This is a genomic window from Pseudomonas sp. MDV22-iso1, assembly GCF_058145095.1.
The window spans coordinates 138,200-189,045 of sequence record NZ_JBYVMF010000010.1 but is presented as its reverse complement, the minus strand read 5'-3'; the positions used below and the strand labels follow the sequence as shown (position 1 = coordinate 189,045).

The window sequence follows — 50,846 nt, the reverse complement described above, 5'->3', positions numbered from 1 at the left end:
ATGCCGGGTTGCCCACTGCGCAGAACCTGCGCTCGGCCTGCCGAGGGGGCAAGAAGATCAAAAGCAGATCAAAAGCCAAAGCGAGGCGGCCTGACAGCCGACCTGACTTTCGAAGCGTACGCGTTCTCCTGTGGGAGCTGGCTTGCCAGCGATGACGGTCTGACAGCCGACCATTTTCTTTTCAGATGTACCCAAATCAAATGGTGGGAGCTGGCCTGCCAGCGATGGCGGCCTGACAGTCGCTCATTTCTGGCAGATGCACCCCAATTAATCCAGGAGCCAAAATCACCCCTCTCAACGATTCAACTCGATTCAGCAGTATCGTCATCAAGCGTTTCGCCAACCGGTTCTTCTTGTCCCGGCAACTCAGTGATGACGCTGAAGTCGCTGACCTCGATTGCCCCGGTGCCATATCCCAGAAGGTGGAAGGAGAACGCCTTGCGCGACTCGGGGTTGTCGAAGCTGAAGTCCATTTCCAGGGGTTGATCCGCCGTGACCAGCATTTCTGCTGGCATTCCAACCTGCACGTCCTGTTCGAACTCTTTGGTCTTGAGCAGGATGTACGCGTTCTCTTGTAAATCGACCGAACGCACGGTCAGGCGCACTCGTGTGTGCGAGCCTTTGGGCATTTCCAGGTATTGGGCGCCGATCAGGTTGTCTGCCCAATCGTCCTTGATCTGCGCCTGCAGAGGAATGACATCCGGGCTTCCAAACTGGTAACGCTGGTTCAAGGGGGTCTGCATCAGTGTGCGATCCAGTGCCGTGGCTCTTGCGGTGATCTGCCTGGCACGCTGGCCGCCGTATTGGCCGAGGAATTTGGCGCGCTCGGCGATGAATCCTTCGCTGGCGTAATACCGGCAGCGCTGTTGAAAGTCACACTCGGTGAACGTGCCCTGGCCGTCGTGATAACGCAGGTTGCCGTTGGTGTACGACATGATCTCGCGGCCCGTGTCGTAGTTGCGAAACAGCGAACGGCCGCTCAGGGCTGAAGGGACGGGGAGGGCGAAGTAGTCGAGTATCGACGTGCTCAAGTCCACATGCCCGTATACGCCGGTTTTGACCTGCGGCAACTGTGCCTGCTCGGGTGCCAGGGTCAGGTTGAAACCCCAGGATGAGGCAAGGCGGACGCCGTCGATGCCGTGGGACTCGTCGGAGGTGATCACCACCAGGGTGTCTTTGAGGACGCCCTGGCGTTCCAGGCCGTTGAGGAATTGATCGAGGGCATCATCCAGGTAGCCGACCGCCGCTTGCTTGGGCGTGTCGTAGCGTTCCAGATAGTCTTCAGGCGCGGAATAAGGCTGGTGGGTGCCGACGGTCAACAGCGTCAGCATCCACGGCTTTTTCTGCTTCTTGAGCTGGCCGACGTAATCCAGCGCACCTTCGAAGAAGGCCTTGTCATCCTTGCCCCACGGGAAATCCAGGTACGAGGCATTGGTGAACCATTCAAGACCCAGCGTCGTGTTGAAGCCGATGTGCGGCATGATCTTGTCTTTGGCCATGAAGCGCAGGCCGGCGCCTTGCAGATAATGGGTGGCGAAACCGTTTTTGCGCAGCTGCGCCGGCAGGCACGCCTGGTTGCGCTCGCTTTGGGTCAGCATCTCGACGCCCTTGGGGGTGCCGTTGTCGAGTTTGTCGTAATCACCGCACAGCATGGCGTACAGGCCGCGGATGGTCTGGTGGCTGTGCAGCACGTAATCCGGGGTGTTCATGCCACGCTCGGCCCAGCGGCTGAGGTGCGGCATCAGGTTTTCCTGATAGCTGCTATGCAAGGCCTGGCGATTGACCCCGACATAGGCGCCGGGAATGCCTTCGAGGGCAATAATCAACACGTTGCGCGCGCGTCCCGGCCCCGCCAATAGACTGTCCCCGGACAAGTCCAACTGGGTCAGCCCCGCCATTTGCGGCGGCACATCGACCACATCGCCCTCGAGCCATTCTTCGACGTTGATTTGAACGCTGCCCACACCCGCCGTCAGCAGCTGATGCGGCAGGTTGAACACGCGCCATTGGTCGGCGTCGGTGGGTTGCAAATGCTGTGCGCCCCAGTGAGCGATCAACAGCAGCAGCGGGGCGGTCCAGGCATGGCGGGGCAGGGACGGAGAGGGGGTGGAGGGGGCAAACCAGTGTGTGAGCAGCCACACGAACAGCCCGATCAATAACGTAGCGGCCAGCCACGGTTGGGCAAAACCACCGCCCGTGGAGTTTTCCAGAAACTGCGGGTCGATCAGGTAGTGCACGTCCGAAACGTTCGGCAGCCTGCCGACGGCGCTGACCAGCTCTGCGCTGGCCACTGTGAGGAAACCCCAGGGAAGCAATACCGCCAGCGCCAGCCACCAGGGGCGACGGTACAGCAGCACGACGAGAAGCGCGCCGATGCCTGCGTCGGAGAGGTAGCCGTGTGGGTTTGACCAGCCCAGCGCTGCACGCAGGCACAACGGCACGATGAGAGCCAGGCCGATGAGGGCGATGAGGCGTGCGTAGGGTTTTTGCAACCCGAGACGGATGATGTTCACAAAATTTTTCTTCCAGCCACTAAATCGTCACACAAGTGTGCTGGATGGTATCAAGTGCCGGGCACGCTGGCCCGGATATATCAGGTCACACTTAAGTGTCCGGCACTTGATCAGGCGTTACTTTCGTACGTTCTGGTACAGCATCAACCGAGACGTTTCATGCATGCCACGGGTCAGTTGCACCAGGCGCTTGAACTCTTCAGGGTTCTGCCCGGCGACGTCGTCCAGCGGTGTCATCGAGGCCAGGTCATGCAGGGTCGGCGAGCTGCCGTCGTGTTCCATCTGCACCATGAAGTGTTGGGTAACGCCGGCAATCAGCGGGAACGTACCTTCGCGCAGCACCAGTGGCACCACGCGTTCGCCTTCGGGGGCGGGTTGCTGGATATCCCGACCCATGCCGCTGTTACGGAATTCCATCCCCGCCATACCCGCGACGGTGGGCAGCAGGTCCACCAGCCCCACGGCTTCCTTGACCGCACGAGTGCCGATCAGGCCCGGTGCGTGGATGATCATCGGTACCGCATTGCTTTCCAGGCCCAATTGCTCGTAAGCCGGTGCCAGGAAAGGGATCTGGGCGATTCGGGTGTTGTGGTCGCCAAACAGCACGAAAATGGTGTTTTCGTAATAGCCGCCGGCTTTGGCGATTTCCATCAGGCGCCCGATGTTGAAGTCCAGCAGGCGCACCGCGTTGTATTGCTCGACACTGCGCGAACCCGCGGCCTGCACTTCGGCAAGGGTCGGATGCTTCACCTCAAAACCATCGTTGGTCTTGGGATTGGTGAAGGGACGATGGTTGCCCGCGGTCTGCACATACGCAAAGAATGGTTTGTCCTTGGGCAGCGCCTGCAGGATTTGATCGGTTTCCTTGAACAGGTCCAGGTCTGAAATCCCCCAGACATCCACCACCGGCGATTTCCAGTCGCGCTCTTCGAACAGGCGCACCCCATCGATGCTTTGCTTGATCAGCGCGTTCATATTGGCCCAGCCGGAGTTGCCGCCAATGGTGTAGATCTTCTCGTAATCGGTGAAGGCGTTGATCAGGGTGTTCTGCTGAGTAATCAGCGGATTGCGCGTCGCGGTTTCCTGGCGGGTGACGTCAGGCACGCCCGAGATGCTCGCCCAGACGGTTTTTGCGGTGCCGGTCACGGGCACGTAGAAGTGCTCGAAGAACCAGCTCTGGGTGGCCAGGCGATCGATGTTCGGGGTCGGGTTGATCGGGTTGCCATAGGCTCCGACGGCGCTTGTGCCGAGGGACTCGAGCATGACAAACATGACGTTGGGTGGTCGCGAGCCGGGAACCTTGTAAGGTTGCGGCGCCTGGTGACGGACAAAATTCAGGGCTTGCGGGTCCGGCTGATCGACGCCCAGGTAGTTGGACATCACCGCGTAGTGTTCGCGCACCTGCGCTTCGTCGTAGCGCGACTGACCGACCTTGACCGTGTCATAGAGGAAGATCACCGGGTTCAGGCCCAGGGCAGCGACCTGGTTGTTGCCCGAGAAGAACGCATCGCTCCAGCGCAAGGGCACCGGGTTTTCCAGGTTCATGTTTTCCACACGGCCCAGAATGCCCAGCAGCACCAGCACTACCATCACGGCGCCACCCAATGTCGCGGAAAGCTTACGTATAGGCTTGCGCGGACGATCCAGGGTGACCCGTTCCAGGCGCACCAGGGCCAGGGTGACGAGCACCACGGTGGTCAGCCAGCCCAGGGAAATCCAGATCACCGGGTAGGTCTGCCAGACCATGTCGCGGGATATCTGCGCATCGTCGATGAAGCGCAGTACCGTGGCATTGATCCTCACGCCCAGGTACGCGTAATGGCCAAAGTCGATGATGTAGATCAGCAGCAGGAGGCTCAGGGCGACCACCAGATACACCCGCGCAATCACGCGCAGCAGGCGGCTGGTGGTCAGGTTCCAGCGTGGGATCCAGGCCAGCAACGCCAGTGGCAGCATCACCAGAATCGCCAGTCGCAGGTCGAAACGAAAGCCGATACCCAGGGTTTCCAGGACGGCTTTTTCGCCACTCAGGGCGCTGGCATCAAAACCGGAAAAACCGAAAAAGAACATCACCCGAAGCAGTGCAAACAACACAAACGCAATCGCGGTCGCGCCCAGCCAATAGTGCAAGCGTCTCGATTGCAACCATCCCATCCTTGTTTCCCCTGTCAAAAAAATTGTTGAATCTGAAACGGATTCGCTGATGTCAGCGAGCTGGACCGCGCTGCCGGATCAGCCAGCGACACGCCGCGCGCACGGTCAGGACCAGCAGGGCGCCACAGCAATACAAGCCCAATAGCGGATCGACCAGATAGTCCCAGTAATTGTGCGAAGGTTTGATCCCGAACATGAAAGCCAGGGTCGCACCGGCCAGCATCGCAACCGCCAGGCCGTGGCGCAGGTAAAACAGGCCCAGGGTCAGCAAGGCGATGAACGTCAGCAAAATGCGCGGGCTGTAGCCAAACCGGTAAGGGTCCAGATAGCTGAGCCCCAGGGTCGCCGGGTACAGCAACAACGCCATGGCGGCGAAAATGATCAATACGCTGATTTGACCGTGCTGCGCCGGGGGCAGGATGTCGAGGCGACGCAAGCAGCCCCAGGCCATGAACACCAGGGTCGTGATTGCCAGATCGTCAATGTGGCTGCGCAGGTAGGCGGCCAGTGTCAGCCCGTCCAGCGGTATGAAACTGATGGCCAGCAAGGCGGCCAACAGGACGGCTCGCCAGAGTCTGCTCAGCCCGAAACCCGGCAACAGCAGGAAGACGATCATTGCGAAGCTGAGATGGGCCTGCCAAAGGTTGATCATTTGAGACGCTCGGACAGCCATGCATCGTTGAAGGTGACATGCTTGATGAAGGTGTTGTTCCAGGAATAAACCAGGTGATACATGCCGTCGGGACTGCGGATGAAGTAGGGGTATTCATATTCGAATTCACACCCTCGACTGGTGCACACACGGGTATCGAGGTTGCTTAGGAACTGTGCTTCAAGGGGCTGGCGAAGTGCGCCGCTGGAGTCGCGGAACTCGTGGCCGATAATTTCCTTATAGGCTTGAGGGGAAAACGGATTGCCCAGCGGGTCAGGTGATTTATCCAGGTCCCGCACCGAGCGCCAATCGTTCATTTTCGCATCGGTGCCGTAGAGGCTCAGCTTGAAACGTCCTTCCTGAAGGTCATTGAGCGCCACCAGCAAACCATGTTCGGGGGTTGCAACGGCGGCCAGCGAGGAGTTCGGATTCGACGGGTCGAGCGGGTAGGGCTCACTCCAGGTTTGCCCGGCATCTTCGGTGCGGGTCGCCAATACACGATGGTGCGTTTCGCCGGCATAACGCAACAAGGCAATGCCGCGCTGCCCGTCCAGCGGCACCACCGTCGGCTGCAGCGAGTTGTTGCCGCGACTGATGCGGTATTTATCGATCACGTTGCCGTCGGGACTCAGGTACAGGTACTCGGCGAACTTGCCCAGAAACTCGTGATAAACCGGCAGGCCGATGGATCCGTCGGCATGGAAGACCGGTGCCGAGCGAACCAGGGTGCTGATGTTCAGGAAGGGCGAGGTGATCAGCTGACGCGGTGCGGACCAGTTTTCACCGAAGTCGTCCGATACCATCACGTTCACTGCGCTGCCGGCCCATCCACCCATCGATACCGACACATAGAACAGCCACAGGCGGTTGTCCGGTGCGAGTGCGACGACCGGGTTACCCAGTTTGCGGATGTATTTCCGGGTGCCCTGCTGGGTCGAATCCCGGGTCGCCAATACCCGTTCCGCGCCCCATTCGCCGGTTGTTGCGTTGAAAACGGCGGAGCGTACCTGCACGTCAGCAGCGCCTTCGCGGGTGCCGGCGAACCAGACGGACATCAGGCTGCCATCCGGCAAGGCGGTGACGGCGGAGGAATGCACGAAGTCCAGCAGCCCGGAGGAGGCGAAACGGCTGGTGTAGATGGGCTTGGCGACTTTGTTGGCCACGGCCATCGTCGGGCTCATCAAGGCGAAAGAAGAATGCACGGGGGCAGGATGGGTCAACCATACGCTTGCGAACAGGCAAACCAGGGCAATGTAAGTGACAAAAACGGCAAGGCGGGGGCGTCTGATGCGCATAGGTACGGCTCGGCATCTCAGGGTTCGATCGAGCGCGGTAACCTATCACTACTAGTCTCGATTCCGGTGTTTGGCTAGCAAGCCTTTTGTAAGTAATTGTTTGCAAAGTTCGGGAATGTTTGATTAAAACCGTTGATTTAGGGCTGAAATAGCTGATTTAGAGCGGTCGATTCGATGTCTTTCGGAGTTGTCTGTCAGACTAATCTGAAAATCGTTTTAGACGGGTGGTGATATTTCCCTTTTTTTGAGCAGCGTATCCATTGCTGCGGTAACGGCCTCTGGCGGTTTCGCTCCCTCAAGCCCTAATCTGTGGCACCTACCTTTGGATGGAGCCAAATCATGCTGTTAACCCACCGCCCGGTCAGCGCTGACGATGTCCTGACGATTTGCAGCTTTCCTCAAACGCCGCAAGAGTTGTTCTTCATGTTCCCCAAGGCGCAGTACCCGCTGACGGAGGAACAGTTGCACGCGTCCATCGCTCAACGCAGCGATTCGACCGTGGTTGAGGCGGATGGCTGTGTCGTAGGTTTTGCGAATTTCTATGCGTTTGAACATGACGGTCGTTGTGCCATTGGCAACGTGATCGTGTCACCGAAGGCCCGGGGCAAGGGGGTTGCCAGGTATCTGGTGGAGACGATGATCGCGATTGCGTTCGAACGGCATCGGGCTCGTGACGTAGAGCTTTCGTGCTTCAACGAAAATACGGCCGGTCTGTTGCTTTACCCAACGCTGGGGTTCGAACCGTTTGGGATAGAGGAGCGTTTGTCGCCGGACGGGCGAAGGGTGGCGTTGATCAATCTGCGGTTGGTCACTAAAGCCCAGGCACCGATCGCCGAATGAAGGGCTAAATCTGAAGACAATCAAGTCCCTGTGGCGAGCGAGTTTACTCGCGCTGGGCTGCGTAGCAGCCCCAAAAATCTGATGAACAACTGGAGATTTTTGTGAGTGCTGCGCACTCAAGCGCGAGCAAGCTCGCTCGCCACGGGTTTCTCACTAACTCACTAACTCATTCACTCAAGAACTCACTCAAGATCCCTGGCTTGGCACTGGGAGCACGCGGTCCTGACTAGACTAACCACCAGGAACGAACCGACGAGGTGACAACCATGGCGCGATACAGATGGATTCGTTGATCACGGCGGCGGCACGTGCGCTGACCGCGGGCGATCCGCTCGGTGCGCTGGACCGGATTGCCCTGCGTGAGGATGCTCCGGCGCTCGCGCTGCGGGGCATCGCGATGGCGCAGCTGGGTGATCTGGTTCGGGCCAGGGAGTTAGTGCGCCGTGCCGCGCGGGCGTTCGGGCCGAAGGAAGCGTTGGCCCGTGCGCGCTGTCTGGTTGCCGAAGCCGAAATCGCGCTGGCCTCCCGGGACTTGGGGTGGCCGACCCAGGCACTGGAAGCGGCGCGGGTCGTGCTGGAGGCTCAGGGTGACCGGATCAACGCAGCCCATGCACGGTATCTGCAGATTCGGCGTTTGTTGCTGGTCGGGCAGCTCGATGACGCCCAGGGATTACTCGCAGACCTCGACCCGGCGCCATTGCCTCCCGCGTTGAGGGCTGCCCATGAACTGGTCGTCGCAGGCATTGCGATCCGGCGACTGCAAACCGACAAGGCGCGTGCGGCGCTCACACGGGCTGCCAATGCGGCTCATGAGGCTGGCATTACGGCACTGACAGCCGAAGTGGAAAACGCCGCGCTCGTGCTCGACACCCCTGTTGCGCTGCTGATCGCCCGGGGCGCGGAACGGCCGATCCTGCTGGATGAAGTGGAGGCCTTGCTCGGTTCGACCGTGCTGGTCGTGGATGCCTGCCGATCGATTGTGCGCGGTGTCGGCATGTCGGTGTCCCTGGCCACGCGCCCGGTGTTGTTTTCCCTGGTTCGGGTACTGGCCGAAGCCTGGCCAGGCGATGTGTCCAGAGAAGTGCTCATTGCCCGGGCCTTCCGATTGAAGCTTGCCGATGAATCCCTTCGCGCACGATTGCGCGTTGAAATCGGACGACTGCGTGTCGCACTCAAACCCCTGGCCGGGGTGAGCGCGACCAAACGCGGATTTGTGCTGGTGCCGCTGGTTTCATCTGAGGCAGTCCTGCTCGCGCCGCCCGTTGAGGAGAAGTACGCGTCAGTGTTCGCCTGCCTCGCGGACGGTGAGTCCTGGTCCAGTTCAGCCCTGGCACTGGCGCTTGGCGCCAATCAGCGCACGGTGCAGCGCACGCTCGACAAGCTCTCGGCGGCAGGCAAGGTGCAGTCGTTCGGTCATGGCCGCGCCCGTCGCTGGATGACGCCGCCGGTGCCGGGTTTCGCGACGACCTTGTTACTCCCGGCACCACTTCCCGGTGATTAGGATGAACGTCACCAACCCGTGAAGAGGATCCGAACATGAAACATTCAACCGCTGAAATTCTCCGTGAATATGGACCGTTGCCAGGTGTCGACAAGGTGCACGGCGTGACCTGGGACGGTCAGCATGTCTGGTTTGCCGTCGGTGAAAAACTCACCGCGCTCGACCCTGCGAACGGCCAGACCGTGCGCTCGATTGATGTCGCCGCCCACGCCGGTACGGCCTTCGACGGTGAGCATCTGTACCAGCTCGCCGAAGACCGCATCCAGAAGATTGACCCGCATACCGGTCAGGTGCTCAACACCATCCCGGCGCCGGGGGGTGGCAACGACTCTGGCCTGACCTGGGCTGAAGGTTCGCTGTGGGTCGGTGAGTACCGTGAGCGCAAGATTCACCGGATCGACCCCGAGAGCGGGGCCATCTTGCGCACCCTGGAATCGAACCGTTTCGTCACCGGTGTGACCTGGGTCGAAGGTCAGCTTTGGCATGGGACGTGGGAGGGCGATGAAAGCGAGTTGCGCCATATTGACGCCACGACGGGTGAAGTCCTGGAGAGCGCCAGGCTGCCGGACGGCGTTGGCGTATCGGGGCTTGAATCGGATGGCGGCGAGCGATTTTTCTGTGGCGGCGGAGGCAGTGCGAAGGTGAGGGTTGTTCGTCGGCCACGATAGATATGTCTTGAATGTGAGGGCCCCATCGCGAGCAGGCTCGCTCCTACAGGGGATCTTGTTGTACACGAAATGTGTATTCACTGGAGATCCCTGTAGGAGTGAGCCTGCTCGCGATGAGGCCCTCACAGACGCTGCAAAATCAAAACTTTGCCACCTGCCACACAGCACTCACCGCACTTCCTCATTCAAAAAACCAACCCGATCCTCCTGTCCGATAAACGGCATGACTGTCGTGAAAACGACCTGTTTGCGCTGAACGCGAACCACCGTGACTTTTCTGTTGAACGACTGTTCAGCTTCGACTATGTTGGTTCCCACTTCCCCGGCTGGTAGCGCGGGCTTGCGTTTCTTCATTTTGAACGAGGCACTTGCATGCGGTTTTCACCCTTTGTTGAACGGATTACGGGCGACGGCGTTGCCGCTTGGGATATCCATTACGCAGCGTACGAAGCCCAGCGCCGTGGCGAGGATGTGATCATTCTCAGCGTCGGCGACCCGGATTTCCCCACCCCTGATTTCATCACCGACGCCGCCATTCACGCCCTGCGCGAGGGCGACACTCACTACACCGAAATCGCCGGCCGCCTGGCCTTGCGCGAAGCCATCGCCGCCCGCTACACCACCTTGCTCCACCGCGAAGTACAAGCGCCTGACGTCATCCTGACGGCGGGGGCGCAGAACGCACTGTTCGCCGCCTCGCTGTGCTTGTTGACGAGTGGCGATGAAGTGATCGCCCTCGACCCGATGTACGTCACCTACGAGGCCACGCTCAAGGCTTCCGGCGCGACACTGGTGCGCGTCCCGTGTACGGCGGACTCTGGTTTCCGGCTCGACGCCGCAGTGTTGGCCAAAGCCATCACCCCGCGCACCAAGGCGATTTTCCTCTCCAACCCCAATAACCCCACCGGCGTGGTGCTCAACCGCGAAGAGCTGCAAGCCATTGCCGAACTGGCCATTGTCCATGACCTCTGGGTCGTGGTGGATGAGGTCTATGAAAGCCTGGCGTTCGAGCGCGAGCACTTGAGCCTGGCGGCGTTGCCGGGTATGGCCGAGCGTTGCGTGGTGATCGGCAGCCTGTCGAAATCCCACGCCATGACCGGCTGGCGCATCGGCTGGATCGTCGCCAATGAAACCCTGGTGGGCCACGTCGAAAACCTGGTGCTGAGCATGCTTTATGGCTTGCCGGGGTTTGTCATGGAGGCGGCACTCAAGGCGGTGCAGGCCCATGCCGACGTCACCCACGGCATGCGTGACATCTATCGCCGCCGTCGCGACCTGGTGGTGAACAGCCTGGCGGACTGCCCGGGCATTTCGGTGCTCAAACCCGACGCTGGCATGTTCGTGCTGATAGACGTGCGCAACACCGGCCTGACGTCGCTCGAATTCGCCTGGCGCCTGCTGCGCGAAGCGCATGTTTCGGTGCTGGATGCGGCAGCGTTCGGTGAACCGGCGCAGGGCTTTGTACGGCTCTCGTTCACCCTTGGCGAAGAGCGACTGGCCCAGGCCTGCCAGCGGATTCGCAAGTTTGTCCTGGTGCTGAACGGTGAAGCGCCTCGGCCCGTGATCTCCCGCGTGACCTGCGAAGCGACTATCGAACCAGCCTCGTGCAAGACCATGATCGAAGTCGATCGCCTGCACAAACGCTTCGGCAATATCGAAGTGCTCAAAGGCGTCTCGTTGACGGCGCGCGAAGGTGAAGTGATCTCCCTGATTGGTGCCAGCGGCTCGGGCAAAAGTACCTTGCTGCGTTGCATCAACATGCTCGAAATACCGGACCAGGGACGCATTCTGGTGGACGGTGAAAGCATTCACCTGAACCAGAATCGCCCTGGCGCGCCTTTGGTTTCCGATGCCAAGCAGCTGGTGCGGATTCGCTCGAGCCTGGGCATGGTGTTCCAGAACTTCAACCTCTGGCCCCATCGCACGGTGCTGGAAAACCTCATCGAAGCGCCGACCCAGGTCTTGCGTGAAAGCCGGGCGGAGGCGACCGAGCGCGCCGAAGCCTTGCTCGAACGTGTAGGGCTTGCGGCCAAGCGCAACGAGTACCCGGCGTTTCTCTCCGGGGGGCAGCAACAACGCGTCGCCATTGCCCGGGCCCTGGCCATGCGCCCCAAAGTCATGCTGTTCGATGAGCCCACCTCGGCACTCGACCCGGAACTGGTCGGCGAAGTGCTCCGGGTGATTCGCTCCCTCGCCGAAGAAGGCCGGACCATGATCCTGGTCACTCATGAGATGGCCTTCGCACGTGATGTCTCCTCCAAAGTCGCCTTTTTGCATCAAGGGCTGATCGAGGAAACCGGTTCGCCGGACGAAGTGTTCGTACACCCACGCAGCGAGCGCTGCCGACAATTCGTCAACGCTCATCAAACTCGCTAATACATAACAAGACGGGAAAACATCATGGGAAATCGACGTTTGGCAAACTGGATGACCGGCGTGGCTTGCGTTCTGCTGGCCGGCATCAGCAACGCTCAGGCTCAGCCGATCAGGTTCGCGGTCGCGGCTGAACCCTATCCGCCGTACACCGAGAAGCAGGCCAACGGTGAATGGAAAGGGTTTGAAGTCGACCTGATCCACAAGCTCTGCACCGAAATGAAAGCCGAGTGCGAGATCAAGGAAGTGGCGTGGGACGGGATCATTCCATCGTTGCTGGCGAAGAAGATCGACGTGATTTTCTCCTCGATGTCCGTGACCGCAGAACGCGAAAAACAGATCGCTTTCAGCCGGGCTTACTACGATTCGCTTGTCGCGATTGTCGGCCCCAAGGGCACTAAGGTGAGCAAGTACCCGGATGACCTGAAGGGCAAGATCATCGGCGTGCAGAACTCCACGGTCAGCGCCAGCTACCTGAAGGCCTACTACGAAAAAATCGCCGACGTGAAGTATTACGACACCCAGGATTCGGCCAACGCGGACCTGATCGCCGGTCGCATCGACCTGATGATGGCGGACGGCACAGCCATGACCGAGTTCGTCAAAACGCCGGACGCCAGCAACCTCGAATTCCTCGGCACAGTGCCCTACGACCCGATCTTCGGCAAAGGTGTCGGTGCCGGTCTGCGCAAGGACGACACCGAGCTCAAGGCCCGACTGGACAAGGCGATCACCGCACTGCTGGCGAGCAAGGACTATGACGACCTCTCCCAGAACTACTTCGGCACCAGCGTGAAACCTGCTTTCTGAGTCCCAGGCTGAAACGCATATCCCATGGGAAACGCTGATCCTTGTGGGAGCCGGGCTTGCCCGCGATGAGGCCGTTGAGGCCGCCAAAAAGCATCGCGGGCAAGCCACGCTCCCACAAGGGCGAGATGGTGACTGGAGACCGAAATGCCAGAAATGTTCGCTTTGATCAATTTCACCGAACAAGGATGGGGTGGCGCGCTACTGAAAGGGCTGCTGATGACCCTGCAGATCTCCGCAGGGGCATTTGTCGTCGGGCTGTTCATCGGCCTGGTGGTGGCCTGCCTCAAGTTGGGCGCGCCCAAACCGATTGCGGCACTGATGCGCGGCTACACCACATTATTCCGTGCGATTCCCGAGTTGCTGCTGATTCTGTTGCTGTACTACGTCGGTTCCATGCTCCTCAATTCACTGATGGCCAAGATGGGTTACGACGCCGTCAACGTCAGTGGTCCACTGGCCGCGATCCTGGTGCTGGGGCTGGTTCAGGGGGCTTACGCTTCGGAAATTTTCCGCGCGGCGATCCAGGCCATTCCCTATGGCCAGATCGAAGCGGCGAGGGCGTTTGGCCTCAGCGGTTTCGGGCTGTTCCGCCGTGTCACGTTGCCGATCATGGCGCCTTACGCGATGGCCGGGATGGCGAACCTGTGGATCAACCTGATCAAGGACAGTGCCCTGATCAGCGTGGTCGGCACCAACGAACTGTTGTACACCGCCAAGCAAGGCGCGGGTTCGACCCGTCACTACCTGTTGTTCTACCTCACGGCTGCGGCGATGTATTACGTGGTGACGCTGGCGTCCAATTACCTGTCCGGACGACTTGAACGACGCATCCGTCGCTGGATGCCTTTGGCTGAGTGAATGAAATGATTCCAGCGTGGATAGTTGAATACGCGGCCCTGTTGGGTCGGGGTCTGCAAACGACCATCACCATTTTGCTGATCTCCATGGTGTTCGGTTTCGTGCTGGCGGTGCTGGTGGCTCTGGCGCGGATCTCGAAGAACAAAGTGATCGCCAGGGCCAGCCTGTTCTACACCAGCGTGTTGCGTGGCACGCCGCTGCTGATCCAGATCTACATTTTCTACTACGGGCTCGGCAGCCTGTTTGCCCAGTTTCCGCTGATCCGTGGCAGCTTCTTCTGGCCATACCTGCGTGACGGCTACTGGTACATCGTCTTCGCGCTGGTGCTGTCGGTGGGGGCGTATGTCGGTGAAGTCATTCGCGGTGGGCTGCTGGCAGTGCCCAAAGGCGAAATGGAAGCCGCGTCGGCCTTCGGCATGACCCAACGCCAGGCTTTGTTGCGGGTACGCTTGCCCCGGGCGATGCGGTTGCTGTTGCCGACCCTCGCCGGGGAGACCGTGATGCTGCTCAAATCCACGGCGCTGGCGTCGACCATCGCGATCATCGACCTGCTGGGTGCGGCCAACGTGGTACGCGCGCAAACCCTGCAAGTGTACGAGCCGCTGTTGCTGGTCGCTGGTGTGTATGTCTGCCTGACGTTCCTGATCGAGGCGCTATTCGCCTTCTTCGAGCGTCGGGGAACGCCAGTGCGCAGGTCCGTGTGATGAGCACGCCAGGGACGGTCGACCGGTCGTTGCAAGGTATTGGTCTGTGCACCTTGGGCTATGCGTTCCTGGCGTTGCAGGACGCCGTAATCAAGTGGCTGGTGGCCGATTATTCGGTGGTCACCATCCTGTTCTGGCGCAGCTTGTTCGTGGTGTTTGTATGCCTGGTGGCGGGGCGTTTGCGGCTGGTGCAAAAAGCCTGGCGCTCGCCGAGCCGACGCCTGCTGGTGCAGCGTGGTTTGCTGTCGATTGTCGCCTGGGTGCTGTATTACACGGCGGCCCGGGACCTGTCGCTGGCGGAGATGACCACGCTGTATTTTTCGGCGCCGATCATGGTCACGGTGTTGGCGGCGGTGTTCCTCAAGGAGCGCGCGAACGGCTGGCAGTGGTTCACCCTGATCGTCGGATTTGTCGGGGTGATCATCGCCTGTCGCCCCAGCAACATCGCCGAGCCGTTGCCGGTGGTGCTGACGCTGCTGGCGGCCATGTGCTGGGCCTTTACCTACATCCAGTTGCGGCAGGTGGATGACCAGACGTCGGTGCTGGAGCAGATGCTCATCACCAACGTGGTGTTTGTGATCTGCATGACCGTGGCGCTGCCCTGGACCCACACGCCGTCGCCAACCCCGGCCTGGCTGGGGATGCTCGCGGCGGGCCTGGTCGGCGGTATCGGTCAGTACCTGTTGTTTGCGAGTTTCCGGCGAGCCACGGCGACGTTGCTGGCGCCGTTCGAGTACACCGGGCTAATCTGGGCGTTCCTGTTGTCGAGCCTGATCTGGGGCACGGTGATGGATGTGTCACTGATGATCGGCGCCGGGCTGATCGCGGTCAGCGGCACCCTGGCGATGATCTTCGGGCGCCACGCCTCACAGGACGTCGTCGGTGCTGAATGCTCCGTGACGCAACCCCTTTATCCAGCAGCGACAGATGTGGAGCCCGTTGGCGGGACTGAAGGTTTCGGGGTTGAGGCACCACTCGATCCAGAGTCCGTCGAGCATCGCCGATAGGCCGATGGCGGCCAGGTGAGTGTCGTGAATCACAAAGCCTTCGCTGGCAGCCAGGTCATCCAGGAGTTGGCGGAGCAAGTCGAGGTAGGCGCGGTAGCTTTTTTCGTGAGACTGGCTGACGTGTTCGGAATGGCGAATCAGGCTCCAGAACACCACCCAGGCGCCGAGCAAATCGGGGTCCATGACCCGTGGCGCGAATGAACCGGTCAGGAACGCGTCCATCCTCGCGGCCGGCGTGTCGGCCTGCTCTATTTCCTGAAGCAGGGCCGTGGTCAGTTCGCTCGCGAGCTTCTGATAGGTGTCGGCGATCAACGCATCGATGCTGCCGAAATGATGGTTGAGCAAGCCAACGGACACGCCGGCCTCGGTGGCGATGCGGCGCACGGAGATACCGGCATGCCCGTCACGGACCAGGCAACGCAACGTGGCAGCCACCAGCATTTCGCGGCGCTCGTCAGGTTCGGCGCGGCGGTTTTTCGGAGCGGTAGTGGTCACAGGGACGTCCTTGGGTGCGGTTACTCGTTCGCGAGCTTAGTTGAACGTCTGTTCAATCACCAGCGGCGATGCACGGGTTTTTAACGATCATGACGGGAGGACACGCGGATGGCGCAGGATATTTCGTTCAACGTTCGCAGCAACAACGGCGACCCGCTGCGGGTGGGGGCCTGGCGTTTCGAGGGCGATGGCAGCGGCCCCAAGGTGCACCTGCAAGCCGGGGTGCATGCCGATGAAATCGCCGGGATGCTGGTGTTGCACCTGCTGATGCAACGCCTGCAAGTGGCCGAAGCCGAAGGTCGGCTCAAGAGTCAGGTGACAGTGGTGCCGCAGGCCAATCCGCTGGGTATCGGGCAGTTTCGTCAGGGACGTCTGCTGGGCCGATTCCACGACGCGACCGGCCATAACTTCAACCGCGGGTTCGACCAGTCCGCAGCGATGAATCCACCCTCGACGAATGTCCAGGAATGGCAGAAAAGCCTGGTGCAACTGGCCTCCAGCGCAGATGTCATGCTCGACCTGCACACCGATGACGAGGCGCTGCCGTATCTCTATGTGCACCGCAGTTTCTGGCCCCGTGGCCGTGAACTGGCGGCTGCGATGAAAATGGACGTGGCGATCATCTGGGACGACGGCGGTGATGGTTCCTTCGAGGAAAGCATCATTGCGCCCTGGCTGCGAAAGGGCGTCAGCGAGCGGCAAATGGCGGCGACGCTGGAGCTGCGCGGGCAGGGCGATGTCAGCGACCAGTTTGCCGAGCAGGATGCCGAGGGGCTCTATGCCTGGTTGTGCAGTTACGGGGTCATCGATGAGGCGCTGACACTGGGTGACTGGCCTGTCGAAGTGATGGAAATGGGGCAGATGGAAACCATTCTGGCACCGCAGCCAGGGGTGCTGATCTTTGAAAAGGACTTGGGAGATTTTGTCGAGGAAGGGCAGCGCTTTGCCCGGATTCTGCGGCGTCCCGGGGATCCGTCGTCAGAGGTGGTGTTGGTGGCCGAGCAAGCGGGACGGATGGTGACGCGCTATCGCGATCGGTTGGTGTCCCAGGGCATGGTCGTGGCGAAGTTCACCGGCAGCCGGGTGTCGCGCCATTGGCGTGGCGGATTGCTGGATCCGAACTGACGCCTTTTCTTTTGCAGCAGCTGCCGAGGCACGAGGCTGCGTTGCGTGTCCGCAGGACCGCCCTCGGGGGCCGCTGCGCAGCCCGACGCAGCCTCGTGCCTCGGCAGCTGCTACATGTGTTTTTGCTTGACGCTGCCAGTTGTTCAGTGGGAAAAAGTGCGGGCAGGACTATCGATTGGATCCAAATTGCAGGCCAACGCTGGAATTAAGGACGATTCATGAAAACGCTTTTGTGTTTGCTGTTGGCCATCGCGGTCGGCACTGCGCTGCAGTCTGTGGGTGTGCCCCATGGGCTCTTGCTGGGCTCGATACTCTCAACCGCGATCATCGTCAGCCAGTCGGGTTTTTCTCCCACGCTGCGCTTCAGCCTTGGCTTCGTGCAAATCGTCCTGGGGATTGCGACCGGGTTGATGTTTCAGGCGTGGGACAACCAGGCCGTCGCGTCGCTGTTGCCCAGCCTTGGCCTGTTACTCCTGTGCCTGGCCGTTCAGGTCGGCATCGCCGGGTTGTGGTTGTACAAAGTCACTGGCTGGAACGTCAAAGACTCGCTGCTGGCGGTCTATCCGGGGGCGCTGGCTGCGGTGTTTGATTTGCTGGAGTCCGAGCGGGCGTCCAGCAAGGTGATCGTGGTGCATCTGGTCCGGCTGTTGTCCATCACGGTGCTGGTGAGCTTCTGCATTCCCGGCACACCTGGCCTGACCGCTGCTGAAAGCAGCCCTTGGGTCTTGAGCACCGTACTGACACTGGCGTCACTGATCGTGCTGTGCCTTTTGTTGGGTCGCCTGTTGTTGCGATTTGGCGTCCCGGCACCGTTCATGCTGACGGCCATCGTCCTCACCGGTGTGTTCATCAAGGTGGGTTATCTGCAGACGTTCCACATGCCGCAATGGAGTGTCGATTTCGCGTCGGTCCTGCTCGGCGTGTTGATCGGCTCGAAGTTCCAGGACATCAGCTTCAAGGATCTCGTGCGGCACGGCAGGGCTGGACTGATCGGCGTGGTCTTGATGTTGCTGGTGGCTGCGGCATTCGCCGCTTTGGCCGGGAAAATCCTCGGCAGCGACCCGCTTACGGCATGGCTGGCGTACATGCCGGGCGCCATCGAGACCATCACCATCGTCGCGTTCAGTGGCGGGCTGAATGTGGTGTTCATTCTCTCTCATCACCTGGTGCGCATGGTGTTGCTGCATTTTGCGCCGGCCTTGCTTATCCAGGCGCGACGCTGGCGGGAAATGTCCGAGCGATCCTGATTCGCCATGGCTGCGTGTATCAGCACGTATCAATCCACCATGCAGCCAACTTCGTATACAACTCCGTAGCGCTCCTGACACGTGCGCGATACATGCCGGCCTTTGAATGAGGTCACCGCAACCGCGGCATTTATCGTGCACTGACTGGCTGCACTGACTGGAGAACCGCAATGTTCCGTTTCGACTTCCCTAAAACCGCTGGCTCGCTTGGCCTGGCCGTTGCCGCTGCAACATTTGTCGCTTTCACCGGTTTTGCCCAGGCTCAAGAGGCTCCCATCGGCGTTGACCAAAGTGTGCCGGCGGCGAAAAGCTGGCAGACCGGCCTGCACCGAACAGATCTGCTGCACCGTGACCTCGACGTTCCAGAACGTGAAGTGATCCAGGTACGAGTGGATTTTGAACCGGGCGTAGTATCGCCCAAACACGCCCATCCAGGTGTTGAAGTGGCCTACGTTCTGGACGGTACGTTCGAGTATCAACTGGAAGGGCAGCCACCGGTGACGCTAAAGACCGGTGATTCGCTGTACATCCCGGCAGGGGTCGCGCATGTGGCGAAGAATGTGGGGGCGAATACGGGATCGGAACTGGCGACCTACATCGTCAAGAAAGGCCCGGCGCTGGTAGAAATCGTGAAGTAAGACGGCTACATCCGGATCAATTTCGGTGGGGGCGGGGGCGCGTCGAGCCAGGCAAAGGCCGTCGAATCAGGCCATTGGCTTTACAGCCCCTCGCCCAGCAACCTGAGGTACTCAGGGCTGTCGGAAATCGAATTGTGTCCCACCTCCGGGATCACCTCCAACACCGCCACACCCTTGGCGAAATGCTCGTATAAACGCTGCGTGCTCGAATCCGGTATGACCTCGTCCTGCCCGGCTGCGATCAACAACGTCGGTATGTTGATGCGCGCGGCGTAGCGCCAGGATTCAAACCGGTCCCGCAACAGCCACTTCACCGGGAATATCGGAAACTGGCGCGCGGCAATTTCTTCCAGACTGTTATACGGCGTAATCAGCACCAGGCGTGCCGCCGGGCGCTGGCTTGCAAGGCGTATGGCCACGCCCGAACCCAGGCTGCGGCCCACCAGCGCAATGTGCGGGTGCTCGGCGTACACCTTGTCGAACAAGGCCTCGGCATCACGCGCAATGGCGTCTTCCGACGGCGAACCGGCGCTGCCGCCGTAACCTCTGTAATTGAGAAAAAAAAGGGCGTGATCAGGAAAGGCCTGGGCGAACGAGGGCATGTTGCGAGACACGTCCTCGGCATTTCCGCCGAAATAGATCAATGCATTGGGCCCGTCGTGCGCTCGCAGGGAAACCAGCACCTGCGTGCCCGCGTCCGAGAGCGTTAACAGCGGCGTCTCGACGGATCGAGGCTGCGGAAAGTAGATCAGCGCGCGCTGAAACACCCACAACCCGACACACAGCGCCAGGTACAACGCGACAACGATAACGGCAATGAACATCAGGACTCGCGGCATTCGGCTAACGTTAGGTGGCGGCATTGACGGCTCTGGGGTTGAAGGTGGCGATCGCGTGATCGCCGTCAGAGTGTAGTCGACCGGTCGTGAGGCGCGCCGATCCTGGCAGTGCAAAGAGGAGGGGATCGATGCCCGTCACCTTTAAATGGCTCACTGTTCAGCCCGCTGAAAAAACCGCGCTGATGTTGGGTTTTGCCTTTCACTTTTGCGTCCTTGCCAGTTATTACCTGGTACGGCCGCTGCGCGATGCGTTGGGGCTGGAGGGGGGCGCCGACCAGTTGCAGTGGCTGTTCACCGCTACTTTTGTGGTCATGTTGCTGATGGTTCCGCTCTACGGTGCACTGGTTTCGCGGCTGCCGGCCACACGATTCGTGCCGCTGATCTACCGGCTGATTGCGCTGTCGATGCTGGTGTTCGGTGTGCTGATCGCCAATCGCGTCGCGCCGGTGACCGTCGGACGTGTGTTCTTCGTGTGGATCAGTATCTACAACCTGTTCATCGTGACGATTTTCTGGAGCGTGTTGGTCGACCGCTTTTCCAATGAACAAGGGCGCAGGCTGTTCGGCTTCATTGCCGCCGGTGGCACACTCGGGACCTTCATCGGGCCGTTGCTGGCCGCGACCATGGCCACCCGTCTCGGACCGGTGGCCCTCACGCTCGCGGCGGCCTTGCTGCTGGAAATCGCGGTGCGTTGCTACCGGGCTTTGCTGGCCCGCACTGCTTCACAGTCCGGCAAACAGTCGCTGGATGATCGGCGTCTGGGCGGTGGCATGCTGGCGGGCGTCACCCTGATCCTGCGTTCGCGATACCTGATGGGGCTGGTGCTGTTCATGTTGCTGCACACCAGTGCGGCGACGTTGTTGTATTTCGAACAGGGCCGGATCGTCGCTGGCAGCTACGCTGATGTAGCGAGCCGGACGCAATTTTTCGCTATCGTTGATCTGATCGTCTCGGCATTGACCTTGCTGTTCCAGCTCGTGTTGACGGCGCCCCTGATACGGTTGATCGGCGTGGGCGGCGCACTGGCGGCACTGCCGCTGGCCACGATTGTGGCGTTCGCCGCCATGGCCCTGGCGCCGGTGCCGGCGACCGTCGCCCTGGCTCAAGGGCTGCGTCGGTCGGTGGAATTTGCCGTGGTGCGGCCAGCGCGAGAAGTGTTGTGGACGGTGGTCAGCCGCGAAGAAAAGTACAAGGCCAAGAATGTGATCGAAACCCTGGTCTATCGCGGCGGTGATGCTGCCAGCGGCTGGCTGTCCGCCGGGTTGAGCGCATTGGGCGCCGGATTTGGTCTGGTGGCGGTGGTGATCGTGCCGTTTGCCGGATTGTGGGGCGGTTTATGTTTCTGGCTGGCCAGGCGGCAGGAGCAGCGGGCGGCTGGCACACAGGTGGAAGGGCATTACGATGAACCACACTGACGGCATTACGCGTCGCCGATTACTCACGCTGGCTGCCGGTGTCTCGGCGGTCCTCACGTTCGATCACGCCACGGCGCAACCCTCGCCGCCGACCGCAACAGGAGGCAAGAACATGCAGACCCGAGCCATTCCTTCCAGCGCCGAGCCGCTGCCCATCGTCGGGCTGGGCACTTATCGCGGTTTCGATGTTGCCCCTGCAGACCCCGCCTACAAACAGTTGCCCGCCGTGCTCAACGCGTTGTTCGAGAAGGGCGGGACGCTGATCGACAGCTCGCCGATGTATGGCCGTGCCGAGCAGACCACCGGCGAATTGCTGTCGATCCATGAACCGCGCTCGCCGGCATTTCTGGCCACCAAAGTCTGGACGCGCGGGCGTGAAGAAGGCATCGCGCAGATGGAGCAGTCGTTCCGGTTGCTGCAAACCGACCGGATCGATTTGATGCAGATTCATAATCTGCTGGACTGGAAAACCCACCTGCCGACGTTGCGGCAATGGAAGGAAGAAGGGCGCATTCGCTACATCGGTATCACCCATTACACGGCGTCGGCGTATGACGAAGTGGAGGCGGTGCTCAAGGCCGAAGCGCTGGATTTCCTGCAAATCAATTACGCGCTGGATGATCGCGGGGTCGAGAAGCGCATTCTGCCGCTGTGCCGCGAACGGGGTGTGGCGGTGATGTGCAATCGACCGTTTGGCGGCGGAGGCTTGATCGCCCGACTCAAAGGCAAACCGCTGCCGGGGTGGGCAGCACAGGTGCAGGTGAATAGCTGGCCGCAGCTGGCGCTGAAGTTTTTGCTCTCGCACTCGGCGGTGACCTGCGTCATACCGGGTACCGGGAACCCGCGTTACATGGCCGATAATGCCGGGGCGGGATTCGGGCCGATGCTGACGGGGGCGCAGCGTGAGCAGTTGATTGATCTGGTGGGGTAGGGGGAGGAGGTTGAAGATCAAAAGATCGCAGCCTCGTTTCACTCGACAGCTCCTACACTCCGATTAACCTGTCCCGTTTCGTGCGCTGCCTGCTGGCCAGCGCATTGTTTGCCGCGCCGATTGCTTACGCGGCTGAGCCCGCGGTCCTGCATTTCGGTGAACAGAATTACTACAACGTCCGCGCCTCGGTCGAAGCCTCAGGCGTTCCATGCCGATTTCTGGTGCGCCTGAACAAGGTCGGTGCCTGGGTCTGATGCTGTTCACTTAGCGATCGTCAGACGAGCAGGATCCTGTGGCCGACCTGTGGGCAAAGAAGGCCAACCTGGACCAGAACGTTTCGCGTCATTGGTTGCGTCAGGCACACATGACCGTCGGCCCGGTGGATGCGCAAGCGGCTGCGGATTTGCAGAGCACGGCGGACTTTCTGTTCAAGGTCAAGGCACTGCCGACAGCCTTGGCCACCGCGCCGATTATCGACCGTTCGTTTGATCGATCCTTTGCCCAATAACTGACGGCCAGGCAGCGCTGGAACCAAACACTGTGTACCTTATCCAACCTCGGCCAGCAGCGAACTGCGGGCCGATAATGGATAAACGGGCGAAGGGTTTTTGCCATCAAACGTGACCGCAAGGGTCTGCCAAGGCAAAACATGAAACAGCTGTTCAAGGTTCTCGCTGCAATCGCCGTCGTCACCGGACTGGCCGGTTGCATCGCCGCCCCCATCGAAATGACCCCGCAGACCGAACAACGTCTGCGCGGGCAAGCACCGATTCGTTTTCTGCTGACCTTTGACGACGGGCCCAGTGCCTCGAGTTTCTGGAACCCGAGCATGACCGTGCTTGATAGCCTCGCGAGCAATCCGGTGCAGCCGAACATCAAAGCAGTGTTTTTCGTCCAGACTCGGGCCTCTCGGGCGGGCGGCAGTGAGATCGGGCGCGAGGTCATGCGCCGCGAGCAGGCTGAAGGCCAGATCCTGGGATTCCATACGGCCACGCCTGGGCATAGCAATCATCGCTCGCTCGATGACGTCGAGTTGGAGCAATCGCTCAGCAACGGCACCGCCGACATCGCGGCGATCACCGGCACGCCACCGACGCTGGTGCGTCCGCCGTTCTGGAATTACGACAAGCGCACGTTCGCGGCCTATCAACGCCATGGCTTGCAGGTGCTGCTGACGGACCTGAGTGCCAATGACGGCAAAATCTGGGGCTTCAACGCCAGTCCGCGGCGACGGGCCAACATGCTTCGGCAGCTGTCAGTCGTGCGCGAACGCATCGCACTCGGCGAACTGCCGACGGTGGATGGGGTAATTCCGGTCGTCGTGACCTTCCACGACCTGAACCGCTACACCGCCCGGCACGCCCGCGAGTACCTGCAAATCCTCATCGACAGCGCCAACACCACCAAGCTGAAACTGGCGCAGAAACCCTTTTACGACGATAAGGCCGAGCTGCAGCGGGCGGCGATGGCGCGCACCGTGACCGACAGCTCCCAGGCGGTGCAGCTACCGGGGCTCTGGAACTGGATATGGGACGGGGATCGCCACTGATCAATGCCTGGAAATGAGAGGCAGGTATCACTTTTTACTGGCGCAGGATTGGCCAAGGGCATCTATTCTCATTAAGTTCATCCGTCCCACTGCCGCCCGAGACGCCAGCCATGGTTCCCATTTCAGTTCTTTGCAACATTGTGGAGTGTGGTTTTACCCCGTTGTCCTGCGAATGCACGGAGAGCGGCGGATTGCTGCGTATTGAAGTGTTTGAACCCGACACCGGGCAGGTTGAACTGTTGATTTGCGGTGTGTCGACAGAGCAACTGACCAGCGTCCGCGCAATCTCCGAGCTGGTGGGCGAGTTACGCTCGGAGATGAACGCCGGACGCCGGGCGTTTGCCGGGTGAAGGTGGGTTTTCGGGACCTCTACAAACGCATGCCCGTACACCTGTAGGAGCTGTCGAGTGAAACGAGGCTGCGATCTTTTGATCTTGCCTTTTTAAAATCAAAAGATCGCAGCCTCGTTTCACTCGACAGCTCCTACAGGTCCTACATGTCCTACAGGATCAACAGGTTCAACAGGTTCAACAGGTCCTACAGTTCAGAAGGCGACAATTCCTCAATCATCCGCAAACAATGCCTCAACCCCGGTGATACATCCCCGACCCGTTGGCTGAGGATGATCGGCGACGTCGCGTTGTCCTCCAGCAGCGGGGTGAAGCCGATGTCATCGCGGTGCAGCAATTGCACCGACGCCGGCACCAGTGTGACGCCAATTCCAGCCCCCACCAGACCAATCGCCGTTTGCAGCTCGTTGGTCCATTGCGCCACATGAATGCTCACCCCATAGGACTCGAACAGGGCGATCACATGGTCGGCGTAGCTGGGCCGTGGATTGACCGGGTACAGCACGAAGGGCTCTTTGGCCAGTTCGCGCAGGCTGATCGGCGCGCCCAGTAAGGGATGGCCGGCGGGCAGGGCGGCGACGAGGCGGTCTTCGGTCAGCACGGTCTGGAGGATGGCCGGATCATCAATGCGGATGCGTCCAAAGCCGATGTCGATCCGTCCGGCCTTGAGCGCTTGCACCTGTTGCAGCGTGGTCATTTCCGACAACCCCAGTTCCAGCTCCAGCGGCTCGCCACTGCGCAAGCGGCGGATCAGATCCGGCAGCACGCCATACAGGGTCGAAGGCGCGAAACCGATACCCAGCCAGGTCTTTTCGCCCAGGCCGATCCGTCGAGTGTTGTCGCACACGTTGCCCAGTTGCTCGAGCAGGGCGCTGGAGTGTTCATGGAAAAACCGCCCGGCATCGGTCAGTTTCAGCGGTCGGCCACGCTCCAGCAACAGCACACCGAGTTCGTCTTCAAGCTGCTGGATCTGCCGGCTCAGGGGCGGTTGCGCGATGTGCAGCAGTTCTGCAGCACGGGTGAAATTAAGGGTGTGAGCCAGCACCTGAAAATAGCGCAGGTGACGCAGTTCCATGGGACCTCCATAAGCCTGTAGTTTGCATACCTTAAAGGTATCAAGTCAGACCAATTCTATATTGGCTTCCCGAAAAAAGCCGTACGAGAATCGGTTCCAGAACTTTAAGAACCTGACGGGTATTGAAATGCTTGCGACAGCCATTGAATCGATCGAGACGATCATCGTCGATCTGCCGACCATCCGCCCGCACAAGCTGGCGATGCACACCATGCAGAACCAGACACTGGTGATCATTCGTGTTCGCTGTGCCGATGGCATCGAAGGCATCGGTGAATCCACCACCATCGGTGGGCTGGCCTACGGCAATGAAAGCCCCGACAGCATCAAGACCAACATCGATCGCCACTTCGCGCCGCTGTTGCTCGGCCAGGACAGCGCCAACGTGAACGCCGCGATGTTGCGGCTGGAGCGCAGCATTCGTGGCAACACCTTCGCCAAGTCAGGCATCGAAACCGCCTTGCTCGACGCCCAGGGCAAACGCCTCGGCCTGCCGGTGAGCGAGCTGTTGGGCGGTCGTGTGCGGGATGCGCTGCCAGTGGCCTGGACCCTGGCCAGCGGTGATACCGACAAGGACATCGCCGAAGCGGAAAAGATGCTCGACCTGCGCCGCCATCGGATCTTCAAGCTGAAAATCGGTGCCGGCGAAGTCAATCGCGACCTCGCTCACGTCATCGCCATCAAGAAAGCCCTGGGTGACCGCGCAAGCGTCAGGGTCGATGTCAATCAGGCCTGGGACGAAGCGGTTGCTGTGCGCGCCTGCCGGATTCTGGGCACGAACGGCATCGATCTGATCGAGCAACCGATCTCGCGCAATAACCGCTCCGGCATGGTGCGCCTGAATGCCATGAGCCCGGCGCCGATCATGGCCGATGAGTCCATCGAATGCGTGGAGGATGCTTTCAATCTGGCCCGCGAAGGCGCGGCGTCGATTTTCGCCTTGAAGATCGCCAAGAACGGCGGCCCTCGCGCGGTGCTGAAGACCGCCGCCATCGCCGAAGCGGCGGGTATCGGCCTGTACGGCGGAACCATGCTCGAAGGCGGTATCGGCACCATGGCGTCGGCCCATGCCTTCATCACGTTGAACAAGCTGGCCTGGGATACCGAATTGTTCGGGCCGTTGCTGCTGACCGAGGACATCCTCAGCGAGCCGCTGGTCTACCGCGATTTCGAGCTGCACGTGCCAAAAACACCGGGCCTGGGCCTGAGTCTGGATGAAGAGCGCCTGGCGTTTTACCGTCGCGACAAGTCATCCACCGTTCTGCATCACGTCTGAGGAGTGCATCATGCTGTTCCACGTAAAAATGACCGTGAACCTGCCGGTCGACATGAACCCTGAAGTGGCCGCCCGTCTGAAGGCTGACGAAAAGGCTTTCTCCCAGCGCCTGCAAGAGCAGGGCAAGTGGCGTCACCTGTGGCGCATCGCCGGGCTCTATGCCAATTACAGCGTGTTCGACGTCGACAGCGTTCAGGAGCTGCATGACCTGCTGATGCAATTGCCGCTTTACCCGTACATGGCGATCGAAGTCACCGCGATGTGCCGGCATCCTTCGTCGATTCGCGAGGATGACCGCTGAGCCCAGCCTGCTCAGTTCGCTACGCTAATAATTACAAGATGAGGAACCACCATGAACGTCAAGATTTCCCACACTGCCGCTGCCCAGAAATTTCTCGAAGAAGCCAGTGGCCTGCAAAACGACGCCGGCAGCCCGCGCGTCAAAGCCCTGGTTTATCGCATCCTGCGTGACTCGGTGAACATCATCGAAGACCTGGCCGTGACGCCGGAAGAGTTCTGGAAAGCCGTCAACTACCTCAACGTACTGGGCGCGCGTCAAGAGGCGGGGCTGGTAGTGGCCGGGCTTGGGCTGGAGCATTACCTCGACCTGCTGATGGACGCCGAAGACGAGGCGGCCGGCAAGGCTGGCGGCACGCCACGGACCATCGAAGGGCCGTTGTATGTGGCCGGTGCACCGCTCTCGGACTTCGAAGCGCGACTGGATGATGGCGTGGATCCGGGTGTGACGCTGTTCATGCAGGGCCAGGTGCTCAACACCGCGGGCGAACCGCTGGCCGGCGCGGTCGTGGACGTCTGGCACGCCAATACCGGCGGCACCTACTCTTACTTCGATACCACCCAATCGGAATTCAACCTGCGCCGGCGCATCGTCACTGACGCCGAGGGTCGTTATCGCTTTCGCAGCATCGTGCCGTCGGGCTATGGCTGCCCGCCGGATGGTCCGACCCAACAACTGCTCGATCAGCTGGGGCGTCATGGTCAGCGGCCGGCGCACATTCACTTCTTCATTTCCGCGCCGGATCATCGCCACCTGACCACCCAGATCAACCTGGATGGCGATGAGTACCTGCACGACGATTTCGCCTATGCCACCCGTGATGAGCTGATCGCAAAAATCACTTTCAGTGAAGATCAGGCCCGTGCAGCGGCGCATGGCGTGAGCGGTCGGTTTGCCGAAATCGAATTCGACTTCACCCTGCAGTCGTCCGCCCAACCGGACGAGCAACAGCGCCCTGAGCGGGTCCGCGCACTGGAGGATTGAATCGCGATTTGAACCGACCTGCAGGAGCTGAGCTTGCTCGCGATGGCGGTGTGTCAGTTGAAGAGATTTAAACTGATACAGCACCATCGCGAGCAAGCTCGGCTCCTACAGGGGAGGCGGTGACCTGTCGTGGACACTGTTCTAGAATGACCCGACGCAACCTAAAACAACAACGAGAGTGCCCCGATGATGCACGCGCAGCTGTTGAGTCAGCGCAGCAGAGTATTCGACCACGCCGATCCTTATGCGGTGTCGGGTTACGTCAATCAGCATGTCGGTAATCACCACATTCTGATGCCTCGCGCGGGGCGTCCGCTGGCCAGTCTCGATCATCGTAAATTCGCCAGCCTCGACCTCTGCCGCATCAGCTATGGAGCCCCTGTGCGGGTGACGTCGGGTGCGCTGGACAGCATCTATCACTTGCAGGTGTTACTCGGTGGCCATTGCCTCTGGCGGGGGCATGGCGAGGAGCATTATTTCGCGCCGGGTGAACTGTTGTTGATCAACCCCGACGATCCGGTGGACCTGACCTATTCCGACGATTGCGAAAAACTCATTCTCAAAGTCCCGGCATTGCTGCTCGAGTCCGTGTGCAACGAACAGCGTTGGCATTACCCGGACCAGGGCGTGCGGTTTCTGGAGAATCGCTATCAGCTCAACGAGCTGGAAGGTTTTGTGGGGCTGCTGGCGATGATTTGCCAGGAGGCCGAGGCCACCGAGCAAATCCCCAAGGTGCAGGAGCATTACGCGCAGATCATAGTCAGCAAGATGCTGAGTTTGATGAAAACCAATGTCAGCCGCGTCAATCCGGGTTCGCCGTCGGCAACGTTCGAGGCGATTGCCGACTACATTGCGCGCAATCTCAAGCACGACATCGACAGCGAAGAACTGGCACGCCAGGCGCACATCAGCCTGCGTTCGTTGTACGGATTGTTCGAGCGCAACGCCGGCACCACGCCGAAAAGCTACATCCGCCAGAAACGTCTGGAGCGTATCAACGCCTGCCTGAGCGACCCCACCTGCAACGTGCGCAACGTCACGGAAGTGGCGATGGATTACGGTTTCCTGCACTTGGGCAGGTTCTCCAGCTGTTACCGCCAACAGTTCGGCGAACTGCCTTCCGATACCCTCAAGCGTCGGCATTGACCTCACAAACACCACCGTCCCTGTAGGAGCTGCCGAAGGCTGCGATCTTTTGATCTTGCTTTTAGCAACAGAATCAAAAGATCGCAGCCTGCGGCAGCTCCTACAGGGAATGCGTTCCAATGTGGGAATGTGGAAAATTTTTGCCTGTGCATGCTGCACAAAACGGATACAGGTCTGCACCCTTCGGATAGTCCGCCACAATCCCCCGACCTAGCATGGCCCTGCCTGAACAAAAACAATGGAGGCGGCGGCCATGACCCTGCGACCCGAATACCTTCACTCCTTGCTTGAAGACAATCCAGAGCAAGGCATCTATCGCTGCAAGCGCGAGATGTTTACCGACCCGCGCTTGTTCGACCTGGAGATGGAACACATCTTCGAAGGCAACTGGCTGTACCTCGCCCACGAAAGCCAGATCCCCAACAAGAACGATTTCTACACCACCACCATGGGGCGCCAGTCGATCTTTATCGCGCGCAACAAGGACGGTGAACTCAACGCGTTCATCAATGCCTGCAGCCACCGTGGTGCGACGCTTTGCCGGCACAAGTCCGGCAACAAGAGCTCCTACACCTGCCCGTTCCACGGCTGGACCTTCAACACCTCCGGCAAGCTGCTCAAGGTCAAAGACCCGGCAGCGGCAGGCTACCCGGCGAGTTTCAACTGCGAAGGCTCCCACGACCTGACCAAAGTCGCCCGTTTCGAGTCCTATCGCGGCTTCCTGTTCGGCAGCCTCAAGGCCGACGTGGTGCCGCTGGTGGAGCACCTGGGCGAGTCAGCGAAAATCATCGACATGATCGTCGACCAGTCCGCCGACGGTCTTGAAGTGCTGCGCGGTTCCTCCAGCTACATCTACGAAGGCAACTGGAAACTCACCGCCGAAAACGGCGCCGATGGCTATCACGTCAGCTCCGTGCACTGGAACTACGCGGCCACGCAGAACCAGCGCAAGCAGCGCGAGGCCGGTGACAGCAACCCGACCATGAGCGCCGGCACCTGGGCCAAACAGGGCGGCGGTTTCTATTCGTTCGACAAGGGACACATGCTGCTCTGGACCCGCTGGTCCAATCCCGAGGACCGCCCGCTGTACGAGCGCCGCGACGAGTTGGCCAATGATTTTGGTAAAGCCCGTGCCGACTGGATGATCGAGAACTCGCGCAACCTGTGCCTATACCCGAACGTGTACCTGATGGACCAGTTCAGCTCGCAGATTCGCATCGCCCGGCCGATTTCGGTCAACCGCACGGAAATCACCATCTATTGCATCGCCCCCAAAGGCGAAAGCGATCACGCGCGGTCGAGCCGAATTCGTCAGTACGAAGACTTCTTCAACGTCAGTGGCATGGCCACGCCGGACGATCTGGAAGAGTTTCGGTCCTGCCAGACCAGCTACCAAGGCAGCGTCACCACCTGGAACGACATGTCCCGGGGGGCTGAGCACTGGATTGAAGGGGCCGACGAAGCCGCGAAGGAAATCGACCTGCATCCGCTGCTCAGCGGCGTGCGCACCGAAGACGAAGGGCTGTTCGTGCTGCAGCACAAATACTGGCAGCAGACCATGCTCAAGGCCCTGGCCGCCGAGCAGTCCGCGCTGATTGCCGTGGAGGAAGTGTGATGATCGCCACCTACGACACCGTGCGGGATTTTCTCTACCGCGAAGCGCGCTACCTCGACGACCGCCAGTGGGATGAATGGCTGGAGATGTACGCACCGGACGCGACATTCTGGATGCCTTCGTGGGACGACAACGATGAGCTGACCGAAGACCCGCAGCGGGAGATCTCACTGATCTGGTATGGCAACCGCACCGGGCTTGAAGACCGTGTATTCCGCATCAAGACCGAGCGTTCCAGCGCGACCATTCCGGACACTCGCACTTCCCACAACATCAGCAACATCGAGCTGCTTGAACAGGCCGACGGGGTCTGCAAGGTGCGCTTCAACTGGCACACCCTGAGTTTTCGCTACAAGACCGTCGACAGCTATTTCGGCAGCAGTTTCTACACCCTCGACGTGCGCGGTGAAAACCCGCTGATCAAGGCCAAGAAAGTGATCCTGAAGAATGACTACGTTCGCCAGGTCATCGATGTTTACCACCTGTGAGGCAGCCGTCATGACGCATTCCATTGCATTGAATTTCGAAGACGGCGTCACGCGTTTCATCGACGCCAGTCCCCATGAAACCGTGGCGGATGCCGCCTACCGCCAAGGCATCAACATTCCGCTGGACTGCCGCGACGGCGCTTGCGGCACCTGCAAGTGTTTTGCCGAAGCCGGGCGCTATGACCTTGGCGACGAATACATCGAAGACGCCCTCAGTGCCGATGAGGCCGAGCAAGGGTTTGTCCTGACCTGCCAGATGCGCGCGCAGAGCGATTGCGTGGTGCGCGTGCCGACGTCTTCGGATGTCTGCCGTACGCGCCAGGCCAGTTACGACGGCACCATCAGCGCGGTGCGCCAGTTGTCCGACAGCACCATCGCGCTGTCGATCAAGGGCGAGGCGCTGAACAAGCTGGCGTTCCTGCCAGGGCAGTATGTGAACCTGGCAATTCCGGGCAGCGAGCAGACGCGGGCCTATTCCTTCAGCTCGTTGCAGCGTGACGGCGAAGTCAGTTTCCTGATTCGCAACGTGCCTGGCGGCTTGATGAGCAGCTTCCTCACCGGCATGGCCAAGGCCGGCGACAGCATGAGCCTGGCCGGGCCGTTGGGCAGTTTTTACCTGCGCGAAATCCGCCGTCCGCTGTTGCTGTTAGCTGGTGGCACCGGCTTGGCGCCCTTTACCGCCATGCTGGAAAAGATTGCCGAGCAGGGCAGTGAGCATCCTCTGCACCTGATCTATGGGGTGACGCATGATTTCGATCTGGTGGAACTCGATCGCCTGGAAGCCTTCGCCGCACGCATCCCGAATTTCAGCTTCAGTGCCTGCGTCGCCAGCCCTGACAGTCAGCACCCGTTGAAGGGTTACGTGACCCAGCACATCGAACCGCGGCATTTGAACGACGGTGATGTGGACGTCTACCTGTGCGGCCCGCCGCCGATGGTCGAAGCGGTCAGCCAGTTCATCCGCGATCAAGGCATTGCCCCGGCGAATTTCTACTACGAGAAATTCGCCGCCAGCGCGGCCTGAACATTGACGTAACCGAACATGCACCACCTGTAGCAGCTGGCGAAGCTTGCGGTGAGGGAGTTCCTGTGGAGAGGGGATTCCTGTGGTGAATGGATTCCTGTGGTGAGGGAATTCCTGTGGTGGGGGGATTCCTGTGGTGAGGGCATTCCTGTGGTGAGGGAGTTCCTGTGGTGAATGGGTTCCTGTGGTGGTGGGATTCCTGTGGTGAATGGTTTCCTGTGGTGAGGTGATTCCTGTGGTGAGGGGATTTATCCCCGTTCGGCTGCGCTGCAGTCGTAGAACCTGAATGCAAGGTTTCCCTGATACACCGCGTTGGCTGATTTCACGACTGCTTCGCAGCCGGACGGGGATAAATCCCCTCACCACAAAGATCCCCTCACCACAGGAACTCCCTCACCACAGGAATCCCCTCACCACAGAAATCCCCTCACCGCAGGCTTCGCCAGCTGCTACATGGCGTGTGCTCCTGATAGCGATTTGCAAAGAGATAGGTATGAACAGATTTCACGAAAAAGTCGCGCTGATCACCGGTGCGGCCCAAGGCATCGGCCGGCGCGTCGCTGAGCGCATGGCGGAGCAAGGGGCACGCTTGATCCTGGTTGACCGCTCCGAATTGGTGTTCGAGTTGCAACAGCAATTAGGCCGGGACAGCCTCGCGCTGACCGCCGACCTCGAGCAATACACCGAATGCAGCCGTGTCATGCAGGCGGCGATCGAGCGGTTTGGTCGACTCGACATCCTCATCAACAACGTCGGCGGCACGATATGGGCCAAGCCTTTCGAGCACTACGAGCCGTCGCAGATCGAGGCCGAAGTCCGCCGCTCGCTGTTTCCGACGCTGTGGTGCTGCCATGCCGCGCTGCCGTTCATGCTGGAGCAAGGCAGTGGTGCGATCGTCAACGTGTCCTCCATCGCTACGCGCAGCGTCAACCGTGTGCCCTACGGCGCGGCGAAGGGCGGGGTGAATGCACTGACTGCCTGTCTGGCGTTTGAAACGGCTGGCCGCGGTGTGCGAGTCAACGCCACGGCTCCCGGTGGCACCGAAGCGCCGCCACGGGTGATACCGCGCAATAGCGCTGAACAAAGCGCAGAAGAGAAGGTGTGGTATCAGCAGATTGTCGATCAAACCCTCGACAGCAGTCTGATGAAGCGCTATGGAACACTGGATGAGCAGGCCAGCGCCATTCTGTTTCTGGCCAGCGACGAAGCGTCTTACATCACCGGCATGGTCATGCCAGTGGGCGGCGGCGATCAAGGCTGATCCGGATCGAATCGGTGCCTACAAGCGGCGCCGAAACGCGTTGACGATTCGTAGCGTGGCGTCGTTTGTGTTGAGGTTGTTGACCGCGTCCAGCGGATGCCAGACGCAGTCGACGATCTCATTCAAAGGGCGTGCGGCGTCGTAATTCACCACCGATGCTTCGTAGACGTGGTGAAGGGTGTCGCCGGATTCCAGTTCCATCAGGTAGAGCATGTCGTCCACCCCAAGCCCGGTTTCCTCCTGAAGCTCGCGAACGGCGGCAGCCGCAACGGTTTCGTTGCGCTCGACTTTTCCGCCGGGCAAGGTCCAGCGACATCGGAATTTACGCACCAGCAGGACGTGCCGGTCCTGCTCGCAGATGACCGTCGCGCGTACTTTCATGTGTAGTTTCCATAGGCCGGCAGTCACAAGACAGTCATAAAACTGCAACAAACGCGCCTGATCGAAACCGGCGGTCTGGTCTTTGGAGTGGGCGATTGTGCCGAAAGTGCAATCTTATTTGCCGCGACGTCTGGTCGGCACCTTGGCGGCAGTCAGGTGTAAGGTAGGCACGTCAACCCTGAATATTCCTGCCTGAATGGAGGTGTACATGAGCGTTCCGATGTTGAACAAAATGCACATGAATGGTTACGACGTACTCAGCGTTAACAACGGCCCGTGGCGCGTATGCACCAAAAGTGACCGGCTTGGCGCGTTTCCCAGCCGAGAAGAAGCGTTGGCGTTTGCTGCAGCGTTGCCTGCGTATCGCGCGCGATCGTCGCGGACCGCAAACAATCAGTAGATAAGAGAAGCAAACGCGCGTTTGGATGTGGTGAGGGGGTAACTGTGGCGAGGGAGTTTACTCCCGCTGGGCTGCGCAGCGGCCCCAAAAGATGGGACTGCTGCGCAGTCCAGCGGGAGTAAACTCCCTCGCCACAGTAAACTCCTTTGCCACACATACTCCCTCGCCACAAAAGCTTCTCTTCACATAAAGCCTGTTCGGCGCCTAAGCAGCCTTGTTGCGAGTGATGGTTTTGGCCTTCACCTCTTCGGCATACCCCGCCAGTCGTGCTTCGTCCCCCTGGAACAACTCACACAGCCGCTTGGCCGCCTCCGCGTCCGCGTCATTGCCGGCCATGCGCAGTTGTTCTGCAATACGCAGCAACTCGACCGCCGACCATCGCAGATCCGAAGCAACGCCCTGCAGATCCCGCCGAAGTTGCTGTTCCGATTCGTTGAGCCACATGCTGACCTCCTGCAATAAATTCTCCGTTACGAAAGACTAGACCCAAATCAGAGGTGGGGCAGGGCGATGCCGTTATCCCTTGAGGCGCTGCCGTTGGTCGGAAACATTAATGCGAACGAAAAGGCTGGATGTCGTATTGGAATAGCGACTATTCGCAAGGGCGAGGCCACCTCAATGACGACCACCGATGATTTCAGGTTCCACGCCCATGAGCTGATCGTCGAGCTGGACGCGGCCACTACGGAAATGATGATGCTGATTTCGGCTCATCAGCTCAACGGCCCGGAATGGGAAAGGGTCACGCAGCGGCAACATGACGCCTATGAGCGTTGGATGAAGTACCTCAACGAGAGGTCCTATCCGAATGCCACGGAACCTTCCGATAACAAACCAGCTGATTAAGATTGTCTGAGCGAATGGATGTCTGCACCACGACACGCTACATTTTCCTTTTCAGGAAAAGGAAGTGTCATGCGGATGCTTATTGCGGGAGTCATGCTGGTGTCGCTGGCGGGTTGCTCGTTGCCTGCTTCCGTGGTGCCAGGGGAGCCGAATGTCAGCAAGTACAGTGAGAAGCCGCCCAAGGAATACGCGGCGTGCGTGCTGCCGTTGTGGCAGAAAGAAGTCTCGAACACCAAACAGACTTCGATTTCCAATGGCTACAGAATCAATGCGCCGGGCATCATTACGGCTGACGAGATTCTGGACATCGTGAAGTCGAAGGACGGCAGCCGGGTTTCGTTGTACCAGGGGCCACCGTGGGCAAAATCGGGAGCACTGCGCCAGGCGGTGCGCGATTGTCTCTGAGGCTTAGTCAGTGATGTCGTTCACCGGGATGGCTTGCGGGTTCACGTTGCTTTTTTTCTCGCGACGTTCATTCATCCAGTGGTCCACCTGCTCACCAAATTCCGCTGGAGCCTTGCGTCCGACCTTTCTGGCGAGATCAAGAATAGTCTGCTGAGACAACGCCTCTTCCATGCGTTTTTGCGCATTCATCATCGCGCCGTGAACCGAGCAGGGACCATCAAGGGCCCACTCGGGCGCAGTCCCTTCGAACAGGGCACAACGTCCTGGCCCCGCAGGCCGAGCTGCGCGTGCGTCCGCGATTCTACGAATCGAATGCACATCAACTGGCCGCGCCGCTTGGCGAGCTGTTCGATGCGGTTGGCGTCAAGTTCATCAAGGGCGCTGCCGAGACAATCGATGTGCAGAGCAAACAGGTGGGTTACCGCGATGATTCAGGCACCCAGCAGGTATGCAGCTACGACAAACTCGTTCTGGCCACTGGCAGCCGTCTCGCCGTGCCAAACACGGCGGGTGCGGTCGAGCATGCGTTTGATGTCGACCAGATCGAAGAAGCCGTCCGCCTGGAAAACCATCTCAAATCCTTGAAGCAACTGCCGCAGAGCAAAGCTCGCAATACCGTCGTGGTCGCCGGTGGTGGTTTTACCGGTATTGAAACCGCAACCGAAATGCCCGCTCGACTGCGTGCCATCCTCGGCGACGCTGCGGACGTCGACGTGATCATCGTTGATCGTGGTGAAAAAATCGGCGCGTCGATGGGGGCCGAGATCAGTGTTTCGATCGCTGAGGCCAGCGCTGAAGTGGGCGTTGAATGGCGCTTGAAGTCGTCGGTGGTGTCTGTCGATGAAAACGGCGTGACCTTGGCCGACGGCCAGCGAATCGACGCTAAAACCGTGATCTGGACCACCGGCGTGCGCGCCAGCTCACTGACCGAACAAGTGCCCGGTGAGCGCGACGCGCTGGGTCGTCTGCATGTGGACAGCCATTTGAAAGTCATTGGCCAGGACGACATCTTCGCCACCGGTGACGTGGCCTATGCCGCCTCCGATGACATCGGCAATCACGCGATGATGACCTGCCAGCACGCGATCGTGTTGGGCCGTCATGCCGGTAACAACGTGGCCGCGCAGATCCTCGGCGTTGATCCGACCCCTTACCGCCAACCCAAGTACGTGACCTGCCTGGACCTGGGTGCCTGGGGCGCGGTGTACACCGAGGGCTGGGATCGCCAGGTGAAGTTGGTCAGGCAGGAAGGCAAGGCGCTGAAAACCCAGATCAACACCCAGTGGATCTACCCGCCGGCGGCAAATCGTGAAAGCGCTTGGGCGGCGGCGGATCCGTTGATTCCGATTGCTTGAGGCTTTGCCTGAGAGATGTCGCCCCCTCTAATGCTGTTCACTAAGAATTTTCGAAGCGAATGAAATCCCGTGGCGAGGGAGCTTGCTCCCGCTGGGCTGCGCAGCAGTCCTTGTTTCAGAGGGCCGCTTCGCGGCCAACGGGAGCAAGCTCCCTCGCCACAGGAAACAATGTTGCGCTTAAGTAAACTGCATTTCCTCTATCGGAGGTATTTAGCGTTCAAAATAATCAACATCACCTTGCCGTTATGAAATATCCCGTGTATTTTTTCATGAAATTTGAATAATAAAATTTCATGAGGCCCGCATGTTTCAGCAATCCGATCAGCACGTCGACAGCTACTACGCCCACACCTGCGCTGATCGCCTGATTGATCGCACCCCTCTGGAAGGCGAGCACGACACCGAAGTACTGATCATCGGCGCTGGCTTCAGCGGTCTGCACACGGCGTTGCGCCTGGCGTTGGCCGGTAAGCGGGTGACGGTGCTGGAAGCCAGTCGGGTCGCCTGGGCGGCGTCTGGACGCAATGGCGGGCAGGCGATTCTCGGGTGGTCCTGTGACATGCCGCCCCTGGAAGCCGCGCTGGGTCTCGAACGCGCGCGGCGCTTGTGGGACGGTATGCGCTGGGCTGCTCGGGAATTGCGTGACTTGCCGGGTCGCCATTATTTCGATTGTGATTATCGTCCCGGCCACCTCTGGACATCAGTGATGCCGCGACGAGTCAGTCTGCTGACGGAGTGGCAACACGAGGCCAGCCACAAGTGGGGCCACGATGGATTGCAGTTCATTGCCAAGGAGCAGTTGCCGCAATGGGTGGCCAGTGATCGCTATCAGGCCGGGCTGTTCGATCCGGAAGGCGGGCACCTCAATCCACTGAAACTCGCCCTCGGCCTGGCGGCTGCCATTGAACGCGCCGGTGGACGCATTCACGAACTCAGCAAAGCGACGAGCTATCGCGAAGAAAACGGACGCTATTCCGTCGACACCGAGCGCGGGTGCATTCGCGCGGATGTGCTGGTGCTGGCGTGCAATGCCTACCTCGATCAACTGGATCCCCAGCTGTCGAGTTGTGTGCTGCCAGTCGGTACCTATCAGGTGGCCACTGAACCGCTCTCGGAAGAGCTGGCCATCACGCTGCTGCCGCGCAATGTGTGCGTGACCGACAACCAGTTCGTGCTCGATTATTTCCGCCGTACGCCGGATAACCGGCTGCTGTTCGGCGGTGGCTGCACCTACCTTGGCGGTATGCCCAAGGACATCGCCGCTGCGACCCGGCCGTATCTGGAACGCGTGTTTCCTCAACTCCAGGGTGTCGGTCTGGAATTCGCCTGGGGCGGGCACATCGACCTCACCCTCAAGCGCACGCCGGACATCGGTCGACGCGGCGATCTGTACTGGATGCAAGGTTACTCCGGGCACGGCGTACTCCCGACCCTGGCCGGGGCTCGCGCGGTGTCTGATGCGATCCTCGGTCAGCCGGATGAACTCGCGTTGTATCAGGGGCTGGTCAACGACCGCTTCCCCGGCGGCAAGTACATGGCCGCTCCTCTGGAAGCCATTGGCAAAGCCTGGTATCGCCTGCGCGACAGCCTCTGAACCGCACTATTTCTGGAAGCTATCTAGATGGACATGCAAGAAGAAATATCGGCGCTGGCGATCCTGATCCAGGACCTGCGCAAACACAAAAAGTACACGCTCAAGGAGCTGGCGGACAAAATCGGCCGTTCGGTCGGCTTCCTTTCTCAGGTCGAGCGCGGCTTGTCCCGGCCCACGGTGGCCGACTTGACCGCCATCAGCGAAACCCTCGGCGTGCCGACCACCTATTTCTACAGCCTGCCCAAACCCATGGCCCTGCCGTGGGTGACCCGCCCGGACGAACGCCGCACGTTGTACTACGCAGACGGCATCACCGACATCCTCGTCTCGCCGAAAATGCGGGCGTCCTTCTCGATGCTCGAAAGCCGGCTCGAGGCGGGTGCCAGCAGTGGTGACCGGCACATGAACGACAGCTCGGAGCAGGGCGGTTATGTCCTCGAAGGCGAGCTGACGCTGTGGCTGGATGACGATCAACCGGTCACGTTGCGCACCGGTGACAGCTTCCAGCTGGCCAGTCATACCCACTGTCGTTACGGCAATCTCACCGACCAACTTACCCGCGTGCTCTGGGTTTACACCTGATAACAACAAGGAACATTACGATGGATGCTGTCTGCTCTGATCTGGTTGCTGAAGTGCGTGCGTTTCGCCAGCGCTTTCCGGATGTGCGATACGTTGACCTGATCGCCCTGGACATCCCCGGGCATTTTTACGGCAAGCGCTACCCGATCGAGATGCTCGAAAAAGTAGCCGCCGGCAGCGTGTTGAAACTGCCGCAGAACTGCGTGCTGCTGGGCACTCAGGGTGGGCTGTTCAAAATCGGCGATTACTGCTTCAACGACGGTGACCCGGACGCCGCGCGTCGACTGGTGCCTGGAACACTGAAACTGGTGAGTTGGGAAAAGCAACCGCTGGGGCAGATGCTGATTACCTCGGACGGCACTGCCAATCCGATCGAGTTCGAACCCCGTGAAGTCCTGGCGCAGGTGCTGCAACGGCTGAACCGCAAAGGGATCTTTCCGGTGGTCGCGTTCGAGCTGGAGTTCTATCTGTTCGACCGTCAACTGCGTGACGGCCTGCCGCAGTTCCCCCGTGATCCGCTGACCGACGATGCCGATGATCAGCCGAACATGCACATCGAACGGCTGTCGCGCTTTTCAACGGTACTGGACGACATGGTCGAGACGGCGCGAGAGCAAGGCATCGAGACCACGGTGATCACGGCGGAGTTGGGGCCGGGGCAATTCGAGATCAACTTCGGTCACCTTGACGATGGCCTGCGTGCGGCGGACTGGGCGGCGTTGTTCTGCCGAAGCAGCCGAGGCGTGGCCCTCAAGCACCATTACCGCGCCAGTTTCATGGCCAAGCCCTATGTGCAGCACCCCGGCAGCGGCATGCATGTGCACGTGAGTCTTTACGACGAAGCCGGGAACAACCTGCTGGCGGCCAATGATCAGCAACCCCTGCGGCATGCTGTTGCCGGCTGTCTTGAGGTGTTGCCTCACTGCATGCCGATCTTCGCGCCAAATCACAACGCCATGCGTCGTTTGAGCGGCACGGTCAACACCGCCACTCGAGCCAGCTGGGGTTTTGAAGATCGGGATGCCTGTTTGCGGGTGCCTGATTCAGACCTGAAAAACCTGCGCATTGAGCACCGTTTGTCGGGAGCCGATGCCAACCCTTATCTGGTGTTGGCAGCCATTTTGGTCGGCTTGGAGCAAGGGCTGGAAGCCGGCCAGGAACCGATCACACCACTGAACGAAGATCGCAATAGCGGCATTGGTTTCCCGACCCAAATGCTCGAAGCGGTGCAAGCCATGCAAGGTTATGCGCCCGTTCGCGAGGGGTTGGGCGCGGAATTTGTGGACGTGTATTGCGAGAACAAACGCCAGGATCATTTGGCGTTCATGGAGGAAATCAGCGCGCGGGAATACCGTTGGTTCATGTAGTGGCATCCTTAAAAAATGTGTGGATATATAAGGACTTATAAACCTTAGTAACTTTATGGTTAATCAAAACATATTGTTACACGACGAAATATTCAGTAATATTCGCCCCGCGTTCACCACCACGGTTTATGCATTTTTAAGTCCCAGGCGTCCATCAGCTGCCTGGGATTTTTTTTGCCTGGAATTTGGCCCCACCGCTTTTCTCGTGGATGCACTCCCACAAGATGCTCGGGAAGAAACCTTGAATATCGAGCAAGTCACTCACGGCAATGCTTCCCATTTGACCTGGGTTACCCCGGACTTTTCTGCGTGCAGGCGCAGCGCCGCAAAATCCTCCTGCGCATCATCGTCCCCGTACACAAGGCCCACACCGGCGTGCAGGCAGGCGTAATACCAGGCATCGGCATCGGTCATGTATGAGTCGGGCTGGACGAACACCTGTCGGGCGTCGTTCAAGCGGTAAGTGATTTGAAAATGCAGGGCGCGCATCCGATTCTCCAGGCGAAGCCACTACGACCTTGCTGGCCTATCGCCAGTTCCCTTTCTTTTCGGATGCGCCCCATGGATTACCGCGAGGCTTGCTCCAGTACAGGTCAGCCCTTCGATTCCTTGGTCCCGAGCACATCGCGGATGCTGTCCACCACGTTGCTGTCCTTGATCACGTCATTCAACCAACCTTCCAGCGGCATGTTGCCCCATTTGATCGCGCGTTCGATCAGGTAGGGGACAGGGCTTTGCGGTTCGGTTTGTTTGAAGAACTGGGCAATGCCCGCGAGCTGGGTGAACGCTTCGTCACGGGTCAGCGGCGTGGTGCGTAGCGGGGCGGTCGAGACGTCGTGTTGAATCTGGGTCATTGCAACACCTGCAGGTTGGTCGGCAGCGCTTTGCGCGAGGGCCTGAGCGGGAGCGACTGGGGCGGGATGCAGTTCGATCCCCCGGTCCTTGAGCAGCTTCTCGGCCAGTTGGCCTGCGCGGGACAGAACGTCAGACAGCGAGGCAAAGCTCGGCGCGTCGGCACCGAACAGTCGATCAGCGGTGATCTGCAACTGTTGGCAAGCCTTCAGGCTGGCGCCAATCTCGCCGGCCTTCAGGCGCAGATGATCCGAATCGGTGAGCACCACCGAGCGCTGGAAGACTTCGGCGTTGATTTTGCCTTCATCAATGGCGGCACGCATGGCCTGGGGGTTTTGCAGTGCCAGGTTCTCGACATGCCTGGATTCGTCATACCGAAGCAAGCCGAACAGCTGGCCCTGGGTGATGGGCAATCCGCCAACGACATCGGCCAGGGACGTTTTCATCCACGCCAGGCGAGCGGCGCGTTCATCGACACCGTCTTCAAGGGACGGGTACAAGTCCGCCCAGAAAGCTTCAAGAATGCGTTCGGCCAGGGTCAGGCCGAAGGTGATACCCACGAAGTGGTATTTGTGCGCCAGGCCCTCGCTGAGCCAGGCAACGAGCATCAGGTCTTTGCTCTGTCGAGCCAGGCCTTGTGCAGCCAGGGCGATGGTCAGATCCCAATCCGAAGATTTGAGGTCGGTTTGCCAATCGCCCTGGGTGAGGTAGTCGGGGTCTGCTCGACGCGCTTCTTTCACCTGATCGAACAAGGTGGAAAAGCTCAAGTCTTCACCGCTCCCCTCATTGATGGGCGCTGTCAGTTCGGCCAGCGAAAGGTCGTTGAGAAATTCAGACATAGGGAACTCTGATCAAAATAAAAGAACACCGCGCCCAGGAACGGGCACGGTGCTAAACGCGGGCCGCGTGCGCGGCCCGCCATTACTGCAGACTTAAGCGAAAACCTTGTTGGCTGTGCGATCCCAGCCACCGGTGACGTTGCCGCCGCCCTGGCCATCGGCACGGCTCTGTTGGGTGTAGGTGGTTTTGATGCGCGCGAAGTTGAAGCTGATTTCTTCAATCGGCAGATCGCTTTCCGCTTCGTCCTTACCGCCCTGGCTACCGCCGGCAACGGTGTTGACCGAAGCCACGACCACTTCTTCCAGGTTGTAGGTCAGGTAGGTGACCTTGTCGCCACCGGCGCGGTTCACGTTCAGCTGGATCTTGGCGATGTGAGTGCCTTTGCAGCATGCTTCGAACAGCTTGGCAGTCGCTTTGTCGGCCGCTTTGCGAATGGTGAAGTTGCTCAGGACAACGCGTTCCGAAGAAGCACCGCCCGAAGAACTTGCTGTCGCAGAGGTAGCCTGGGTGGCGCCGAACTCGTAGCCCAGCACTTCGATCCAGTCCTTGTGCTTGTCGTCCAGTACTTCGCCAGGAATGCCGTCGATCTGGATGTATGCGTCAAATGCCATTTCTAATTTCTCCTTACCTACATTTAAACGGTGTGCCTGCGAGCAGTGCACAACCCTTCGTTTTAACCTCTTTGAAAACAATCAAGAGAGGTGTCTTGCCGTTGACCGGGCCTCAGATCGAGACAGCCCGGGCAGCGGTTTTTCTTCAGCAAGCGGGGCAGTGTCAGTTGACTGCCCGCACTTCGATTTCCACGCGCCGGTTAGGTTCCAGGCACTCGATAAGTTGGGCTCTTGATTGCTGCATATCGCACTTGACCAAGGGCTTGGTGCTGCCTTCACCGACCGCTTCGACCAACTCACCGGGAACGCCTTTGCCCACCAGGTACGTCTTGATGGTTTGCGCGCGTTGTTTGGAAACCTGCTGGTTGATTTGCGGGTCCCCCAGTTGATCGGCGTGGCCGGCGATGATGATCTTGCCAATGTCCGGCGTGCTCAACAGCTTGCCAGCGATGGCGCTCAGCTGGCTCTGGCCGGCGGTTTTCAGGCTTTGGAAGTCGGCACGGCCAAAGGCGAACAGCGTGTCCGACTCAAGCGTGATGGTTTCAATGGAACGCAACGACTGGGTCAGCAGGCTGTTGATGTAGTTGCGCGAGCTGGACGTCAGGAAGGCGTTATCGAGAATCCGCGGCACGTCTTCTTCGTGGATCTGATCGCTGTAGAAATTGATCTGCCGACTGGCAAATTCGTAATCCTGAGTGGCGCTTTCAGTGCCGTTGGAAGCACCGATGGTCTTGCCGGTCTGGCGGGCGATCGCCGGGTACCAATAGTCCGGGATTTTCGCCTTCAGGAACGCCGGGTCAGCCTTCTCGCGCTGGGCCCGGGAGAGCATGACGTAGGTGTCCAGCGTGGTCTTGCCGAAAGCCGCGATGGATTGCGCCCGGTTGTCGTCAGGCAGGGCCTTGGGCTCTACGCTGTCGATGCCGGTCACGGGCAGCAGTTGATTGGTGTTGCGCTGGTACACCTTCAGGGTGGTCAGCAGGTACAGCGAGCGGGTCAGGTTGTCGGCCGTGGGCTTGAGCATCACGCTTTCCAGGCGATCGAAATACTGACTGCGCACCAGTGGCTCGACTTTGTAACCCTGGTACAGACCCAGGCGCATGCGCAGTGGCACGCCTTCGCTGTGGTGTTGCGCGTAGTAATGAGCGGTCCAGAAACGCATGCGATCCAGGGTTTGCCACTCGGTGTATTGCCCGGTTGTCGCGGCGTCGGCAGACGCCGCCTGGGCCAGCTCCGTGGAGATGCTCTGCACGGTGTTGCGGTTGTTCACATAGGACCAGCCCAACAGGCCGCACAGCAACGTCGCGACCAGACCGGCGCCACCAATCCACGCTGCCTTGCGCCGACGTTCGCGGTGGTTGGTGGTGTACAGCGCCACCAGATGCTGATCGGGGATGATGACTTTTCTGAACAGACTGTTGATGAACAGCGGTCGCGGTTGCGCATCGCCGCTGACAGTCTCCAGATCACTTTCCAGCGAGAAGCGCTCGGTGACCTGGCGTGCATGCCCACCCAGTTCAGGCTGGTCGGCGTCCAATGCACTGGTGAAATAGAAGCCGCGCAGCAGTTCTGCTTTTTGATAAGGATTGGCGCGCAACAAGGCGTCGACAAACAACTGCAGCCTTGGCTTCAGTGCTGCCAGCTCCAGCGGGAAGCGATAGACCGCAGAATCCTGACGGGTGATCTGGATGTCCTGCGTCACCAATTGCTGGCTCGCCACCTGCTGCCAATAGGCAACCAGCTCATCCATGGCCACGCCGAATTGCTGGCCCCAATCGGCCTGCTCATAACCTTTATGGGCAAACGTCTTGCCCATGACTTCGCCACGGGCGACGTCATCCAGTTGGCGGTAGAAGGGGGCAAAACCCGGTACCAGGTCGCACTTGGTGAACACCAGGTACACCGGCAGCCGCACTTCCAGCAGCGCATGGGTCTCCTGAATGCGTTCTCGCAGGCGTTTGGCAATGCGTTCCTGATCGTCAAGGGACGCTTGCAGGATGTCGTGGATGCTGACGGTGACGATCAGGCCATTGAGCGGGCGACGTTGGCGGTGTTGGCGCAGCAGCTGGAGGAATGCCCGCCATTTACCGGCTTCTTCCTGGTTGTTCATGTAGCGCCCGGCGGTGTCCAGCAGGACGGCTTCGGAACTGAAAAACCAGTCGCAATTGCGTGTCCCACCCAACCCGCCCACGCGAGCGCCTTCGCGTTCTGCATAAGGGAAGTTCAGGCCCGACTGATAGAGCATCGTACTTTTGCCAGCAGCCGGCTGGCCGATCACCAGGTACCAGGGCAGGGCGTACAACGCATCCTTGGGATTGCTGCCACGCGGCTTGTTGCTGTGCAGACGCTCGATGCTTTGCAGCAGACGCTCGCGCAGCAGGCTGACTTCCTCGCGGTCCGCCGGGCTGGCGTTGAGCACAGCCTGGTCGGCGTCATCGCGCAGCAGGCCTTCGAGGTTGTGGTGTCGGGACACCCCGCGATACATCAACAGCACGTAGCCCGAAGAAAGCGCCAGGAACACACCGATGCCCGTCAGCAGGCTGTTCAGCGAGCTGAAGTCAAAGGCCCGGCCGATGCCCCACACCACAAAGATCGTGAGGAAAAAGGCGACCCCCAGAATGTAGGGTTGATAACGCAAGAAGTAATACTTGATCTTGTTCATACAGACTTCGAATCCAGGGCATCGACAAAACGGTCGATGACGTCATCAAGGGGGCGGTCGATTTCGGGAAAAGCGTGTACCGGGTGGTGCTCGTCAAACGCGTCGAAAGACGCCAGTACGTCGTAGCTTTGCGAGCGCTCACCGATACCAGTCAGCACGCGATAGGCGTCGCTGGTCGTACGTGATGCAAAGCAGATGAGTCTTGGGCGCATGAAGTCGTCGGCCAGCAGGCTGATCTGCGGCACCGCGTTGCCGGGTGTCATGCGCGTCAGCCAGGTCACCCACAAATCCGCCGTGGGATTTTTCAAACCTCTTTCCGCCGGCAACGGCAGGGCCATGCCGATTGGTGAGCCGTGTTGCAGAGGTCGTTTCAAGGCTTGCAAACGAGTGAGCACGGCATTGGTGACGAACTCCGGGTACGAGCTTTCAAGCGCGGTTGCGATGTCGCGAAGGTTGAAGTTCACGAGGAATTTTGCGTGCACGCGCCGGAACAATTCGAAGTCCTGGAGTTGCAACGGGCGCAAGGCCTTGATGCGTTCGAACAGGACCGAGGTGCTTTCCCCTTGGGCGGCCATGTGCAGCAACGGCTTGATCTGCCCGCTGAACAGTTCGCCCAGGGTGAAGGGATTGACGAACGGCTCGGCATCGCTGGCTTTTACCGTCTGGAAAATGAAAAACGGATAGCGCCGCTGGCTGGAGTCCCTGGAACTGATCAACCCGCCCAGCAACCAGTTGCCACTGCGTGCGCGGTAGCAGAAAAAACACAGCGGCAAACCGTCGAACAGCGCTCGCCAATCCTCGTGACGCTGCAGGGACGCCAAGGCACCTTGCAGCCACGCATCGAACTCGCAGACGTCGTCAGATGCGCCGTGCAGGCTGACGAAGTCCGGGCTCGCGGGCACCTTGCCGAAGCAGCCAATCATTGGCCGCGTCCCTGATTCAAGGCGAGCATGCTCACTGGACCCGCCCGCCGGAAGCATTGAGTGAACTCAGCGCTTTGACGTTGGCCAGGTCGGTCAGCTTGACCCCGCCGTAGTTACGTACGGCGAGGCTGACCTGACCGCTGGCGGTGTTCCAGCTGAACCGCTGCTGGATACCGTCCAGGTCACTGACGCGGGCACTGTCGTTCATGCGCAACAGACCCCAGCGGCCAGGATAATCGAACACGGTGATGCGTTCGCCGGTCAGCGTGACCACGTCCATGCGGGCGCCGGGTGCGGTGGTGGTGCCCGGCCACGAGAAACGACTCCAGCTGGTCTTGCCGTTGCGGTAATGCTGCACCTGACCATCGAGGGTAAAGATGATGTCGGTGAAGTAAGCCGACGGTTCCAGCATGATCTCGAAGCCGTTTTCACGGTCCGACAAGCTGGCGATCACCTGACCCAGGGAGCTGGCTTTGTCGATGCTGTTGACCATGTTCGGATTGACCAGTGGCGTCGATTTGCTCGCACTGCTCATGCCCAGGCCTTCACCCCCGGAGAGGTTGCCGATTTCGTTGCGCTTGAAGTTCGGCAGCAAGCCGGACTCCGGGTCGACGAAACGCTGCAGATCCTTGACCGAGGCTTCATTGCGGCTGCCGGCTGCAATCGGGAAACGGTGTGCCATAACCTGTTCCCAGGGCTTGGCGATCTGCTGCGCCCAGGCTTTGGCGATCTGCTCGCCGGCCGGGTCGCGCAGGGTTTCCCAGGTAAACTGGATCGGCAGACTGAACAGGCTTTGCAGCGAGGACGACAAGCCGCCCTGGCTGGTGTCGACGGTGGTCTCGACATAGTTGCGCACGCTGGTGACTTCGCTCGGCTGACCTTCCAGCGTCTCGCTGATCAATTGCTTGCTGCTTTTACCGACGTCCTGCGAACGCTGAATGTTGTTCATCCGCACCTTGAGTTTGCGCAGCGCCGCGAGGTAGCGATCCATGATGGTGCTGTCCGCGCCCTCGGCGTTCTGCACGGCGAAGACCCGGGACACCGGCTCGAAACGCTTGGCCAGGCTGCCGTCATCCACCGCTGGCAGCGGCGAGATCAGCGCATTTGGCGAAGCGTCCGGGCCGTCGAAAATACCCGTGACCTTGCCCCAGAAACCGTCATCGCGCTTGATCCCGGTTTGTTGTGTTTCCCGCGGTGCCGGCACATCCCACTGGGTGTTGTCGTTGACGGCGGTCAGCAGGATTTTCACCGGCGAGTTCTGTACGTCGCTGAGCAGTGACAGTTGCTGGGTCGCGTTGGCCATGTCGGTGAAGTGACGCACGCCGACACTGTCGATCAAGGTGTACCAGGCTTGGGTGTAATCACGCTTGTAGCGCGTCATGAATTCGCGGATGAAGTTGGCTTTTTGCACCAGGCTGTCGCCACCTTCACCATCGAGTACCCAATCCGATTCGTTGCGCAGGTTCCCTGACACCAGCTTGATCAGCTCCGGTTTCACGAACTGTTCCCAGCCCTGACGGGTGAAAATCGCCGGCACGGCTTCGGTGCCGTACAGCAGTTGACGCCCTGGCAGGGGCACCAGGTCGCTGAGGCCAAGCGCCGGAAACTGGCGGCTGGATTCCAGTTGCAGGCGCAGGTATTCACGGTCCACCAGGGAGCTGGAGATCATGAACGACTTCAAGCTGTTACGGGTTTCGCTGATCAGTTGCTCGTTGCGTGGCAAAGTCGGGGCCTGACCATTCTTCAGCAGTTGCACGTAGACCGGCACGTTGTCCTGAATGACGTCAGCGCTGACAGGATTCTGCTCGCTGGCGGTGTTGGACCAGGCCGCCGGCAATGCGGCGCCGACGAACTCAGGTTCCGGGTGCGCATCGGGTTGGGTCAGCATCAGGTACAGCTTGAGGGCGTTGTAGGACTCGATGATCGATGCGACCTGGCGTTCGTCCAGTCGGCCCAGCATTTCCTCGGACAACGACAGCCCGCCCGTGGTCGCCGACAGATCGGCCGCGTCACTGGCGGTGGCCGGGTTGCGCAGCGCGGTCATTGCATCGCCGCGCGCTTTGTTCGCCGCACCTTTGGCCGCACCGCTCAAACGGCTGGTGACTTCACCGGTGCTGCGTGGAACGCTGCTCAAACGGGTCGGCAGTTTCAGGCCCTGGACCCGCGCTTTGGCGGACGGCCTGCCCGTCTTGGCCGGCGCTGTTGCAAAGCTGTTCTGCGGGTCCATGGTTTTTGCGAACTCGTTGAAGGCACGCATCTGCAATTGAAGTTGCAGCGTGACGGGCTCCAGTGCCTGGGTGCGCAGTTGCTGCAAATAAGCGTTCTGAGCGACGAGGTAGATGTCGTCACCCCGATAAAGACCTGCACTCAGTTGCAGCGGCACCCCTTTGGCGCGGTGCTTCTCGATGACGGCAAGTTGATCACGGAGCAATTCCAGCCCTTGGCCCGAGGCAAGCAATTGCGCCCGGTCCGGAGATTGCTGCAATTCATTCAACTGATCGCGCAACGAGGCCAGCCATTGACGGTTGTTCTGGAACGACAGGGCTTGCCAGCCGATGAACGCCAGGCCCGCCAGCAGCGCTACACCCAACACGACAGGGCTCAGGGACTTGTTTCGGCCGAAGCGTGACTGGTACAGCGTCAGGTCGCGGTCCGGAAAAATCACCCGGCGGAACGTATCGGTAATGAAGTAGCTGCGGTCGCTGATCTTCTTGCCGCTGCTGTCGTTATCCAGGGCGGTTTCCGGCTGCAGGGCAAACGACTCGGCGAGGTCGTCTTCATAGACCTGGCTCAGTTGCTGATCGGTTTGCAGTGCGCTGGTGAAATACAGGCCGCGCAACAGCAGGGGCGAGCCGGCATGCCGGGTGTCGGCGAAGTGCTGGAGGAATTGCTCCAGCACCACAGACAGTTCGGAGAAATAGTTCGGGAAGTTCAGCAGCGCACTGTTGGCGTCCGCGCCCAACGCAATCATCTGCGCGTCGACGTGACGGCGGATATGGCTGTGCAGGTTGGCCAGCTTGGCATCCAGCACCGGGCGAAGGCCCTGGTTGCGGATCTCCGACAAGCCGAACGTCATGCCCAGCGGTTGCTGGCGCTCATTCAGGTCCAGGCCTTCAAAGGCCTGGCTGAAGCCCGGCAACTGGTCGGTCTTGCTCAGCATCAGGTAGATCGGTGGATTGGCGTCCAGGCAATCGGTGTATTCCTCGATGCGCGACACCAGCTGTGCCGCCAGCGCGTTACGCTCGTCAGCGCTGGCCGCGAGCAATTCCGGCAGGCTCACTACCAGCACCAGACCGTTGACCGCTGCTTTGCTGCGTTGCTTTTTCAGCATCTTCAGGAAGGCGGCGAACTCGCTGGCGGACTGGTCGTCGCGCAGATACCGACCGGCCGTATCGATCATCACGGCCTCGGGGCTGAAGTACCAGTCGCAATGCTGCGTGCCGCTCTGGGTGTCGTTGGCGCTGTTGGCGATGCTCGCGGACAGGCCGGAGCGGGTCAGCAGCGAGGTCTTGCCGGCACCGGACATGCCGATGACCAGGTACCACGGCAGATCGGACAGGGCCGAAGCACCACCGCCACCGGCCGAACGATCGGTGCGCAGCATCGCGATGGCATGCTTGAGGCGTTCGCGCAGCACTTGCTGATCGCGGAACTCGCCGGTGGACTTGAGCGAGCGATCGACCTCGATCTGCACCAGGTTCTCAAGGTTGTGTTCAGCGCGGATTCGCTTGTACTGACGCAGCACAATGATCAGCAGGTAGAACGCACTGATGATCGCCATCGCTTCCAGCGTATAGCCACGCAACCCACTCACGTGCGGTGCCACGAACCAGCACACGGCCAGGCTCGCCAGCCACAGCACCGGGATGACGAACCAAAAACTTTTTAACAAGCGCAATAATGTCTTCATGTCTTCCTGACTCGATTACCTGACCTGGGATCAGGCACTGAACAGCTGGCTGATTTGTTCGGACAGTGCGGCTACGTCCTTGGCCAACAGCCAGTCCAGCGTCAGGTAAACACCCACGCAGACCAGCGCAATGAGCGCCAGGTAGAGCCAAACGGGTACTTCGTGTCGCAGCATCTGCGAGACCTGATCGGGCAAGGCCCAGTCAGGTGAAAGCGCTTTGGGCGTTTTTTTATAACGGGCGATGTCCTGGCCCAGGGTATTGGCCAGGTAGCGCAGCTGGTCTTTCTGACCGAGGCTGAATTTGCCTTCGAAACCCAGCGCCAGGCACAGGTGGTACACCTCGAGCACGTCGAGGTTCTTTTTGACGTCGCTGCGCAGCGAATCGATTTTTTCGAAAAAGCCTTCACCCGCCAGGTGCACGCCGAAATAACGGAACTGCAACGGCTGCAGTTCGAAGTGGCGCCGCAGTTCGTTGTCGCCGGAACGCAACACGCTCTCGTCGAGGAACGCACACAAGGCGTATTGGGTGTCCTTGACCTGTTCAACGCTGTAGTTGGCGCTGCGGGCTTCGCGCTCCAGGTTCGAGAAGAAGTTGTCGACGCTCGCCTCGAAGGCCGTGACCGACGTCACTTGCCGGCCCTTGCGTACGATCAGCGCCATGCTGATAAAGTCTTGCACCAGGTCTTTCAAACCCGGTTTTTCGGTTGCGGCCGTCACGGCGCCTTGCATTACGGCTTCAGTCATTTGAGTACCGCCATCAGTTCAAGCTTGAGATTGGTAAAGGCGCTGGGTGCGTAAAAAGAGATGGCCTGGGCACTCATCATTCGTTCGTACACGCGGCCATGGGGCTCGATGGAGAAATAGTGATTGTCCAGTCGCACCGGAATCGCATTGGGCAGGCGGGTCGAGTGATTGAGCGTGACCCCCGGCATGGCACTGTTGACCACGACTTCGATGTCTTCCGGCGAACCCACCTTGAACGCGCGCGGC

General features: G+C 60.0%; 47 protein-coding genes and 5 pseudogenes (1 of these 52 cut by a window edge). 33 read left to right on the top strand and 19 right to left on the bottom strand.

Going from position 1 to position 50,846, the window contains the following annotated elements:
• Nucleotides 1–302 precede the first annotated feature (302 nt).
• From AC3ZVB_RS14165 to AC3ZVB_RS14150, 4 genes are all read right to left on the bottom strand, one after another.
• Nucleotides 303–2,513 (bottom strand): LTA synthase family protein, encoded by a 2,211-nt coding sequence (locus AC3ZVB_RS14165; RefSeq protein WP_490146850.1) that lies wholly within the window; start codon nt 2,511–2,513, stop codon nt 303–305.
• A 117-nt stretch (nt 2,514–2,630) separates the two neighbouring features.
• Entirely contained in the window at nt 2,631–4,667 is a 2,037-nt protein-coding gene (locus tag AC3ZVB_RS14160) for an LTA synthase family protein (RefSeq protein ID WP_490146849.1), read from the bottom strand.
• 52 nt (nt 4,668–4,719) lie between these two features.
• On the bottom strand, nt 4,720–5,319 hold the full coding sequence (locus AC3ZVB_RS14155; protein ID WP_490146848.1) for a hypothetical protein: 600 nt from the start codon (nt 5,317–5,319) through the stop codon (nt 4,720–4,722).
• A complete protein-coding gene (locus AC3ZVB_RS14150) occupies nt 5,316–6,614 on the bottom strand; it encodes a sialidase family protein (protein WP_490146847.1) in 1,299 nt (432 codons plus the stop codon). The genes AC3ZVB_RS14155 and AC3ZVB_RS14150 overlap by 4 nt, the downstream gene beginning before the upstream one ends.
• A gap of 339 nt (nt 6,615–6,953) precedes the next feature.
• Here AC3ZVB_RS14150 and AC3ZVB_RS14145 point away from each other — a divergent pair, with 339 nt between their 5' ends.
• The 3 genes from AC3ZVB_RS14145 (at nt 6,954) to AC3ZVB_RS14135 (ending at nt 9,623) form a co-directional block, all read left to right on the top strand.
• Nucleotides 6,954–7,454 carry a GNAT family N-acetyltransferase gene (locus AC3ZVB_RS14145; protein ID WP_490146846.1) on the top strand — a complete coding sequence of 167 codons (501 nt, stop codon included), beginning with the start codon at nt 6,954–6,956 and terminating at the stop codon, nt 7,452–7,454.
• A gap of 280 nt (nt 7,455–7,734) precedes the next feature.
• Nucleotides 7,735–8,955, top strand: coding sequence for a helix-turn-helix domain-containing protein (locus AC3ZVB_RS14140; protein WP_490146845.1), 1,221 nt, complete (start codon nt 7,735–7,737; stop codon nt 8,953–8,955).
• 35 nt (nt 8,956–8,990) lie between these two features.
• Nucleotides 8,991–9,623, top strand: a complete 633-nt coding sequence (locus tag AC3ZVB_RS14135) for a Vgb family protein (protein ID WP_490146844.1) — start codon at nt 8,991–8,993, stop codon at nt 9,621–9,623.
• A gap of 168 nt (nt 9,624–9,791) precedes the next feature.
• On the opposite strand, the gene AC3ZVB_RS14130 is transcribed toward AC3ZVB_RS14135, so the two are convergent.
• A complete protein-coding gene (locus AC3ZVB_RS14130; RefSeq protein WP_162440714.1) occupies nt 9,792–9,977 on the bottom strand; it encodes a hypothetical protein in 186 nt (61 codons plus the stop codon).
• 18 nt (nt 9,978–9,995) lie between these two features.
• Between AC3ZVB_RS14130 and AC3ZVB_RS14125 the strand changes: the two genes are divergently transcribed.
• The 5 genes from AC3ZVB_RS14125 (at nt 9,996) to AC3ZVB_RS14105 (ending at nt 15,375) form a co-directional block, all read left to right on the top strand.
• The gene (locus AC3ZVB_RS14125; protein ID WP_490146843.1) at nt 9,996–11,999 is read left to right on the top strand and encodes an aminotransferase class I/II-fold pyridoxal phosphate-dependent enzyme; all 2,004 of its coding nucleotides are present in this window, start codon (nt 9,996–9,998) and stop codon (nt 11,997–11,999) included.
• 24 nt (nt 12,000–12,023) lie between these two features.
• The gene (locus AC3ZVB_RS14120) at nt 12,024–12,806 is read left to right on the top strand and encodes a transporter substrate-binding domain-containing protein (RefSeq protein WP_162440712.1); all 783 of its coding nucleotides are present in this window, start codon (nt 12,024–12,026) and stop codon (nt 12,804–12,806) included.
• 144 nt (nt 12,807–12,950) lie between these two features.
• Nucleotides 12,951–13,664: an ABC transporter permease gene (locus AC3ZVB_RS14115; RefSeq protein WP_162440711.1), complete on the top strand. Its 714-nt coding sequence runs from the start codon at nt 12,951–12,953 to the stop codon at nt 13,662–13,664.
• Between the two features lie 5 nt (nt 13,665–13,669).
• A complete protein-coding gene (locus AC3ZVB_RS14110; RefSeq protein ID WP_162440710.1) occupies nt 13,670–14,368 on the top strand; it encodes an ABC transporter permease in 699 nt (232 codons plus the stop codon).
• The gene (locus AC3ZVB_RS14105; protein ID WP_162440709.1) at nt 14,368–15,375 is read left to right on the top strand and encodes a DMT family transporter; all 1,008 of its coding nucleotides are present in this window, start codon (nt 14,368–14,370) and stop codon (nt 15,373–15,375) included. The genes AC3ZVB_RS14110 and AC3ZVB_RS14105 overlap by 1 nt, the downstream gene beginning before the upstream one ends.
• Here AC3ZVB_RS14105 and AC3ZVB_RS14100 read toward each other — a convergent pair.
• A pseudogene (locus AC3ZVB_RS14100) lies at nt 15,331–15,816 on the bottom strand (TetR family transcriptional regulator C-terminal domain-containing protein); the annotation flags it as partial. The gene AC3ZVB_RS14105 and the pseudogene AC3ZVB_RS14100 overlap by 45 nt on opposite strands.
• A gap of 162 nt (nt 15,817–15,978) precedes the next feature.
• Here AC3ZVB_RS14100 and AC3ZVB_RS14095 point away from each other — a divergent pair.
• From AC3ZVB_RS14095 to AC3ZVB_RS14085, 3 genes are all read left to right on the top strand, one after another.
• Nucleotides 15,979–16,995: a M14 family metallopeptidase gene (locus AC3ZVB_RS14095; RefSeq protein WP_490146842.1), complete on the top strand. Its 1,017-nt coding sequence runs from the start codon at nt 15,979–15,981 to the stop codon at nt 16,993–16,995.
• Nucleotides 16,996–17,213: 218 nt separating this feature from the next.
• Nucleotides 17,214–18,242, top strand: a complete 1,029-nt coding sequence (locus tag AC3ZVB_RS14090; protein WP_490146841.1) for an AbrB family transcriptional regulator — start codon at nt 17,214–17,216, stop codon at nt 18,240–18,242.
• A 170-nt stretch (nt 18,243–18,412) separates the two neighbouring features.
• Nucleotides 18,413–18,880: a cupin domain-containing protein gene (locus tag AC3ZVB_RS14085; protein ID WP_162441179.1), complete on the top strand. Its 468-nt coding sequence runs from the start codon at nt 18,413–18,415 to the stop codon at nt 18,878–18,880.
• An 80-nt stretch (nt 18,881–18,960) separates the two neighbouring features.
• Here AC3ZVB_RS14085 and AC3ZVB_RS14080 read toward each other — a convergent pair whose 3' ends face one another.
• Nucleotides 18,961–19,743 carry an alpha/beta hydrolase gene (locus AC3ZVB_RS14080; RefSeq protein ID WP_490146840.1) on the bottom strand — a complete coding sequence of 261 codons (783 nt, stop codon included), beginning with the start codon at nt 19,741–19,743 and terminating at the stop codon, nt 18,961–18,963.
• 104 nt (nt 19,744–19,847) lie between these two features.
• Between AC3ZVB_RS14080 and AC3ZVB_RS14075 the strand changes: the two genes are divergently transcribed.
• The 6 genes and pseudogenes from AC3ZVB_RS14075 to AC3ZVB_RS14050 all read left to right on the top strand — a co-directional run bounded on the left by AC3ZVB_RS14075 (nt 19,848) and on the right by AC3ZVB_RS14050 (nt 23,964).
• The gene (locus AC3ZVB_RS14075; RefSeq protein ID WP_247266946.1) at nt 19,848–21,134 is read left to right on the top strand and encodes an NTP/NDP exchange transporter; all 1,287 of its coding nucleotides are present in this window, start codon (nt 19,848–19,850) and stop codon (nt 21,132–21,134) included.
• Nucleotides 21,121–22,065: an aldo/keto reductase gene (locus AC3ZVB_RS14070; RefSeq protein ID WP_162440549.1), complete on the top strand. Its 945-nt coding sequence runs from the start codon at nt 21,121–21,123 to the stop codon at nt 22,063–22,065. Before AC3ZVB_RS14075 ends, AC3ZVB_RS14070 begins: the two co-directional genes overlap by 14 nt.
• 80 nt (nt 22,066–22,145) lie before the next feature.
• Complete coding sequence (locus AC3ZVB_RS14065; RefSeq protein WP_490146839.1) at nt 22,146–22,319, top strand: hypothetical protein; 174 nt, start codon at nt 22,146–22,148, stop codon at nt 22,317–22,319.
• Between the two features lie 32 nt (nt 22,320–22,351).
• Nucleotides 22,352–22,573: pseudogene (locus tag AC3ZVB_RS14060) on the top strand (ABC transporter substrate-binding protein); the annotation flags it as partial.
• 141 nt (nt 22,574–22,714) lie between these two features.
• Complete coding sequence (locus tag AC3ZVB_RS14055) at nt 22,715–23,614, top strand: polysaccharide deacetylase family protein (RefSeq protein WP_490146838.1); 900 nt, start codon at nt 22,715–22,717, stop codon at nt 23,612–23,614.
• A 110-nt stretch (nt 23,615–23,724) separates the two neighbouring features.
• Nucleotides 23,725–23,964: a DUF1652 domain-containing protein gene (locus AC3ZVB_RS14050; protein WP_162440551.1), complete on the top strand. Its 240-nt coding sequence runs from the start codon at nt 23,725–23,727 to the stop codon at nt 23,962–23,964.
• A 187-nt stretch (nt 23,965–24,151) separates the two neighbouring features.
• Here the strand turns inward: AC3ZVB_RS14050 and AC3ZVB_RS14045 are convergent, their stop codons facing one another.
• Complete coding sequence (locus AC3ZVB_RS14045) at nt 24,152–25,039, bottom strand: LysR family transcriptional regulator (protein ID WP_162440552.1); 888 nt, start codon at nt 25,037–25,039, stop codon at nt 24,152–24,154.
• Between the two features lie 127 nt (nt 25,040–25,166).
• On the opposite strand from AC3ZVB_RS14045, the gene AC3ZVB_RS14040 reads away from it, so the two are divergent.
• The 8 genes from AC3ZVB_RS14040 to AC3ZVB_RS14005 all read left to right on the top strand — a co-directional run bounded on the left by AC3ZVB_RS14040 (nt 25,167) and on the right by AC3ZVB_RS14005 (nt 33,131).
• Nucleotides 25,167–26,315, top strand: a complete 1,149-nt coding sequence (locus AC3ZVB_RS14040) for a muconate cycloisomerase family protein (RefSeq protein WP_490146837.1) — start codon at nt 25,167–25,169, stop codon at nt 26,313–26,315.
• Between the two features lie 10 nt (nt 26,316–26,325).
• Nucleotides 26,326–26,616 (top strand): muconolactone Delta-isomerase, encoded by a 291-nt coding sequence (gene catC, locus AC3ZVB_RS14035; protein ID WP_162440554.1) that lies wholly within the window; start codon nt 26,326–26,328, stop codon nt 26,614–26,616.
• Nucleotides 26,617–26,667: 51 nt separating this feature from the next.
• Entirely contained in the window at nt 26,668–27,597 is a 930-nt protein-coding gene (gene catA, locus AC3ZVB_RS14030) for a catechol 1,2-dioxygenase (protein ID WP_162440555.1), read from the top strand.
• A gap of 186 nt (nt 27,598–27,783) precedes the next feature.
• Nucleotides 27,784–28,743 (top strand): AraC family transcriptional regulator, encoded by a 960-nt coding sequence (locus AC3ZVB_RS14025; protein ID WP_490146836.1) that lies wholly within the window; start codon nt 27,784–27,786, stop codon nt 28,741–28,743.
• Nucleotides 28,744–28,996: 253 nt separating this feature from the next.
• Nucleotides 28,997–30,358 (top strand): benzoate 1,2-dioxygenase large subunit, encoded by a 1,362-nt coding sequence (gene benA, locus AC3ZVB_RS14020; RefSeq protein WP_490146835.1) that lies wholly within the window; start codon nt 28,997–28,999, stop codon nt 30,356–30,358.
• Nucleotides 30,358–30,846 (top strand): benzoate 1,2-dioxygenase small subunit, encoded by a 489-nt coding sequence (gene benB / locus AC3ZVB_RS14015; RefSeq protein ID WP_490146834.1) that lies wholly within the window; start codon nt 30,358–30,360, stop codon nt 30,844–30,846. The genes benA and benB overlap by 1 nt, the downstream gene beginning before the upstream one ends.
• A gap of 10 nt (nt 30,847–30,856) precedes the next feature.
• Entirely contained in the window at nt 30,857–31,870 is a 1,014-nt protein-coding gene (gene benC, locus AC3ZVB_RS14010) for a benzoate 1,2-dioxygenase electron transfer component BenC (protein WP_490146833.1), read from the top strand.
• A gap of 493 nt (nt 31,871–32,363) precedes the next feature.
• Nucleotides 32,364–33,131 carry a 1,6-dihydroxycyclohexa-2,4-diene-1-carboxylate dehydrogenase gene (locus tag AC3ZVB_RS14005; protein ID WP_490146832.1) on the top strand — a complete coding sequence of 256 codons (768 nt, stop codon included), beginning with the start codon at nt 32,364–32,366 and terminating at the stop codon, nt 33,129–33,131.
• A gap of 18 nt (nt 33,132–33,149) precedes the next feature.
• Here AC3ZVB_RS14005 and AC3ZVB_RS14000 read toward each other — a convergent pair whose 3' ends face one another.
• A complete protein-coding gene (locus AC3ZVB_RS14000) occupies nt 33,150–33,512 on the bottom strand; it encodes an NUDIX hydrolase (protein ID WP_490146831.1) in 363 nt (120 codons plus the stop codon).
• A gap of 208 nt (nt 33,513–33,720) precedes the next feature.
• On the opposite strand from AC3ZVB_RS14000, the gene AC3ZVB_RS13995 reads away from it, so the two are divergent.
• Entirely contained in the window at nt 33,721–33,912 is a 192-nt protein-coding gene (locus AC3ZVB_RS13995; protein ID WP_194693649.1) for a DUF2188 domain-containing protein, read from the top strand.
• Between the two features lie 42 nt (nt 33,913–33,954).
• Nucleotides 33,955–34,047, top strand: a pseudogene (locus AC3ZVB_RS13990) (N-acetyltransferase); the annotation flags it as partial.
• 69 nt (nt 34,048–34,116) lie between these two features.
• Here the strand turns inward: AC3ZVB_RS13990 and AC3ZVB_RS13985 are convergent.
• A complete protein-coding gene (locus AC3ZVB_RS13985) occupies nt 34,117–34,356 on the bottom strand; it encodes a hypothetical protein (protein WP_490146830.1) in 240 nt (79 codons plus the stop codon).
• A 174-nt stretch (nt 34,357–34,530) separates the two neighbouring features.
• Here AC3ZVB_RS13985 and AC3ZVB_RS13980 point away from each other — a divergent pair, with 174 nt between their 5' ends.
• Both AC3ZVB_RS13980 and AC3ZVB_RS13975 read left to right on the top strand, forming a co-directional pair.
• The gene (locus AC3ZVB_RS13980; RefSeq protein WP_162440577.1) at nt 34,531–34,758 is read left to right on the top strand and encodes a hypothetical protein; all 228 of its coding nucleotides are present in this window, start codon (nt 34,531–34,533) and stop codon (nt 34,756–34,758) included.
• Between the two features lie 69 nt (nt 34,759–34,827).
• Nucleotides 34,828–35,163 (top strand): hypothetical protein, encoded by a 336-nt coding sequence (locus AC3ZVB_RS13975; protein WP_162440564.1) that lies wholly within the window; start codon nt 34,828–34,830, stop codon nt 35,161–35,163.
• Between the two features lie 3 nt (nt 35,164–35,166).
• On the opposite strand, the pseudogene AC3ZVB_RS13970 reads toward AC3ZVB_RS13975, so the two are convergent.
• Nucleotides 35,167–35,496 (bottom strand): annotated as a pseudogene (locus AC3ZVB_RS13970) (RrF2 family transcriptional regulator); the annotation flags it as partial.
• Here AC3ZVB_RS13970 and AC3ZVB_RS13965 point away from each other — a divergent pair.
• The 4 genes and pseudogenes from AC3ZVB_RS13965 to AC3ZVB_RS13950 all read left to right on the top strand — a co-directional run.
• Nucleotides 35,424–36,518 (top strand): annotated as a pseudogene (locus AC3ZVB_RS13965) (NAD(P)/FAD-dependent oxidoreductase); the annotation flags it as partial. The pseudogenes AC3ZVB_RS13970 and AC3ZVB_RS13965 sit on opposite strands and share 73 nt — an antisense overlap.
• A 304-nt stretch (nt 36,519–36,822) precedes the next feature.
• The gene (locus AC3ZVB_RS13960; protein ID WP_490146829.1) at nt 36,823–38,112 is read left to right on the top strand and encodes an NAD(P)/FAD-dependent oxidoreductase; all 1,290 of its coding nucleotides are present in this window, start codon (nt 36,823–36,825) and stop codon (nt 38,110–38,112) included.
• Between the two features lie 27 nt (nt 38,113–38,139).
• On the top strand, nt 38,140–38,694 hold the full coding sequence (locus tag AC3ZVB_RS13955) for a helix-turn-helix domain-containing protein (RefSeq protein ID WP_162440568.1): 555 nt from the start codon (nt 38,140–38,142) through the stop codon (nt 38,692–38,694).
• 20 nt (nt 38,695–38,714) lie between these two features.
• Nucleotides 38,715–40,061, top strand: coding sequence for a glutamine synthetase family protein (locus AC3ZVB_RS13950; RefSeq protein ID WP_162440569.1), 1,347 nt, complete (start codon nt 38,715–38,717; stop codon nt 40,059–40,061).
• Nucleotides 40,062–40,322: 261 nt separating this feature from the next.
• Here AC3ZVB_RS13950 and AC3ZVB_RS13945 read toward each other — a convergent pair whose 3' ends face one another.
• From AC3ZVB_RS13945 to tssK, 8 genes are all read right to left on the bottom strand, one after another.
• Entirely contained in the window at nt 40,323–40,550 is a 228-nt protein-coding gene (locus AC3ZVB_RS13945) for a DUF6555 family protein (RefSeq protein ID WP_162440571.1), read from the bottom strand.
• 104 nt (nt 40,551–40,654) lie between these two features.
• The gene (tssA, locus tag AC3ZVB_RS13940; protein ID WP_490146828.1) at nt 40,655–41,752 is read right to left on the bottom strand and encodes a type VI secretion system protein TssA; all 1,098 of its coding nucleotides are present in this window, start codon (nt 41,750–41,752) and stop codon (nt 40,655–40,657) included.
• A 93-nt stretch (nt 41,753–41,845) separates the two neighbouring features.
• On the bottom strand, nt 41,846–42,364 hold the full coding sequence (locus AC3ZVB_RS13935; protein WP_162439829.1) for an Hcp family type VI secretion system effector: 519 nt from the start codon (nt 42,362–42,364) through the stop codon (nt 41,846–41,848).
• A 163-nt stretch (nt 42,365–42,527) separates the two neighbouring features.
• On the bottom strand, nt 42,528–45,023 hold the full coding sequence (gene tssM / locus AC3ZVB_RS13930) for a type VI secretion system membrane subunit TssM (RefSeq protein ID WP_490146827.1): 2,496 nt from the start codon (nt 45,021–45,023) through the stop codon (nt 42,528–42,530).
• Entirely contained in the window at nt 45,020–45,946 is a 927-nt protein-coding gene (tagF, locus tag AC3ZVB_RS13925) for a type VI secretion system-associated protein TagF (protein ID WP_162439827.1), read from the bottom strand. Before tagF ends, tssM begins: the two co-directional genes overlap by 4 nt.
• 31 nt (nt 45,947–45,977) lie before the next feature.
• The gene (locus AC3ZVB_RS13920) at nt 45,978–49,856 is read right to left on the bottom strand and encodes a type VI secretion protein IcmF/TssM N-terminal domain-containing protein (RefSeq protein ID WP_490146826.1); all 3,879 of its coding nucleotides are present in this window, start codon (nt 49,854–49,856) and stop codon (nt 45,978–45,980) included.
• Nucleotides 49,857–49,886: 30 nt separating this feature from the next.
• A complete protein-coding gene (gene icmH, locus AC3ZVB_RS13915) occupies nt 49,887–50,600 on the bottom strand; it encodes a type IVB secretion system protein IcmH/DotU (protein WP_162439825.1) in 714 nt (237 codons plus the stop codon).
• Nucleotides 50,597–50,846, bottom strand: the 3' portion of a protein-coding gene (gene tssK / locus AC3ZVB_RS13910; protein WP_162439824.1) for a type VI secretion system baseplate subunit TssK. The gene runs 1,094 nt beyond the window's last position; 250 of the gene's 1,344 nt are visible here — the last part of the coding sequence; its start codon lies beyond the right edge, outside the window — the gene reads right to left on this strand; it ends in the stop codon at nt 50,597–50,599. The genes icmH and tssK overlap by 4 nt, the downstream gene beginning before the upstream one ends.

Excerpts from the sequence above, each read along its gene's own strand:
- AC3ZVB_RS14025 (WP_490146836.1), top strand. The coding sequence starts at position 27,784 with ATGATGCACGCGCAGCTGTTGAGTCAGCGCAGCAGAGTATTCGACCAC.
- AC3ZVB_RS14000 (WP_490146831.1), bottom strand. The coding sequence starts at position 33,512 with ATGAAAGTACGCGCGACGGTCATCTGCGAGCAGGACCGGCACGTCCTG.
- catA (WP_162440555.1), top strand. The coding sequence starts at position 26,668 with ATGAACGTCAAGATTTCCCACACTGCCGCTGCCCAGAAATTTCTCGAA.
- AC3ZVB_RS13945 (WP_162440571.1), bottom strand. The coding sequence starts at position 40,550 with ATGCGCGCCCTGCATTTTCAAATCACTTACCGCTTGAACGACGCCCGA.
- AC3ZVB_RS13975 (WP_162440564.1), top strand. The coding sequence starts at position 34,828 with ATGCGGATGCTTATTGCGGGAGTCATGCTGGTGTCGCTGGCGGGTTGC.
- AC3ZVB_RS14110 (WP_162440710.1), top strand. The coding sequence starts at position 13,670 with ATGATTCCAGCGTGGATAGTTGAATACGCGGCCCTGTTGGGTCGGGGT.
- AC3ZVB_RS14150 (WP_490146847.1), bottom strand. The coding sequence starts at position 6,614 with ATGCGCATCAGACGCCCCCGCCTTGCCGTTTTTGTCACTTACATTGCC.
- AC3ZVB_RS14090 (WP_490146841.1), top strand. The coding sequence starts at position 17,214 with ATGAAAACGCTTTTGTGTTTGCTGTTGGCCATCGCGGTCGGCACTGCG.
- AC3ZVB_RS13995 (WP_194693649.1), top strand. The coding sequence starts at position 33,721 with ATGAGCGTTCCGATGTTGAACAAAATGCACATGAATGGTTACGACGTA.
- AC3ZVB_RS13985 (WP_490146830.1), bottom strand. The coding sequence starts at position 34,356 with ATGTGGCTCAACGAATCGGAACAGCAACTTCGGCGGGATCTGCAGGGC.
- AC3ZVB_RS13920 (WP_490146826.1), bottom strand. The coding sequence starts at position 49,856 with ATGAAGACATTATTGCGCTTGTTAAAAAGTTTTTGGTTCGTCATCCCG.
- icmH (WP_162439825.1), bottom strand. The coding sequence starts at position 50,600 with ATGACTGAAGCCGTAATGCAAGGCGCCGTGACGGCCGCAACCGAAAAA.
- AC3ZVB_RS14115 (WP_162440711.1), top strand. The coding sequence starts at position 12,951 with ATGCCAGAAATGTTCGCTTTGATCAATTTCACCGAACAAGGATGGGGT.
- AC3ZVB_RS14140 (WP_490146845.1), top strand. The coding sequence starts at position 7,735 with ATGGATTCGTTGATCACGGCGGCGGCACGTGCGCTGACCGCGGGCGAT.
- benB (WP_490146834.1), top strand. The coding sequence starts at position 30,358 with ATGATCGCCACCTACGACACCGTGCGGGATTTTCTCTACCGCGAAGCG.
- AC3ZVB_RS14095 (WP_490146842.1), top strand. The coding sequence starts at position 15,979 with ATGGCGCAGGATATTTCGTTCAACGTTCGCAGCAACAACGGCGACCCG.
- AC3ZVB_RS14130 (WP_162440714.1), bottom strand. The coding sequence starts at position 9,977 with ATGAAGAAACGCAAGCCCGCGCTACCAGCCGGGGAAGTGGGAACCAAC.
- AC3ZVB_RS14105 (WP_162440709.1), top strand. The coding sequence starts at position 14,368 with ATGAGCACGCCAGGGACGGTCGACCGGTCGTTGCAAGGTATTGGTCTG.
- AC3ZVB_RS14070 (WP_162440549.1), top strand. The coding sequence starts at position 21,121 with ATGAACCACACTGACGGCATTACGCGTCGCCGATTACTCACGCTGGCT.
- AC3ZVB_RS14050 (WP_162440551.1), top strand. The coding sequence starts at position 23,725 with ATGGTTCCCATTTCAGTTCTTTGCAACATTGTGGAGTGTGGTTTTACC.
- AC3ZVB_RS14155 (WP_490146848.1), bottom strand. The coding sequence starts at position 5,319 with ATGATCAACCTTTGGCAGGCCCATCTCAGCTTCGCAATGATCGTCTTC.
- AC3ZVB_RS14125 (WP_490146843.1), top strand. The coding sequence starts at position 9,996 with ATGCGGTTTTCACCCTTTGTTGAACGGATTACGGGCGACGGCGTTGCC.
- AC3ZVB_RS14080 (WP_490146840.1), bottom strand. The coding sequence starts at position 19,743 with ATGCCGCCACCTAACGTTAGCCGAATGCCGCGAGTCCTGATGTTCATT.
- AC3ZVB_RS13935 (WP_162439829.1), bottom strand. The coding sequence starts at position 42,364 with ATGGCATTTGACGCATACATCCAGATCGACGGCATTCCTGGCGAAGTA.
- AC3ZVB_RS14145 (WP_490146846.1), top strand. The coding sequence starts at position 6,954 with ATGCTGTTAACCCACCGCCCGGTCAGCGCTGACGATGTCCTGACGATT.
- AC3ZVB_RS13955 (WP_162440568.1), top strand. The coding sequence starts at position 38,140 with ATGGACATGCAAGAAGAAATATCGGCGCTGGCGATCCTGATCCAGGAC.
- catC (WP_162440554.1), top strand. The coding sequence starts at position 26,326 with ATGCTGTTCCACGTAAAAATGACCGTGAACCTGCCGGTCGACATGAAC.
- AC3ZVB_RS14045 (WP_162440552.1), bottom strand. The coding sequence starts at position 25,039 with ATGGAACTGCGTCACCTGCGCTATTTTCAGGTGCTGGCTCACACCCTT.
- AC3ZVB_RS14085 (WP_162441179.1), top strand. The coding sequence starts at position 18,413 with ATGTTCCGTTTCGACTTCCCTAAAACCGCTGGCTCGCTTGGCCTGGCC.
- benA (WP_490146835.1), top strand. The coding sequence starts at position 28,997 with ATGACCCTGCGACCCGAATACCTTCACTCCTTGCTTGAAGACAATCCA.
- tagF (WP_162439827.1), bottom strand. The coding sequence starts at position 45,946 with ATGATTGGCTGCTTCGGCAAGGTGCCCGCGAGCCCGGACTTCGTCAGC.
- benC (WP_490146833.1), top strand. The coding sequence starts at position 30,857 with ATGACGCATTCCATTGCATTGAATTTCGAAGACGGCGTCACGCGTTTC.
- AC3ZVB_RS14135 (WP_490146844.1), top strand. The coding sequence starts at position 8,991 with ATGAAACATTCAACCGCTGAAATTCTCCGTGAATATGGACCGTTGCCA.
- AC3ZVB_RS14160 (WP_490146849.1), bottom strand. The coding sequence starts at position 4,667 with ATGGGATGGTTGCAATCGAGACGCTTGCACTATTGGCTGGGCGCGACC.
- AC3ZVB_RS14075 (WP_247266946.1), top strand. The coding sequence starts at position 19,848 with ATGCCCGTCACCTTTAAATGGCTCACTGTTCAGCCCGCTGAAAAAACC.
- AC3ZVB_RS13950 (WP_162440569.1), top strand. The coding sequence starts at position 38,715 with ATGGATGCTGTCTGCTCTGATCTGGTTGCTGAAGTGCGTGCGTTTCGC.
- AC3ZVB_RS13980 (WP_162440577.1), top strand. The coding sequence starts at position 34,531 with ATGACGACCACCGATGATTTCAGGTTCCACGCCCATGAGCTGATCGTC.
- AC3ZVB_RS14040 (WP_490146837.1), top strand. The coding sequence starts at position 25,167 with ATGCTTGCGACAGCCATTGAATCGATCGAGACGATCATCGTCGATCTG.
- AC3ZVB_RS13960 (WP_490146829.1), top strand. The coding sequence starts at position 36,823 with ATGTTTCAGCAATCCGATCAGCACGTCGACAGCTACTACGCCCACACC.
- AC3ZVB_RS14120 (WP_162440712.1), top strand. The coding sequence starts at position 12,024 with ATGGGAAATCGACGTTTGGCAAACTGGATGACCGGCGTGGCTTGCGTT.
- AC3ZVB_RS14055 (WP_490146838.1), top strand. The coding sequence starts at position 22,715 with ATGAAACAGCTGTTCAAGGTTCTCGCTGCAATCGCCGTCGTCACCGGA.
- AC3ZVB_RS14005 (WP_490146832.1), top strand. The coding sequence starts at position 32,364 with ATGAACAGATTTCACGAAAAAGTCGCGCTGATCACCGGTGCGGCCCAA.
- tssM (WP_490146827.1), bottom strand. The coding sequence starts at position 45,023 with ATGAACAAGATCAAGTATTACTTCTTGCGTTATCAACCCTACATTCTG.
- tssA (WP_490146828.1), bottom strand. The coding sequence starts at position 41,752 with ATGTCTGAATTTCTCAACGACCTTTCGCTGGCCGAACTGACAGCGCCC.